Annotated in this window: 37 protein-coding genes and 3 tRNA genes; 22 read left to right on the top strand and 18 right to left on the bottom strand. The window is 73.2% G+C overall.

Going from position 1 to position 44,416, the window contains the following annotated elements:
- Positions 1–658: 658 nt before the first annotated feature.
- Positions 659–1,129 carry a hypothetical protein gene (locus tag VGH76_RS19095; protein WP_331558298.1) on the bottom strand — a complete coding sequence of 157 codons (471 nt, stop codon included), beginning with the start codon at positions 1,127–1,129 and terminating at the stop codon, positions 659–661.
- A gap of 320 nt (positions 1,130–1,449) precedes the next feature.
- Between VGH76_RS19095 and VGH76_RS19100 the strand changes: the two genes are divergently transcribed.
- Together VGH76_RS19100 and VGH76_RS19105 are read left to right on the top strand one after the other, a co-directional pair.
- The gene (locus VGH76_RS19100) at positions 1,450–1,803 is read left to right on the top strand and encodes a hypothetical protein (protein ID WP_331558299.1); all 354 of its coding nucleotides are present in this window, start codon (positions 1,450–1,452) and stop codon (positions 1,801–1,803) included.
- Positions 1,800–2,246 (top strand): tyrosine-type recombinase/integrase, encoded by a 447-nt coding sequence (locus VGH76_RS19105; RefSeq protein ID WP_331558300.1) that lies wholly within the window; start codon positions 1,800–1,802, stop codon positions 2,244–2,246. Before VGH76_RS19100 ends, VGH76_RS19105 begins: the two co-directional genes overlap by 4 nt.
- A 51-nt stretch (positions 2,247–2,297) precedes the next feature.
- On the opposite strand, the gene VGH76_RS19110 is transcribed toward VGH76_RS19105, so the two are convergent.
- Positions 2,298–2,370: transfer RNA gene (locus tag VGH76_RS19110), tRNA-Arg, on the bottom strand.
- 43 nt (positions 2,371–2,413) lie between these two features.
- Positions 2,414–2,502: transfer RNA gene (locus VGH76_RS19115), tRNA-Ser, on the bottom strand.
- 264 nt (positions 2,503–2,766) lie between these two features.
- Between VGH76_RS19115 and VGH76_RS19120 the strand changes: the two genes are divergently transcribed.
- Positions 2,767–3,798, top strand: coding sequence for an alcohol dehydrogenase catalytic domain-containing protein (locus tag VGH76_RS19120; RefSeq protein ID WP_331558301.1), 1,032 nt, complete (start codon positions 2,767–2,769; stop codon positions 3,796–3,798).
- A 53-nt stretch (positions 3,799–3,851) separates the two neighbouring features.
- On the opposite strand, the gene VGH76_RS19125 is transcribed toward VGH76_RS19120, so the two are convergent.
- Both VGH76_RS19125 and VGH76_RS19130 read right to left on the bottom strand, forming a co-directional pair.
- The gene (locus tag VGH76_RS19125; RefSeq protein ID WP_331558302.1) at positions 3,852–5,588 is read right to left on the bottom strand and encodes a phosphatidylglycerol lysyltransferase domain-containing protein; all 1,737 of its coding nucleotides are present in this window, start codon (positions 5,586–5,588) and stop codon (positions 3,852–3,854) included.
- Between the two features lie 38 nt (positions 5,589–5,626).
- Complete coding sequence (locus tag VGH76_RS19130) at positions 5,627–6,367, bottom strand: dienelactone hydrolase family protein (protein WP_331558304.1); 741 nt, start codon at positions 6,365–6,367, stop codon at positions 5,627–5,629.
- Positions 6,368–6,465: 98 nt separating this feature from the next.
- Between VGH76_RS19130 and hisC the strand changes: the two genes are divergently transcribed.
- The 3 genes from hisC to VGH76_RS19145 all read left to right on the top strand — a co-directional run bounded on the left by hisC (position 6,466) and on the right by VGH76_RS19145 (position 9,544).
- Positions 6,466–7,524: a histidinol-phosphate transaminase gene (gene hisC, locus VGH76_RS19135; protein WP_331558305.1), complete on the top strand. Its 1,059-nt coding sequence runs from the start codon at positions 6,466–6,468 to the stop codon at positions 7,522–7,524.
- Positions 7,525–7,614: 90 nt separating this feature from the next.
- A complete protein-coding gene (locus VGH76_RS19140) occupies positions 7,615–8,301 on the top strand; it encodes a DUF1990 family protein (RefSeq protein WP_331558306.1) in 687 nt (228 codons plus the stop codon).
- Between the two features lie 28 nt (positions 8,302–8,329).
- Complete coding sequence (locus tag VGH76_RS19145; RefSeq protein ID WP_331558307.1) at positions 8,330–9,544, top strand: low temperature requirement protein A; 1,215 nt, start codon at positions 8,330–8,332, stop codon at positions 9,542–9,544.
- A 15-nt stretch (positions 9,545–9,559) separates the two neighbouring features.
- On the opposite strand, the gene VGH76_RS19150 is transcribed toward VGH76_RS19145, so the two are convergent.
- Both VGH76_RS19150 and VGH76_RS19155 read right to left on the bottom strand, forming a co-directional pair.
- A complete protein-coding gene (locus VGH76_RS19150) occupies positions 9,560–10,129 on the bottom strand; it encodes a TIGR03086 family metal-binding protein (RefSeq protein ID WP_331558308.1) in 570 nt (189 codons plus the stop codon).
- Positions 10,130–10,153: 24 nt separating this feature from the next.
- On the bottom strand, positions 10,154–10,909 hold the full coding sequence (locus VGH76_RS19155) for a DUF998 domain-containing protein (RefSeq protein ID WP_331558309.1): 756 nt from the start codon (positions 10,907–10,909) through the stop codon (positions 10,154–10,156).
- A 37-nt stretch (positions 10,910–10,946) separates the two neighbouring features.
- On the opposite strand from VGH76_RS19155, the gene VGH76_RS19160 reads away from it, so the two are divergent.
- Entirely contained in the window at positions 10,947–11,672 is a 726-nt protein-coding gene (locus VGH76_RS19160) for a TetR/AcrR family transcriptional regulator (RefSeq protein ID WP_331558310.1), read from the top strand.
- Between the two features lie 6 nt (positions 11,673–11,678).
- On the opposite strand, the gene VGH76_RS19165 is transcribed toward VGH76_RS19160, so the two are convergent.
- Positions 11,679–12,341, bottom strand: coding sequence for a hypothetical protein (locus VGH76_RS19165; RefSeq protein WP_331558311.1), 663 nt, complete (start codon positions 12,339–12,341; stop codon positions 11,679–11,681).
- A gap of 178 nt (positions 12,342–12,519) precedes the next feature.
- Here VGH76_RS19165 and VGH76_RS19170 point away from each other — a divergent pair, with 178 nt between their 5' ends.
- Positions 12,520–13,767: an AI-2E family transporter gene (locus tag VGH76_RS19170; RefSeq protein WP_331558312.1), complete on the top strand. Its 1,248-nt coding sequence runs from the start codon at positions 12,520–12,522 to the stop codon at positions 13,765–13,767.
- Positions 13,768–13,797: 30 nt separating this feature from the next.
- Here the strand turns inward: VGH76_RS19170 and VGH76_RS19175 are convergent.
- Together VGH76_RS19175 and VGH76_RS19180 are read right to left on the bottom strand one after the other, a co-directional pair.
- Positions 13,798–13,882, bottom strand: a tRNA-Ser gene (locus tag VGH76_RS19175).
- Positions 13,883–13,935: 53 nt separating this feature from the next.
- Entirely contained in the window at positions 13,936–14,403 is a 468-nt protein-coding gene (locus tag VGH76_RS19180; RefSeq protein ID WP_331558313.1) for a MarR family winged helix-turn-helix transcriptional regulator, read from the bottom strand.
- A gap of 90 nt (positions 14,404–14,493) precedes the next feature.
- On the opposite strand from VGH76_RS19180, the gene VGH76_RS19185 reads away from it, so the two are divergent.
- Entirely contained in the window at positions 14,494–15,507 is a 1,014-nt protein-coding gene (locus VGH76_RS19185) for an NAD(P)H-quinone oxidoreductase (RefSeq protein ID WP_331558314.1), read from the top strand.
- A 52-nt stretch (positions 15,508–15,559) separates the two neighbouring features.
- On the opposite strand, the gene VGH76_RS19190 is transcribed toward VGH76_RS19185, so the two are convergent.
- Positions 15,560–16,777 (bottom strand): cysteine desulfurase-like protein, encoded by a 1,218-nt coding sequence (locus VGH76_RS19190; protein ID WP_331558315.1) that lies wholly within the window; start codon positions 16,775–16,777, stop codon positions 15,560–15,562.
- A 106-nt stretch (positions 16,778–16,883) separates the two neighbouring features.
- Between VGH76_RS19190 and VGH76_RS19195 the strand changes: the two genes are divergently transcribed.
- From VGH76_RS19195 to VGH76_RS19220, 6 genes are all read left to right on the top strand, one after another.
- On the top strand, positions 16,884–17,462 hold the full coding sequence (locus VGH76_RS19195) for a bacterial proteasome activator family protein (RefSeq protein WP_331558316.1): 579 nt from the start codon (positions 16,884–16,886) through the stop codon (positions 17,460–17,462).
- Positions 17,463–17,561: 99 nt separating this feature from the next.
- Positions 17,562–18,443 (top strand): ABC transporter permease, encoded by an 882-nt coding sequence (locus tag VGH76_RS19200; RefSeq protein ID WP_414637759.1) that lies wholly within the window; start codon positions 17,562–17,564, stop codon positions 18,441–18,443.
- A 27-nt stretch (positions 18,444–18,470) separates the two neighbouring features.
- A complete protein-coding gene (locus tag VGH76_RS19205) occupies positions 18,471–19,319 on the top strand; it encodes an ABC transporter ATP-binding protein (RefSeq protein WP_331558317.1) in 849 nt (282 codons plus the stop codon).
- Entirely contained in the window at positions 19,316–20,224 is a 909-nt protein-coding gene (locus VGH76_RS19210) for a glycosyltransferase family 2 protein (protein WP_331558318.1), read from the top strand. Before VGH76_RS19205 ends, VGH76_RS19210 begins: the two co-directional genes overlap by 4 nt.
- A 73-nt stretch (positions 20,225–20,297) precedes the next feature.
- A complete protein-coding gene (locus VGH76_RS19215) occupies positions 20,298–23,732 on the top strand; it encodes an arabinosyltransferase domain-containing protein (RefSeq protein WP_331558319.1) in 3,435 nt (1,144 codons plus the stop codon).
- Positions 23,733–23,820: 88 nt separating this feature from the next.
- A complete protein-coding gene (locus VGH76_RS19220) occupies positions 23,821–24,771 on the top strand; it encodes a hypothetical protein (RefSeq protein ID WP_331558320.1) in 951 nt (316 codons plus the stop codon).
- Between the two features lie 41 nt (positions 24,772–24,812).
- Here VGH76_RS19220 and VGH76_RS19225 read toward each other — a convergent pair whose 3' ends face one another.
- Entirely contained in the window at positions 24,813–25,316 is a 504-nt protein-coding gene (locus VGH76_RS19225) for a GtrA family protein (RefSeq protein ID WP_331558321.1), read from the bottom strand.
- A gap of 92 nt (positions 25,317–25,408) precedes the next feature.
- Here VGH76_RS19225 and VGH76_RS19230 point away from each other — a divergent pair, with 92 nt between their 5' ends.
- Genes VGH76_RS19230 through VGH76_RS19245 form a run of 4 tightly spaced genes read left to right on the top strand, consistent with a single transcriptional unit; the run spans position 25,409 to position 33,857 of the window.
- Positions 25,409–28,585 carry an arabinosyltransferase domain-containing protein gene (locus VGH76_RS19230; protein WP_331558322.1) on the top strand — a complete coding sequence of 1,059 codons (3,177 nt, stop codon included), beginning with the start codon at positions 25,409–25,411 and terminating at the stop codon, positions 28,583–28,585.
- Positions 28,569–31,625 (top strand): arabinosyltransferase domain-containing protein, encoded by a 3,057-nt coding sequence (locus VGH76_RS19235; protein ID WP_331558323.1) that lies wholly within the window; start codon positions 28,569–28,571, stop codon positions 31,623–31,625. Before VGH76_RS19230 ends, VGH76_RS19235 begins: the two co-directional genes overlap by 17 nt.
- Before the next feature lie 50 nt (positions 31,626–31,675).
- Positions 31,676–33,046 carry an FAD-binding oxidoreductase gene (locus tag VGH76_RS19240; RefSeq protein ID WP_331558324.1) on the top strand — a complete coding sequence of 457 codons (1,371 nt, stop codon included), beginning with the start codon at positions 31,676–31,678 and terminating at the stop codon, positions 33,044–33,046.
- 55 nt (positions 33,047–33,101) lie between these two features.
- Positions 33,102–33,857 carry a decaprenylphospho-beta-D-erythro-pentofuranosid-2-ulose 2-reductase gene (locus tag VGH76_RS19245; RefSeq protein ID WP_331558326.1) on the top strand — a complete coding sequence of 252 codons (756 nt, stop codon included), beginning with the start codon at positions 33,102–33,104 and terminating at the stop codon, positions 33,855–33,857.
- A 51-nt stretch (positions 33,858–33,908) separates the two neighbouring features.
- On the opposite strand, the gene VGH76_RS19250 is transcribed toward VGH76_RS19245, so the two are convergent.
- The gene (locus VGH76_RS19250; protein WP_331558327.1) at positions 33,909–35,309 is read right to left on the bottom strand and encodes an acyltransferase family protein; all 1,401 of its coding nucleotides are present in this window, start codon (positions 35,307–35,309) and stop codon (positions 33,909–33,911) included.
- A 372-nt stretch (positions 35,310–35,681) separates the two neighbouring features.
- On the opposite strand from VGH76_RS19250, the gene VGH76_RS19255 reads away from it, so the two are divergent.
- Positions 35,682–37,901, top strand: coding sequence for a hypothetical protein (locus VGH76_RS19255; protein WP_331558329.1), 2,220 nt, complete (start codon positions 35,682–35,684; stop codon positions 37,899–37,901).
- Between the two features lie 5 nt (positions 37,902–37,906).
- Here the strand turns inward: VGH76_RS19255 and mscL are convergent, their stop codons facing one another.
- Complete coding sequence (mscL, locus tag VGH76_RS19260; protein ID WP_331558337.1) at positions 37,907–38,347, bottom strand: large conductance mechanosensitive channel protein MscL; 441 nt, start codon at positions 38,345–38,347, stop codon at positions 37,907–37,909.
- Positions 38,348–38,492: 145 nt separating this feature from the next.
- Complete coding sequence (locus tag VGH76_RS19265; protein ID WP_331558330.1) at positions 38,493–38,801, bottom strand: hypothetical protein; 309 nt, start codon at positions 38,799–38,801, stop codon at positions 38,493–38,495.
- A 359-nt stretch (positions 38,802–39,160) separates the two neighbouring features.
- On the opposite strand from VGH76_RS19265, the gene VGH76_RS19270 reads away from it, so the two are divergent.
- Positions 39,161–40,495, top strand: coding sequence for an MFS transporter (locus VGH76_RS19270; RefSeq protein ID WP_331558331.1), 1,335 nt, complete (start codon positions 39,161–39,163; stop codon positions 40,493–40,495).
- A gap of 10 nt (positions 40,496–40,505) precedes the next feature.
- On the opposite strand, the gene VGH76_RS19275 is transcribed toward VGH76_RS19270, so the two are convergent.
- Positions 40,506–41,180 (bottom strand): hypothetical protein, encoded by a 675-nt coding sequence (locus VGH76_RS19275; protein WP_331558332.1) that lies wholly within the window; start codon positions 41,178–41,180, stop codon positions 40,506–40,508.
- A 143-nt stretch (positions 41,181–41,323) separates the two neighbouring features.
- Between VGH76_RS19275 and VGH76_RS19280 the strand changes: the two genes are divergently transcribed.
- The gene (locus tag VGH76_RS19280) at positions 41,324–41,776 is read left to right on the top strand and encodes a hypothetical protein (RefSeq protein ID WP_331558333.1); all 453 of its coding nucleotides are present in this window, start codon (positions 41,324–41,326) and stop codon (positions 41,774–41,776) included.
- A gap of 22 nt (positions 41,777–41,798) precedes the next feature.
- Here VGH76_RS19280 and VGH76_RS19285 read toward each other — a convergent pair whose 3' ends face one another.
- Together VGH76_RS19285 and VGH76_RS19290 are read right to left on the bottom strand one after the other, a co-directional pair.
- Positions 41,799–43,841 carry a glycosyltransferase gene (locus VGH76_RS19285; protein ID WP_331558334.1) on the bottom strand — a complete coding sequence of 681 codons (2,043 nt, stop codon included), beginning with the start codon at positions 43,839–43,841 and terminating at the stop codon, positions 41,799–41,801.
- Positions 43,789–44,253, bottom strand: coding sequence for a hypothetical protein (locus tag VGH76_RS19290; protein WP_331558335.1), 465 nt, complete (start codon positions 44,251–44,253; stop codon positions 43,789–43,791). The genes VGH76_RS19285 and VGH76_RS19290 overlap by 53 nt, the downstream gene beginning before the upstream one ends.
- Between the last annotated feature and the right edge of the window lie 163 nt (positions 44,254–44,416).

The following is a 44,416-nucleotide window of genomic DNA, read 5'->3' on the forward strand; positions in this document are numbered from 1 at the left end:
GGACAGCGCGGCCTCGACCGTGGTGCGGGCCTCCCGCTCGCTGCTGACACCCGCACGGAAGGCAGCCCGGTCGTCCGCGGCCGGATGGTCCACTGCGCGCGGTGAGCCCTCCACCACCACACGTCACCGCACGCGACCCCCGCTGGTCAAGCCTTGGCATCCGGGCGCCCGCTATCCAGACGGCGAACATCCGCCCCACCCGCCCGCAGCGCCCCGCCGCGGGCCTGACCTGGCCTACGGCAGCGGCCGCCCACGTCGTTGACCAACGCCCCGATGACCGCGACGGTCCGGGCTGCGGCACTCGGGTCTTGCCGTCCCCGCCGGCCTCAGTCCGGGCCGCCGCGACGACTGGTGCTCCCCCGGGTGCGGGACTCGTCCAAGCGAAGCCGCGGGCCCCGCCCGGGTCTACATGGTTCGTCTACGAAAGCTCGGGCGCCAAAGGGTCGTAGTCGTCGGTCGTCGGCCGCCTCGGGGTTTCGACCGCGTTGGACGGAGACGCCGTTATGAGAAACGGACTCGTTGGCGCGACTGTGGGTTCCGGGCAGCACAGTCGAGCATTACGTCACGGTGATTTCCCACCATCGGCCCATCGGCCTGTGCTCCGCCGCTCCTCCCCCCAAAGGCTCGACGTGATCTCGACCTTCGAGCGTGAAGTCTTCTACACGTCTTGCCGCATGCCCTGCCCGTACTCGTCAACCGTCAGCATCACGGTCTTCTTCTGCGAGGCAGACGTGATCCCTATGGCCCGCCACACGAAGATCCACAGTCCGAACGTGATCAACGTCAGCAGCAGGTGCACAACGTTGTTGACCGGCTTGCCTCCGGCGGTGTCTCCGAACAGGGGGCCCGCTTTGACGGGCTGGATTCCGATGACGACCCCCATCGAGTACGACCCTGCGGGGATCAGGCGGGTGGACTCGGCGGACGCGTTGCTCTGGCCCAGCACCTCTCCGGGCCACGCAGACCGAAGCGCCGTCATGATCGTGGAGCCGCTGCGCTCGGCCATCCGGAACAGCTGCTCGCCTTCATCGACGTAGATGTAGGCGTTGTGTCGGGTCTGCCTGCGGATCGTCCTGGTCCTCGGCGTCCTTCTCCCCTGGTTGCCGTCGTCGACTTCCTCCTCGGCCACGAAGGCCGCCGCTGAGGCCGCCCTCGCCGACGTCATCGCCCGCCGCGACGGCGGAGTGGTCCTCGACGACCGCGAAACCGTCGCCGACTACCTCGCCCGGTGGCTAGACAACCGGCGTCACTCGTTGAAGCCGAAACGGTGCACACCTACCGCGAGCACGTCGACAAGGTCATCGTCCCCGCGCTGGGCACGCTCAAGCTGGAAGAGCGCTACGCCATGGCCACGTCGTCCAGCTCGTTGCCGACCTCCAGGCCGCGGGCAAGGGCGCGACCACGCTCCGGCGGGTCGTCGCCACCCTGCGCTCAGCGCTGGGCACGGCGGTGGCGCAGCGGCGACTCACCACGAACCCGGCCGCGATGGTCGAGCTGCCCCCGGAACGGCCCGCGGAGCGGGAACCGTGGACGGCGACGCAGGCCGTGGCGTTCCTCGACGGCATCGTCGGCGACGAGATCGCCGAGCTGATCGAGGTCCTGGTCGGCACCGGCCTGCGCCGCGGCGAGGCCCTGGTGCTGCGGTGGCGATACGTCGACCTGGACCGCCGCATCCTGCGGATCGACCCGAGCCGCGGGCACCTGTCCGACGTCGGCACCTGTCGGACGTCGGCGGGCACCTCGTGTTCACCGGCCCGAAGACCAAGGGCTCCGCCGCGAGACCAAGGGCTCCGCCGCGGGTGATCGGGCTGTCGTCGCGGGTGGTGGCTGCGCTGCGCCGCCAGCAGGCCCGGCAGGAGATCGAACGCGCCGAGTGGGGCTCCGGCTACAGCGACGACGACCTCGTGTTCGCCCGCCCGGACGGGGCGCCGCGGCGCCCGGAGCGGGTCCTGCACCGCTTCCACGCGCTCACCGACGCCGCCGGGCTACCCCGGACCCGGCTCCATGACCTCCGGCACTTCGCGGTCACCGTCGCGCTCATGGAAGGCGTCCCGCTGTCGGCAGTGTCGAAGTTCGCCCGGCACCCCACCACCGCCATGACCTCCGACCGGTACGGGCACCTGTCGCCGGAGGTGTCGACGGCCGTCGCCGACGCCATCGGCCGGGGCGCTCGACGCCGCCGCGGCCGAGCTTGCTACCGAGCGTGCCCTGAACACGGGACGCACGGCGTACGCACACGCGGATGATTGGGTGCCTGCTGACCCGTGCTGATCATGCGTCTGTGCTGGTCAAAGCTGCGCGCCCGAAGGGATTCGAACCCCTAACCTTCTGATCCGTAGTCAGATGCTCTATCCGTTGAGCTACGGGCGCAGGTGTTTCAGTTGTGACGGCGTGCCCGGGACGATCGCCGCCGCGGAGGCTCCGGGATTTGAACCCGGGATGGGCGTTAACCCAAACCGCATTAGCAGTGCGGCGCCATAGACCAGACTAGGCGAAGCCTCCCGAGGCCCTGGGGCCACCGGTCGAAGACAGTACACGCCCGCGGTCTAGGGCTGACGGGCGCCCCCGGAGCCGAGCGCTCGGGACACGCTCACGAAGTTCGGCTCTTCGAAGCAAGGCCGACGAGCCACCCGCCCCGACCGCCGGGCGCCCCGCCACCCGCCGTCGGGACCCCTATTCCCCGGCGTGACCCATTCGCCCCGACGCATCCCCCACGCGGGCCCCGGGTAGCCGATCGCGTTCAACCGCTCGAGGAGGACACCCACAGTGAAGGCCACGCTCATCTACGGCGCCGGCGACGTCCGGGTCGAGGAGGTCCCCGACCCGAAGGTCGAGAACCCGACCGACGCCGTCGTCCGCATCACGCACTCCTGTATCTGCGGCAGCGACCTGTGGCCCTACAAGAACCGTGCGGCCACCGAGCAGGGCAGCCGCATCGGCCACGAGTTCATCGGTGTCGTCGAGGAGACCGGGTCCGAGGTGAGCCGTCTCAAGCAGGGCGACCTCGTCGTCGCACCCTTCTTCTACGCCGACGGCACCTGCAAGTACTGCCGGGCCGGGCTGACCAGCGCGTGCCCCAACGGCAACGCCTGGGGCGCCGAGACCGACGGCGCGCAGGGCGAGGCCGCCCGCGTCCCCTACGCCGACCACGTGCTCACCACGCTCGACGTCCCGCAGGACTCCGAGCTCATGCCGAGCCTGCTCACGCTCTCCGACGTCTTCGGCACCGGCCACCACGCCGCGGTGACGGCGGGCGTCGGGCCGGGCAAGGACGTCGTCGTCGTGGGGGACGGCGCGGTCGGGCTGCTCGGGGTGCTCGCCAGCTGGCGGCTCGGGGCCGAGCGCATCGTGCTCATGGGTCACCACAAGGACCGCACCGATCTCGGCCAGGAGTTCGGCGCCACCCACGTCGTGCCCGAGCGCGGCGAGGAGGGCGAGCAGAAGGTGCGCGACATCCTCGGCACCGACGGCGCGCACTGCACCATCGAGGCCGTCGGGCTCGACCAGTCGGTGACGACGGCGATCAACGTGACGAAGCCCGGCGGCGCCGTCGGGATCGTCGGGGTGCCGCAGAGCGGGAACATCCCCAACGCCGGCCAGAAGTTCGTCAAGAACGTCACGATCACCGGCGGGATCGCGCCGACGCAGGCGAACATGGCCGACCTCCTGCCGGACGTGCTCTCCGGCAAGGTCCAGCCCGGGAAGGTCTTCGACAAGACCATCGGGCTCGACGAGGTCCCCGAGGGCTACCGCGCGATGAACGACCGCGAGGCCCTGAAGGTGCTCGTTCGGCCGTAGGCCTTGTGCGTGCGTTTCCGTGCCCAGACACGGAAACGCACGCACAGGTCGCGTCAGCGACGAAGTAGACGCAGCAACGCGGGCGGCCTGCCGCCGTAGCCCTCCGCCTCGAAGGCGGCCACGGCGATCCGCGGCAGGTCGCGCACCGTGTCGAAGACCAGGAACCGCGGCACCCACGACGGCGCGAAGCGGGCGTTGAAGCGGTACAGCGTCTCGATCTGCCACCAGCGCGACGCGATCCGCAGCAGCCGCGCCCACAGCCGCGCCACCGGCCCGGCGCCGATCCGCTCCCCCCGCTCCAGCGCGGAGCGGAACACCGCGAAGTTCAGCGACACCCGGCTCACGCCCAGCCCCCGGCAGGCCGCGAGCAGGTCGGTGATCAGCAGCTCGTTCAGCCCGTTCTCGGTGACCGCCGGGTCGCGGATCATGAGGTCGAGCGAGAGCCCCTCGGTGCCCCACGGCACGAACTGCAGGATTCCCTTCGGCACACCCTCGAGGGCGGCGACCACGAGGACCGCCTCCGGGTCGGCCTGCCCGTCGCCGGCCCGCGAGAGGGCCATCGAGAAGCCCCGCTCGTCGGGGCCGCCGCGCCAGCGCGACACGCGGTCGCGCAGCGTCGCCAGCTCGTCGTCGCCGATGTCGCGCAGCCGCCGCACCGTCGTCTCGTAGCCGGCCCGCTTGATCCGCGACACCGCCTGGCGGACGGTGCGCATCGCGCGGCCCTGCAGCGAGAACGTGGCGACGTCGACCACCGCCTCGTCGCCGAGCTCCAGTGCGTCGAGGCCCCCTTCCCGGGCCCACACCCGGGCGCCGGTCTCGGAGCAGCCCAGCACCGCGGGCACCCACCCGTAGCGGCGGCACTCCGCCACGAAGGCCTCGATCGCCCCCGGCCACGCCTCGACGTCGCCGAGCGGGTCCCCGGAGGCCAGCGCCACGCCCGCCACCACCCGGTAGGCCACGGCCGCCTTCCCGGAGGCGGAGAACACCACCGACTTGTCGCGGCGCAGCGCGAAATAGCCCAATGAGTCGGCCGCCCCGTGGCGCTCGAGCAGCGCCCGGATGCCGGCCACGTCCTCTGGGGAGAGCTGCGGGCGCGGTTCGGCCGAGCGGAGCAGGAAGTAGCCGCCGAGCAGCAGCGCGCCGATCCCGAAGCTCAGGCCGACGGCCGCGGTCAGGTCGTCGTACCAGTCGAGCCGGAACTCGACGGGACCCTCGACCCCGATCAGCGACAGGGCGGCGTGCGCGAACTTCTCCCCGGCCGAGGGTCGCCCGAGCACGAAGGTCGGGCGCACGAAGAAAATCATCGCGCTGACGATGACGAAGCCCGCCGTCACCAGTTGCAGGATGAGGCGCGGCCCGACGAACCGGCCGACCGGGTCGGGCACCGCGTCGAACTCGCGCCGGGTGAGGACGAGGCCGACCAGCAGGACGACCGCCACCACCAGCGGCGGGATCGGGTGCCGCCCCAGGGCGTGCGACGCGATGATCACCACACAGAGCAGCACCGCGAGCTGCCAGGCCCGACGCTTGCGACGTCGCAGGCCGGTGGCCAACAGCATCAGCCCGACACCGGCCGTGGCGAGGATGACCGTGCCGACCAGCGAGGCCTCGACCGGCAGCCCGAACCACGCCGCGGGCTCGAGCCGCCGCCGCGCCGCCGGGGCGACGATCGAGAAGATGGTCAGCAGACCGACGATGCGCGCCGACCACACCACGGCCGTCGCGACCCGGGCGCGCCGACGGCGCTCCTGACGGACCTCGCCCTCGGCCCGTTCCTGCGTGGTCGTCACCCCTTCGCCCTCCGGCTCCGCTGCCAGGTCCCGCGACGTCAGCGCAAGTGTGCGTCGAACCAGTTCAGCACGCGGTTGCGCGCCTCCGAACGGGTGGCGGCCGCGTCGCGGTCCTCGAGCGGATCGGACGACACCGGGGCCGCCTCGTCGGCGTCGATGCGGTGCTCGGCCGAGGGGAACACGACGACGTCGACGATCGCGCCGGACGCGTGCGCGGCCTCGCGGAGCCGGTCGACGTCGGACGGGTCGACGGGGTCGCCGGTCTCGCCGTAGAGCCCGAGCCAGGGGCACGTCAGCTCGCCGACGACGTCGAGCAGGGCGGGCAGGCCGTCGGCCAGCGGCGTCTGCACCCCGGCGGCGGCGATCGTCACCGCCGCTCCCAGCGCCCGCTGCGAGGCGACGACGAGCGCCGCGGTGGCGCCGATGTCGAAGCCGAGGACGCCCATCCGGTCCGAGGGAACGCCGTGGTCGGCAAGCCAGCCGAAGGAGGCGTCGGAGTCGGCGAGGACGGAGGCCCCCGAGACGCGGGCGGCACCCTCGGAGACCGAGGCGGGGTCGTCGAACCGGGCGGCGCCCTCGCGGTGGAACAGGTGTGGGGCGACCGTGAGCCATCCCTCGTCCGCGAGCCCCTCGACGAGGCGCTCGGTGCGTTCGGTGACCCCGCGCGAGGAGTGGAGCACGACGATGCCCCCGCGTACCGCCGCGCTGTCCGGCTCGCCGACGGTCACCGCGAGCTCGGTGTCGTCGACCAGCGGGATCGTCTCCGTCCGGGTCGTCATGGTCGCCAGCCTTCCACGTCGGCTTCCGTGTGGCGGGAGCAGGCCGCGCCCGGACGGACACCGACCGGCACCGTGACCTGCGGATTACCGTGGGGCCCGTGACCGCACCGACGCCGCTGCGCCCGGACCTGTCCTCGTTGCCCGCCTACGTCGCCGGGCGCACCGTCGCGGGCGCGGTCAAGCTCGCGAGCAACGAGGTCGCGCTGCCCCCGCACCCGGCGGTGCAGGCGGCCGTGGCCGAGGCGGTGGCCGCGGGCAACCGCTACCCCGACATCACCGTCACCGCGCTCGGCAGCCGCCTCGCCGAGCACCACGGGGTGGCGCCGGAGCGGGTCGCCGTCGGCTGCGGGTCGGTGGCGCTGTGCCAGCAGCTGGTGTCCGCAGTGTGCTCGCCGGGCGACGAGGTGGTGTTCGCCTGGCGCTCGTTCGAGGCCTACCCGATCGTCACGCTCATCGGTCACGCCACCGCCGTCCCGGTGCCGCTGACCACGGGCCACGTCCACGACCTCGACGCCATGGCCGCCGCGATCACCGAGCGCACCCGCGTCGTGTTCGTCTGCAACCCCAACAACCCCACCGGCACGGCGGTGCGCCGCGCCGAGCTCGAGGCGTTCCTCGCCCGCGTGCCCGACCACGTCCTCGTCGTGCTCGACGAGGCCTACCGCGAGTTCGTCTCCGACCCCGACGTGCCGGACGGCCTCAGCCTGCTCGACGCCCACCCGCACGTCGTCGTGCTCCGCACCTTCTCCAAAGCCCACCGGCTGGCCGGCCTGCGCGTCGGGTACGCGATCGGCCCCGCCGACCTCGCCGCCGCGCTCAAGAGCGTCTCCGTGCCGTTCTCGGTGTCCACGCCGGCGCAGGCGGCGGCGCTGGCGGCCCTGGACGTGCTCGACGAGCTCCTCGACGACGCCCGCGGCGCCGTCGCCGAGCTCGCCCGGATGGCGGCCGCGCTGCGCGGCCAGGGCTACGAGGTCCCCGAGTCGCAGGCCAACTTCCTGTGGCTGCCCCTGGGTGAGCGCACGCAGGCCTTCACCGACCACGCGCTCGACCGCAAGGTGGTGGTGCGGGGCTTCTCCCCGTACGGCGTGAGGATCTCCGCGGGGGCGTCCGAGGAGAACGACATGCTCATCGACGCGGCCTCGTCCTTCCTGGGCTGACGACGGGTCCACAGCGGGCGCGTGATCTGCGCACCTGGGACGATGCGGCGCGATCACGTGCCGCCCCGGCGCGTCGGAACAAGGAGCGCGATGCGGACCTGGCGGTTCTCACCCGTCTCCCGCCCGGCGGAGGCCCTCGACGAGATCGCGCAGTACGACCTCAACTACGACCCCTCGACGACGGGGGGCAAGGGCTGGCACCACGACCGCCTGCGCCACGCCCTCGCCGTCGAGGACCCGGGCGCTCCCGAGCCCGGCGGGCCGTGGGAGATCGCCTGCGCGCTGGTGCGGGACTACGAGTTCGCCGACCGTCGGATCATGGCCGCGATGTTCCACGCGCAGGCGCCACTGGTCGGGCGGGACATGGTCCTCGAGGGCCGGTTCCTCGTGCTGCGCTTCCCGATGGGCGTGCGCGTGGACGCGGAGGTCGACGAGACCCGCGAGCGCGCGGACGGTACGTCCGAGCGGGTGTGGGGGTGGAGCTACCGCACCCTGGAGCACCACCTCGAGCGCGGCCGCCTGGTCTACGAGGTCGTCAAGAACACGACCACGGGCAAGGTCGAGTTCGTCATCACCGGCGTCTCCTCGCGCGCCTCGATCCCGAACCCGATCATCGCGCTCGGGTTCGGGGTGTTCGGGCGGTTCACCCAGCGCCGGTTCTACCGCGCGGTGTCCGAATGCCTCGCCGAGCGGGTGCGCGACGTGCTCGAGGGCGGCGACCGGCCGGTGCCCGACCCCGTCGGGCCCGACGACGTGGTGCGCGCCCCGTCGCGCTGAGACCGGACGATCCGGAAGTATCGCGGCCGTGAGCAGCCCGCGCACCGAGTGGTTCCGCCCCATGCTCGCGCGGGACCCCCACGAGGAGAACCGCGTCGCCTCCCCGCTGGAGCTCTTGTTCGACCTGACCTTCGTGGTCGCGATCTCCACCGCGGCGGCCGAGCTCCACCACTCGATCAGCGAGGCCCACGTCCTGGCCGGGGTCCTCGGCTACCTCGTCGTGTTCTTCGCGATCTGGTGGGCGTGGATCAACTTCACGTGGTTCGCGTCGGCCTACGACTGCGACGACGCCCTCTACCGCGTGCTGACGGTGCTCAAGATGGCCGGCGTCCTCGTCCTCGCGGTGGGCATCCCCGCGGCCTTCGAGCACTTCGACCTCGGCACCGTCGTCCTCGGCTACACGATCATGCGGGTCGCGATGGTCGCGCTGTGGCTGCGCGCCGCGCACGGCGACCGGGCGCGCGCCCCCGTCACCCACGCCTACGCCCTCGCGCTCGCCGTCATCCAGCTGCTCTGGATCGGCCTGATCTTCGTGCCGGTGCCCTGGGCCTTCATCGGGTTCGTGGTGCTCGTCGCCGGCGAGGTGTCGATCCCTCCGCTCGCCGAGTCCCGCGAGGTCGAGGCCGAGACCTCCCCGACCGGCGGCACCACGTGGCACCCCGAGCACATCGCGGAGCGCTACGGGCTCCTGACGCTGATCGTGCTCGGCGAGGTGATCCTCGGGATCACCGGCGCGTTCGGCCCGGCGCTCTCCGAGCGGGGGTTCTCGGTCTCGCTGCTGCTGCTGGGCATCGGGGGCCTGCTCGTCGTCGTCGGGCTCTGGTGGATCTACTTCCTGGGTGGTGACGACGAGGGCCTGACGTCGTTGCGCACGGCGCTGACCTGGGGCTACGGGCACTACGTGGTGTTCGCGGGGGTCGCGGCGACCGGGGCGGGGCTCGAGGTGGCCGTCGACGCCGAGGAGCACACCGCGCAGGTCTCGGCGACGACCGCGGCGTTCGCGGTGGCCGTCCCGATCGCGCTGGTGCTCGCGGTGCTGACGGCGTTGCGGCGGCTCACGTGGGCGCCGGGCTCGCTCGCGCCGGGCTACGTGGCGTTCGCCGTGGTCGGGGTGCTGGTCTGCGCGGGGCTGGCCGGGGTGCTCGGCATCGGGGTGTCGGTGCTGCTCATGGGGCTGGTGCTGGCCGCGATGCTCGCCGGGTACCTGCGCCTGCTGCGGCGGCGGGCGGCCGCGGGGTCCTGACGACGCCGTCGTCGCTCACCGCGGGTCGGTGCGGCCCAGGAGGCCGGCGAGGCGGTCGATCGCCGGGCTGTCGTCGTCCACGGGCACGGCCGGGCCGAACGGGAGCTCGCTCCGGTCGCGCGTCGCGAACACCGACCCGGAGAAGGCGATCCCGGCCTCCGCGAGGTCGTCGGGGAGCACCGTCGGGTCCTGGCCGGAGGCAACGGCCACGTCCCACCCGTGCACCAGCGCCTCGATCGTGCGCAGCTGCACGGCGACCGGGCCGGGGACGGTGCCGAACGGGACGGTGACGGTGCCGGCGAGCACGTCGGGGGCACCGAGGGCCGCGACGAGGGCCGCGGCCGAGCTGCGGAAGCGCGGGCCGAGGGACCCGTCGACCTCGGGGGCGTCCGCGAGCTCGGGGCCGAGCGAGCGGGCGACGGCGAGGTTGCCGTCGATGACGTGCTCGACGACGTCGGCCACGGTCCAGTCCGTGCAGGGCGAGGGGGCGTCGCGGCGGTCGGCGGGGATCGCGTCGACGATCGTCGCCGCCGCCTCGAACGCCCGCTCGAGGTCGGCCACCGGGCCGGGGGTGGTGCTCGTCACCGACCCATGGTCCCTCGTCCCCCCTCAGATCGCAGGCGTGAGCAGGGGGGTGCGCCGGTAGAGGTCGACCGAGACCACCGCCAGCCACGTCCACACGACCAGCACCCCGACCCAGAAGCCGAGGACGACGGCCGGGCTCGCGGACCCGCTCGCGATCCCGAGGAAGGCCAGCAGGAAGAACACCCCGGTGGCTCGGGAGAACCACGCCATCCCGACCCGCCGTCGGGACGCGTAGTGCCGGGCGAGCACGACGGTGCCGGCGACGAGGCAGAGGAAGCCCAGGCCGCCGAGCACGAGATGCTCGATGCCGCCGACGCCGACGGTGGTGGGCGGACCGTCGGGCGTGCCCGGCGGGAAGCCGTAGGCCGGGTCGGCAGGGAAGATCCCGGCGCCGACGAGCCCGATACCGTAGGCGCCCACCAGGCGCGGCCCCCACACGCTGCCGGGCCCGCCGCCGAGCACCCGCAGCGAGCGCCTCATGCCGACCGCGGCGGCGAGGGTCATGAGCCCGCTGAGCACGAAGGTGACGACCTGGATCCAGCCCAGCGACCCGTTCGCGAGCAGGCTGAGGTCGTGACGGGCGAGGTCGAAGCCGCGGCGGGTGAGGCCCTGGACCAGCCCCACCACGACGTAGAAGGGGCCGACGACGACGCCGTAGCCCAGCAGCGAGCGGGTGACGGCCGCCGCGCGGTCCGCGTCGCCCCGACCGACGAGCGGGCTCCCGGACGGCCCGGTCCCGGTCGCCCTCCCGCGGCTGTTGGACTGCTCGGTACCGCTCATGGACCGGACAGTACTGACCTCGGTACCGTATGGTCCAGTGTCGACCCCGGAGATCGGAGGGCGGCGGATGGCCGAGCGCGCGGACGCCGACGACGGGCTGCTCGTGCGCATCGGGCCCCACCCCGCCGGCCGCGACCCGGGACACCGCGGGGCCGAGGGCAAGCGCGCGGCGATCGTGCGCGCGGCCACCGAGCTCTTCCTGCGCCAGGGGTACCAGGCGACGAGCACCGAGCAGATCGCGACGACGGCGGCGGTGTCGAAGCAGACCGTCTACAACCAGTTCGGCGACAAGCAGCGCCTGTTCCGGGCCATCGTGCTCGGGGTGACGGTGACGGCGGAGACCTTCGCCGCGGGGCTGGCCGACGCGCTCGACGGGATCGGGACACCCGCCGAGCTCGACGCGGCGCTGCGGGCGTTGGCCCGGCGCTACCTCGCGACGGTGGTGAACCCGCAGGTCCTCGCGCTGCGCCGGCTGATGATCAGTGAGGCGGCCCGGTTCCCCGACCTCGCCGCGGCCTACTACGAGCAGGGACCGTCCCGCGTGATCGCGGCGCTGGGTCCGTTGCTCGGAGGGCTGGCGGAGCGGGGCCTGCTCGAGGTCGGCGACCCGGATCGCGCCGCGGCCGACTTCGCCTTCCTGCTGCTCGGCCGGGCCCTCGACGAGGGGATGTTCCAGGTCGAGCACCGCGGCCTCACGGCAACCGAGATCGAGTCGGGCGCCGCCCACGCCGTCGACGTCTTCCTCGCCGCGTACCGGCCCTGAGCTGCGTCAGGCGGTCAGGAGGGGTTCGACGCGGGAGCGGTAGGCGGAGTCGAGGCTCAGGTCGAGGCCGCGCAGCAGTTCGTCCATCTCGCTCGAGGCGCGGTCGGCGAACTCGCCGATGTGCTGGGCCAGCACGTCCGAGGCCTGGTACCGCCGCTGCTCGACGCGCTTGCGGCACTCCTCGTAGAGCGGCACCCCGCCGAGCAGCAGCACCGGCAACGCGCCCACCCAGCCCGGCAGCGCGATCGCCATGACGTTCTTGAGCACGAAGAAGATCATGAAGCCCATGTAGGCGCGGGTCGCGATGTTCACGGCTGTGCTCAGGTTGCTGTTCTTCTTCTCGTGCACGGCCAGCCGCGAGGTGTCCAGGTCGCTGCCGGTGCGCGGGCCCGGCGGGTCGACCACCACCGGCGCGTCGAGAGCGGAGTGCCGGGCGGCGCGGCCGGAGAACTCGCGGGCCGCGGCCACGATGCCGCCCTGGTGGTCGTGCAGCTCGGCGGTCAACCGGGCGTCCAGCCATGCCTTGAGCTCGGCGGTGCTGCGACCGGGGTCGATCTCCTCCAGCTGGTCCTGGGCCTCCTTCGAGACGGTCTGGATGCGGGTGCGGAAGTCGTAGGAGGCGCGCGAGGAGATCGTCTCGAACGCGGCCCCGCGCAGCCCGTCCCACATCGAGGCCCGCTCCCCGTGGTGCCTGTGCTTGCCGTGGCCCCAACGGGCCGGCGCCGTACCGCACGCCGGGACCTCCAGGGCCTTGCGGTGGCCCGGTGGGCCCTGACCCGTCGTGCGCCGGCCTGTCTGGCTGGCCGGAGGAACTCGGTGACCGACGATGCAGGAAGCAGGTGGAGACATGACCGACCACTCAGGGGCCGGCGCGGTCGCGCTGGCGGACCCCGCCGAGGCGCCGCCGCAGGTGGACACCGCGCCACCGGCCGTGCCACCGGTCGTTCCGGCGGACGATCAGCCGCCGCGGGCGATGCCGCGGGGCGTGGTGATCCTGTTGGGAGCCGCGGCGGTCGTGGTGACGGTGGCCGGCCTGTTCTGGGTGTCGTGGCTGGCCGGGCCGCTGCTGCTCGCCCTGGTGATCGTGATCGCGGTCTACCCGATCAAGACGTGGCTGGAGCGCAAGGGGTGGCCGACGTGGGCCGCGGTGGTCTCGCTGCTCGTGGTCATCTTCGGCGCGATCCTGGCGCTGAGCGCGTTCCTGGTCGCCTCGGTCAGCCAGCTCGCCGCCCTGCTCGAGCAGAACACGGCCAAGTCCCAGCAGCTCGTGGCGCAGCTGACCGCGGCACTGGCCAGGATCGGCATCGACCCGACCCAGTCGAGGAACACCGCGAGCTCCGCGGACCTGAGCAAGCTCGCCGGTCAGATCGGCAGCGTGCTCTCCGGGGTGAGCTCGGTGGTCTCCGGCCTGGTGTTCATCCTGGCCCTGCTGCTGTTCCTGACCGCCGAGTCCGGCGGCACCGCGCGGCGCATGGGCATGATCGCCCGGGAGCGCCCGCACATGATGGACGCCCTCGACGGGTTCGTGCACGGCACCCGCAACTACCTCGTCGTCACCGCGGTGTTCGGGCTGATCGTCGCGGTCCTCGACACCGGTGCCCTGTGGATCCTGGGCATACCCCTGGCCCTGCTCTGGGGCGTCCTGGCGTTCATCACCAACTTCATCCCCAACATCGGGTTCATCATCGGGCTGGTGCCCCCGGCGCTGCTGGCCCTGCTCACCGGCGGCTGGCAGCTGGCCCTGACCGTGGTCGTCGTCTACATCGTGCTCAACATGCTCATCCAGTCGCTGATCCAGCCCCGCTTCGTCGGCGACTCCGTCGGCCTCTCGGCCACCGTCACGTTCCTGGCGCTGCTGTTCTGGGCCTGGATCCTCGGGCCGCTCGGCGCCCTGCTGGCGATCCCGGTCACGCTGCTCGTCAAGGCCGTCCTGGTCGATTCCGATCCCCGCGCGCAGTGGGTCGAGGCCCTGCTCGGTGCCGAGCCCTCGACTCCCAAGGACAAGAGCGCCAAGGACAAGAAGCGGGCCTCGAAGCACTCCGGCAACGGCCACGTCGTCGACACGGGTGAGCCGACCCCGGCGGCGCCCATGTGAGCCCACGACCGCGGCATCCGACCGGCATTGCGGAAGCGGGGGGATTCGAACCCCCGGTACCTCTCGGTACGTCCGCTTTCAAGGCGGATGCAATCGGCCGCTCTGCCACGCTTCCGCCGGTCAGCGTAGGCAACGACGCGGGTCGTCGTCGCCACCAGGGCGCGAGCGTCAGGGGCGCAGCTTGGCGACGATCCGCTCGAAGACGTCGCCGATCACCCGGCGCTCGTCGTCGTCGAGCAGGTCGACGAAGTGCTCCCGTACCCCGTGCAGGTGGTCGGGCGCGGCCGCCTCCAGACGGGCGTACCCCTCGTCGGTGAGCACGGCGAACACTCCGCGTCCGTCGGAGTCGCACACCTCCCGCCGCACCAGTCCCTCGGCCTCCAGCCGGGCGACCTGGTGGGAGAGCCGCGACTTGGACGCGACGACCTCCTCGGCGAGCGAGGTCATCCGCTGGCGGTGGTCCGACTTCTCCGAGAGGCGGACGAGGATCTCGTAGTCCGCGAAGGCGAGGTTGTGGGTGTCCTGCAACTCCCGGCCGAGCCGGCCCAGGAGCAGCGCCTGGCCGGCGATGTAGTTCCGCCAGGCGCGCCACTCCTCCGCGTCGAGCCAGCGGGGCTCCTCCTGCGTACCGGACATGGATCCATGATATCCGGAGAACCCCACGTCAGTGGCCGGACGACTCCGCCGTCGCGCGCCGCCGTCACCACGCCGCTACCGTCCGCCGTCGTGTACGGCATCTCCATCCGCGAGCCCGGCGGACCCGAGGTCCTCGAGTGGACCGAGCAGCCCGACCCGGAGCCCGGCTCCGGGGAGGTCGTCCTCGACGTCGTGGCCGCCGGGGTGAACCGGGCCGATGTCATGCAACGCCAGGGGAACTACCCGCCTCCGCCGGGCGCCTCGGAGCTGCCCGGCCTGGAGTGCTCCGGACGGGTCAGCGAGGTGGGACCGGGGGTCAGCGGCTGGAACGTGGGCGACCTCGCCTGCGCGCTCCTCTCGGGCGGGGGCTACGCGGAGAAGGTCGTGGTGCCCGCGCCGCAGCTGCTGCCCGTGCCCGCGGGCGTCTCCCTCACCGAGGCGGGCGCCTTGCCGGAGGCGTCGTGCACCGTCTGGTCGAACGTGGTGATGCTCGGTGGGCTGCGCTCGGGCCAGACGTTCCTGGTCCACGGCGGGAGTGGCGGGATCGGGACGCACGCGATCCAGGTCGGGAAGGCGCTTGGTGCGACGGTGCTGGCGACGGCGGGCCACGAGGACCGCCTGCAGTTCTGCCGCGACCTGGGTGCCGACCACGCGATCGACTACCACGGCAACCTCGTCGAGGCGGTCAAGGGCGCGACCGACGGGCACGGGGCGGACCTGATCCTCGACCACATCGGCGCCCGCAACCTCGACGCGAACCTCGACTCGCTCGCCCTCGACGGCCGGATGACGATCATCGGGCTGATGGGCGGGGCGAAGGGCGAGATCAACCTCGCGAAGCTCCTCATGCGCCGGCTGTCGGTGAGCGCGACGTCGCTGCGGGCCCGGGACGTCGGTGGGCCCAACGGGAAGGGCGCGATCGTCGCGGCGGTGCGCACCGACCTGTGGCCGCTGGTGGAGTCGGGCCGGGTGCGGCCGATCATCCACGAGCGCATCCCGGTGCAGGAGGCCGCGCGGGCGCACCAGCTGATGGAAGACGGCGGCGTCGTCGGGAAGCTCCTGCTCGTGGTCCGTGACGAGGAGGACGTGCACCGCGACGATTAGGTGCGCTGACGCGCCTGTGAGCACTTTCTGTGGCTATAACCCCGGAAAGTGCTCACGTGCGCGACAGCGCACCTACGAGCGCGTCCACGTCGGCCCGCGACGTGTAGTGCGCCAGCCCGACCTTCACCACGCCGCCGATCTCGGCGCCGCCGATCACCTCGAGGGCGCCCTGGTCGCCCGGGTCGATGAGGACGCATATCCCCTGGTCGGCGACCCGCTCGGCGACCTCCTGGGCGGTGCGGCCGGCGACGAGGAACGCCACGGTCGGGATCCGCCGGGCGGGCTCGCCGAGCACCGTGACGCCGGGCAGGAAGCGCAGCTCGGAGACGAGGTAGGCGGTGAGCTCGTCGTGGTGGCTGCGCAGCGAGGACATCGAGGTGAGGATGCGGTCGCGGCGCGAGCCCGAGGCGCGGTCGTCGAGGTCGGCGAGGTGGTCCACGGAGGCGACGAGGCCCGCGAGCAGCGCGTACGACGCGTCCCCGACCTCGAGCCGCTCCGGCCCGCGGGCCGCCCCGTCGAAGGACACCGCGGGGAGCCGGTCGAGCAACTCCGGGGTCCGGAACACCAGGGCGCCCAGCGCCGGCCCGCCCCAGGCCGCGGCCGAGAGCACCATGACGTCGGCGCCCATCGTGTCCATGTCCATCGGCAGGTAGGGCGCCGCGGCCGACGCGTCGACCACCATGAGCGGCTCGATGCCCGACGACGGCGCGGGCAGCGCGTGCACCTTCCGGGCGATCGCCGCGATCTCGGTGCGGGTCCCGAGGTGACTGCATGCGGCGGTGACGGTGACGACGCGGGTGCGGGGGCCGAGGAGGTCGTCGTACTGCCAGCTCGGCAGCTCGCAGGTCTCGATGTCGACCTCGGCGGTGCGCACCGCCCCGCCGACCCGGCCCGCGGCGCGGGTCCAGGGGGCGACGTTGGCGCGGTCGTCGAGGCGGGAGACGACGACCTCGTCACCGAGCGCCCAGGTGGTGGACAGCACGTCGGCCAGCCGCTCCAGCAGCGCCGGGACCGAGGAGCCCAGGACGACGCCCTTGGGCTCCGCGCCCACGAGGTCGGCCACCGCGCGGCGGGCGGCGTCGACGATGGCCCCGCCGCGCTGCGAGGCCGGGAAGACCCCGCCGGGCGGGGCGACGGGGGCGCGCAGCGCGGAGGACACGGCGGTGGCGACCTGCTCGGGGACCTGCATCCCGGCGGGCGCGTCGAGGTGGACCCAGCCGTCACCGAGCGCGGGGACCTGACCCCGGACCCGAGCGACGTCCACCGTCATGCTCCAGTACGGTACGTCGGCTGCGCCGCGTAGCCGAGGCCGGTCCGCGGCTCCACCGCCCCGTGGTCCCGGACGGAGCAGGCCCGGATCCGCCAGGATGGCGGCCATGAGCGAGCAGTCCGAGGGGTCGTCCGGCGACCAAGTCATGATCGTCGGGCCGGACGGGACCCCCGTCGGCACGGTGCGCGTCCCCGCCGGCGAGACCTCCCCCGGCGCCGAGGGCGAGGTCGACGAGGCCGGGTCCGAGGACCCGTCGTCGGCGGTCGAGGAACCGGCGAAGGTCATGCGGATCGGCACCATGATCAAGCAGCTCCTCGAGGAGGTCCGCGCCACCGAGCTCGACGACGCCAGCCGTCGCCGGCTCAAGGAGATCCACGCGGCGTCGCTGCGCGAGCTCGAGGCGGCGCTGTCGCCGGAGCTGCGCGAGGAGCTCGCCCGCATCATCGCGCCCTTCGACGAGCAGGAGACGCCCTCCGACGGCGAGCTGCGCATCGCGCAGGCCCAGCTCGTGGGGTGGCTGGAAGGCCTCTTCCACGGCATCCAGACCGCCCTGGTGGCCCAGCAGATGGCCGCCCGGATGCAGCTCGAGCAGATGCGCCGCGGGCTCCCGTCGGGTGCTTCCGGACGTTCCGGACGAGGTGGCCCCGAGGCCGGCGCCGGGGGGACGACCGGCCAGTACCTCTGAGCCTCCCGGGTACGCTCACCCGCCGTGGCCGTCCCAGCACTAGCGCGACGTGGCGCCGACGATCCGTCGGGGCCCGACGACGCCGCAGGGGCCGCTGACCTGCACACCCCGTCGCCCCGGTCGTGGAGCCGGGCGTTCGGCGACATCAACCAGGCGATCGCGCAGCGCGAGCTCTGGGGACACCTCGGGTGGCAGGACATCAAGCAGCGCTACCGGCGCTCCACGATCGGCCCGCTGTGGATCACCATCAGCATGGCCGTGACGGCGGCGGCGCTCGGCGGGCTGTACTCCCAGCTGTTCGGTCAGCCCATCGGCACCTTCATGCCGTACGTGACCGTCGGCTTCATGATCTGGTACTTCATCAGCGCCTGCGTGCTGGAGGGGACCGAGACCTTCATCGCCAACGAGGGCCTCATCCGGTTCCTGCCCGCGCCGTTGATGATCTACGTGTTCCGCACGGTGTGGCGGCAGGTGCTGTTCTTCGCCCACAACCTGGTCGTCTACGTCATCGTGCTGGCCATCTTCTTCCCGCAGCTCACCCGGCCGTACCAGATGGTGCACCCCAACGGCGTCGTGCACCCGGGCCTGAGTTGGAGCGCGCTGCTCGCAATCCCGGCGTTCCTGCTCATCGTGATCAACGGGCTGTGGGTGACCCTGCTGTTCGGCATCATCGCGACCCGCTTCCGCGACATCCCGCCGGTGGTCTCGAGCTTCATGCAGCTGTTCTTCACGATGACGCCGATCATCTGGACGACGGACCTGCTGCGCGGCGGGGCGCCGGGCAGCACGAAGTCCCTCGTCGAGTGGCTGGCGAAGCTCAACCCCTTCTACCACTTCATCGAGATCTTCCGGGCGCCGCTGGTCGGCCAGGTGCAGAGCTGGACGCACTGGGCCGTCTGCGGCGTCATCACCGTGGTCGGCTGGACCCTGGCCCTGATCGCGCTGCGCAACTACCGCTCCCGCGTCGCCTACTGGGTGTGAGCTGAACCAGCCATGGAAGAGTCGTAAATGGTCTCGATCGACGTCCGGAACGCCTCCGTCGACTTCCCGATCTTCGACGCCAAGAACCGGTCGCTGAAGAAGTCGGTCCTCGGCCGGGCGGGCGGGCACATCACCGACGCGAAGGTCCCGGTGGTGGAGGCGCTGCGCGACGTGAATCTCTCGCTGCGCCAGGGCGACCGCATCGGGCTCGTCGGGCACAACGGCGCGGGCAAGTCGACGCTGCTGCGCCTGCTCGCCGGTATCTACGAGCCCACGCGGGGCCGCGCGAAGATCGAGGGGCGCGTCGCCCCGGTGTTCGACCTCGCCGTCGGGATGGACCCCGAGATCTCCGGGCTGGAGAACATCCTCATCCGTGGGCTCTTCCTGGGCATGACCCGCAAGCAGATGGAGAGCCGCGTCGACGAGATCGCGGAGTTCACCGAGCTCGGCGACTACCTCACGATGCCGCTGCGCACGTACTCCACGGGTATGCGGGTCCGGCTCGCGCTCGGCGTCGTGACCTCGATCGACCCCGAGATCCTCATCCTCGACGAGGGCATCGGCGCGGTCGACGCGGCGTTCCTCGAGAAGGCCCGCGACCGCCTGCGCGACCTCGTGAGCCGCTCCGGGATGCTCGTGTTCGCCTCGCACTCCGACGAGTTCCTCGTCGAGCTGTGCGACACCGCGATCTGGATGGACACCGGCGAGATCCGCGAGCAGGGATCCCTGCGCGAGGTGGTCAGCCACTACAAGGGCCGCGACCTGTTCGAGTCGCTCTCCCCCGAGACGATCCGCCGCCTCGACCTGCGCACGGACACCGCCGCCGACGCCCCGCCGCCGGGCGGGCCCGCGGACGAGACGGTGGGCTCCCCGTGACCGCACCCGACACCGAGGCGATCTGGGCGGTCGTCGTCACCCGGCACCGGGCGGAGCTGCTCGCCGACGGGCTCGCCGTGCTGGCCAAGCAGACCCGCCGTCCGGACCACCTCGTCGTCGTCGACAACGGCCCGGACGAGGCGACCCGCGAGGTCGTCGAGGGATGCGGCCTTCCTTCGACGTACCTGCCGTCGCGCCACAACCTCGGCGGCGCCGGCGGCTACGCCCTCGGCATGCTCACCGCGCTCGCGCACGGCGCGGACTGGCTGTGGATGGCCGACGACGACGGGCGCCCCGCCGACGAGCACGTGCTCGCCACGCTGCTCGACGTGGCCCGCCGGCGGGACCTCGCCGAGGTCTCGCCGGTGATCGCGAACGCGGCGAACCCCGCCAAGCTGGCCTTCCCGCTGCGGCGGGGGCTGACGTGGAAGCGCTGGCGGCGCGACCTCGACGGGTTCGGCGACGGCGAGCTGATGCCCGGCATCGCGCACCTGTTCAACGGCGCGCTGTTCCGGGCCTCGACGCTGGACGTCGTGGGCGTCCCGGACCTCCGCCTGTTCGTGCGCGGCGACGAGGTCGAGCTGCACCGGCGCCTCATGCGCTCGGGGCTTCCCTACGGGACGTGCCTGACCACGGCCTACGTCCACCCGGACGGATCCGACGAGTTCAAGCCGATGCTCGGCGGCCGTCTGCACGCCCAGGACCCGGGCGACGCGACCAAGCGGTTCTTCACCTACCGCAACCGTGGCTACCTGCTCGCCCAGCCCGGCCTGCGCAAGCTCGGCGCCATCGAGCACCTGCGCTTCGGGTGGTACTTCCTCGTCGAGCGACGGGACGTGCGGGCGCTGCGCGAGTGGCTGCGACTGGTGCGGATGGGCCGACGCGAGCGGTTCCGGCGCCCGTGAGGCGGGTGCACCCGCCCGGCAGGCTCTCCCAGGCGACTTCGGAGGTCATCTCCCCCATGTCAGGACGCACCCCGTGCTGACGTCAGGCAACCCGGCGACGAACACCGCCACCGCGGACCCGGACACACAGGCCTCGCCGCGCCGCAACGGCACGCACGGCCCCGGGGACCCGGGGGACCCGACGCCCGCCGACGAGCGCCGCGCCCTGCGCCGGGTGCGCTGGCTCGCCGTGCTCCTCGGCGGCCTGGGCACCGTCCTGGCCCTGGTGTTCCCGTTCCTGCCGGTCGTGCAGGACACCGCGACGATCCAGTGGCCGAGCCCGACGACGGGGACCCGCTCGATCGACGCCCCGCTGGTCGAGTTCCGGCCGCAGACGATGTCGGCCTCGATCCCCTGCGCGGCGGTGCGCAGCCTCGACGGCCGCGCGCCGCAGCGCGCGACGGTGCTGTCCACGACGCCGCCGCTCTCCCCGAGCGGCGCCCAGGTCGGGCTCCAGCTCTACGTCGACAACGGCCAGCTCACGCTCACCGACCGCGGCCAGCAGGCCGCGCAGGAGCCGGTGCCGGCCGGTCCCTGCAACGTCACGGTCACCTCCGACTTCTCCCAGACGGTCATCAACCTCGGCGCCGGCGCGGACGTCGTCATGGGCGGCGACTTCCGCCCCCAGGTCGTCGGGATCTACTCCGACCTGGACGCGTCGAAGGACCCGACGGCGGGCACGAGCGTCCAGGTCGTCCCGGACACCCGGTTCCAGACGACGGCGACCGCGCTCAAGACCGCCGCCGGGGTGCTGGCCATCCTGTGCTTCCTCGGGGCGGTGTGGGCGCTGCACGCGCTCGACAGGCGGGCCGGACGACGGGCGCCGCGGCTCGCACCGCGGCGGTGGTGGCGGCCTACCGCGCGCGACGGCGTGGTGGTCGCGGGGCTGGCGGTCTGGGCGGTGATCGGGTCCCAGACCTCCGACGACGGGTACATCCTCGGCATCGCGCGCGCCCGCGAGAGCGCCGGCTACATCGGCAACTACTACCGGTGGTTCAACGTCCCCGAGGCGCCGTTCGGCTGGTTCTACGAGCTCTACTCGGTCTGGGTCCAGGTCAGCGACAACGTGCTGTGGATGCGCGTGCCCTCGGTGTTCATGGGCGTCGTGTCCTGGCTGCTGATCTCGCGGGAGATGCTGCCGCGGCTCGGCGTCGCGGTGCGCCGCTCGAAGGCCGCCGGCTGGGCCGCCGCGATGGTGTTCCTGATGTTCTGGCTGCCCTTCAACAACGGGCTGCGCCCGGAGCCGGTGGCCGTCATCTCGGCGCTCCTGGCGTTCTGCGCGGTGGAGCGGGCGGTCGCCACCCGGCGGCTGGCCCCGATCGCGCTCGGGCTCGTGGCGGCGGCGTTCGCGCTGGCGGCGACCCCGACGGGCCTCATGGCGGTGGCGCCGTTCCTGGCCGCGGCCCGGCCGCTGTTCCGGCTCGTCCAGGAGCGGGTCCGCCGGCTGGGCTGGCTGCCCGTGCTCGCCCCGGTCCTGGCGGCCGGGCTGATCGTGCTCGTCGCGATCTTCGCCGACCAGACCTTCGCCGCGGTGATGGAGGCCAACCGCGTCCGGTTCCTCATCGGGCCGAACTACACCTGGTACCAGGAGGTCGTCCGGTACGAGTCGCTGTTCTCGGTCATGGCGGACGGCTCGCTGGAGCGCCGGGCGCCGGTGCTGCTGCTGATCCTCGGGCTGGTCGTGTGCCTGGTCGTGCTGCTGCGCCGCGACCGCATCCGCGGTGCGGCGCTCGGCCCGTCCCAGCGGCTCATCGGGACGACGCTGCTCGGCTTCGTCGTCCTCGCGCTCACCCCGACCAAGTGGACCCACCACTTCGGGGCGTTCGCCGCCCTCGGGTCGGGCATGGCGGCGCTCACCGCGCTGGCGACGTCGTCGGACGTGCTGCGCTCGCGGCGCAACCGCTCGCTGTTCCTCGCCGCGGTGTTCGCGACGCTCGCGCTGGCGTTCACCGGGCCGAACACGTGGTGGTACACGAGCAACTGGGGCGTGCCCTGGAACGACAAGTCGCCCTCCTACGACCACCACCAGGCCTCGACGCTGCTGCTCGCCGTGGCGGCGGTCTGCCTGATCGTCGCGGCGATCGAGCACATCCGCGGCATCCCGGAGGAACGCGCGCCGTCGTCGGGCTGGCAGCCGTCGGGCCGTCTCGGACGACTGGTGGCCCCGGTGCTCTCCCGGGCCAAGCGGCTGCGCGGCACGCGCTCGGCCACCGCCGTCGAGCGCCGCGCCCGCGCGCTACGGGTCGGGTCCGCGCCCATCGCCGTGATCTGCGGGCTGTTGGTGCTCTTCGAGATGGCCTCGATGGGCAAGAGCATCGACAAGCAGTGGGACAGCTTCACCCTCGGCGCCGACGTGCTGCGCCACCCGTTCTCGACCTCGTGCGGCCTGGCCGACCAGGTCCGCGTCGAGGGCAGCCCCGCGGCCGGGATCCTGCCGATCGCGCCGCCGCCCACCGGCGTCGCGCCCTCGGCCCCGAACGTGCTGCCGACGATCGCCCCGCAGACCCCGGTGGCGCCGGGCCAGCAGCCCGCCCCGCTGCCGCCGAACACCGTCCAGGCGTCGAGCCCGCAGGCCCAGCTGGTCGACCCGAACCCGGTCGACCAGGGCTTCCACGCCCAGGACGGCACCCCGCCGACCGGCGGCGGCACCGGCCTGTCCGGGTACGAGTACACGCTGCGCAACGACCTCGCCGGCCAGACGCTCGGCACCTTCGACAAGGACGGGCGAGGCACCGGCGTACTGCGCACCCAGTGGCAGTCGGTGGACTCCTCGCTGCGCTCCGGGCAGACCCCACTCGTCATCACCGTCGCCGGGCGGCTCAACGGCGGGAACAGCCTGTACCTGCAGTACGCCAGGCACCTGCCCGACGGCCGCATCCAGATCACGGGCCAGGACCCGGTCGACGACGGCGCGGGCGGCGAGCCGCCGTGGCGGGAGATCAAGGTCAACCTGGCGGGCGGCAAGGGAGCGCAGGCCGACGAGGTCCGACTGATCGCCCAGGACCGCGCGATCGGGGTCGACGGTTGGATGGCCCTGGCGCCGATGCGCGGGCCGAAGCTCGTGCCGTTCACGCAGGCCGTCGGGCAGCAGCCGGGCTACCTCGAGTGGCCGGTGCAGTTCGCCTCGCCCTGCCTCAAGCCGTTCGACGTGCGGGACGGGATCGCCGAGGTGCCGACCTACCGGCTCATCGCGGACGCCTCGCAGTTCCGGATCGGCGGCGAGACGTGGTCGCAGCCCTCCGCGGGCGGGCCGATGGGCTGGATCGAGGTGCTGGAGAAGCAGCAGGACGTGCCGTCCTACCTGCAGGGCGAGTCGAACCTGGACTGGGGCCGCATCGAGCGCCTCGAGCCGTACGCGCCGAACACCGCGGCGCCGGACGTGGTGCGCGGCGAGAAGACGGTGTGGGGCCTGCACGGGGACGGCGAGATCGGGGATCCGCCGCCGGGGATTCCGTCGCCTGAGAGGTGACGAAGTCTCGTGAGTACTTGTGGTGGCTATAGCCACCACAAGTACTCACCTGCGGGAACCGCACCACCGCTCGCGGCCTCCAAGGGGCATGGAGGATCCCGAAGCATGGCTCAGGCTGCGCCTCGAGCAGAACGACGTGGCGACGCGGGTGCAGGCGCTCATCCAGGGTCTGACCGACGCCATCATCCGGGCGAACATCGCCGCGGGTCGCTGGATACCGCTCTTCCGCGGGGTGTTCGCGGTGGTCTCGGGAGAGCCGACGCCGGCGATGTGGCGGCGAGCGGCGTTGCTGTTCATCCGCGGCCCGGCTCTGCTCAGCCACCAGAGCGCCGCCGCCGTCCTGGGCCTACCCGGCGGTGACGACTCCCTGCCGATCCACGTGACGGTTTCCTACACCTCCTCCGCCCGAGGGTGCCCGGGGATCGTCGTGCACCGCAGCCGGGCGTTCGCGCACATCGCGCTCGCGGCGTGCGACCCACCGGTGACGACCAAGGTGCAGACCCTGATCGACCTCGCGGTCGCGGCGCCGAACGCGAAGGAGGGCATGCGGGTCCTGACGGCGGGCGCCGCCGCGGGTCGAGTGGACGGAGGGAAGATCGTCGAGGCGCTCGAGCTCCGCCGACCGCGGCGGTACGTCAAGGCACTCCTCGCCGCCGCGAAGATGCTCGCCGAAGGCGTGGAATCGGTCCTGGAAGCCGGCTATGCGAACGACGTCGAGCTCGCCCACCGGATTCCCGCCGGGGTCCGACAGGTCGCCAGGGTCGTCGAGGGTCGGCGGCGGCTCGAGGACATCGAGTACGTCCTGCCGCTCGGCACCCTCACCGTGCGCCTGGACGGCTGGCGGTACCACGCCAACCGCAGGACCGCCCACGCCGACCGACAGCGCGACAACGCCGCCGAGCTCGAGGGGCGGGCACGTCTGGTGTTCGGCCCGGAAGAGGTCCAGGGCGCGCCCTGCCGCACGGCGGAGATGGTATGCGAGCGGATGAGGCAGCTCGGGTGGACCGGCGAGATGACCAGGTGCACGAAGTGCTCGTGAGTACTTGTGGTGGCTATAGCGACCACAAGTACTCACGTGCGTCAGCTCCTGAAGATGACCGTCCGCATCACGACGAAGTTGATCGACGTGGCGACCGCCTGGGCGACGAACCAGGAGACGACGCCCGGGATCGGCGGGGTGCCGACGCTCGGGGCGCCCATGAGGTGGAGCACCAGCGACGCGACCGCGACGTTCGCCGCGAACGTGGAGCCGTAGAGCAGCACGAACCCGAGGAACTTGCCGCTGCCACCCTTCGACGCCGCGAAGGTGTAGCGGCGGTTGAGCACGTAGGCGGTCGTCGTGCCGAGGATGAACGAGATCCCCTTGGCCAGCGGCGCCCACGTCCCGAAGTGCAGCAACAGCTGGTAGACGCCGAGGTCCACCACGGCCGCGACCGCGCCGATCGCCACGAACCGCACGAGCTGCGCCTTCAGGCCCAGCCGGTCGGGGGCGGCCGCGGGGGCGGCGGCCGGTCCCGCCGGGCTGGCCGAGACGGCGGCCGCCTCGTCGGGGCCGGACTCCGGCGTGCTCTCCTCGACGCTCACGCTCATCGAGGGTACGAGCCCGGGCCGCGGCGTCCCCACCCGGCCACGCCCCCCACCGGTCGCAGACCCCGGCGTCGCTACCGTTCCCGACCATGGCCGTCGTCGAGGACACCCCCGCGCGCGTCGCGGAGGGTCCTTCCGAACCGGGCGAGCCCCGGACGCCGAGCCGGTGGCACGTCCGCTCCGGCTGGTTCCTCGCCGCCCTCGCGGCGCTCACCGTGCTGCTCGGCGTCGCGATCCCGTTCGCGCCGGTTTCAGCGGACAACCCCGTCGTCTCCTGGCCGAAGGCCGGCCAGCCGGCGACGTCGACCGCGATCCCGCTCACGCCCTACCGCCCGCTGTCGATCACCGTGGACGTCCCCTGCCAGGCCCTGCGCGGCGGCGGCGACGCGCTGCGCACGGAGCCGGCCTCGGCCGGCACCCCGGGGCGGGGCCTGACGGTGTCGAGCTCGGGCGGCCGGGTCACGGTCACCAGCGACGGCGCCACCCTCGTCGACGAGGTCCTGCCGCTGACGCCCTGTACCTACCGCGTCGTCGCCGACGGCACGTCGACCACGCTCACCCGCGACGGCCAGGTCCTCCACTCCGGCCCCGGGCAGGCGCCGCAGGTCGCCGAGCTCGCCACGGACGCGCCCGGCACCCCGGGGCTGTCGGCCACGATCCACCCCGACGACCGCTACTCCTCGGTCCCGAGCGTGCTCAAGCTGACGCTGCTGATCCTGCACGCGATCGCGCTGGCCGCGACCCTCGTGCTCGCCTGGCGTCGCTGGTGGGGCGGCCCCGGCCGCCTGGGGTTCACCCGGCCCCGGTTCAGCTGGGCCGACGCCGCGGTCGTCGTCGTGAGCGCCGTCTGGGTCGTGCTCTCGCCGCTGCAGAACGACGACTCGTGGTACCTGCTGATGGCCCGCAACGCCTCCCCGACGGGCTACATCGGCAACCAGATCTACATGTTCGACACGACGGAGAACCCGTTCGTCGGCAGCCAGTACCTCATGGCGATCTGGGGGCACCTCGGGAACGCACTCGGCATGCCCGGGTGGGGCCTGCTCTGGATGCGGATCCTCCCGCTGCTGCTGGGCCTGCTCACCTGGTTCCTGCTGCGGGCGCTGCTCGCGACGGCGCTCGGGCGCATCGAGCGCCGGGCCTGGGTCCCGTGGACGCTGCTGGGCGCCCACCTGGCGTGGTTCCTGCCCTACGGGATGGCGCTGCGCCCCGAGGTGTTCATCATCCCGCTGTGCGCCGCCGTCCTGCTGCTCTGCGAGGTCGCGCGCCACCGCGAGGTCATCGGGCCGCTCATCCCGGCGACCGCGATCGCGGCGCTCTCGGTGACGATCTCGCCGTCGGGACTGGTGTCCGCGGCACCCGTCGTCGTCGTCCTGCCGTGGCTCTCCCGGTGGCTCCGGACGGCGAGCTGGCGGACCCGCCTCGGCGTCGTCGGCGCGGTGGTCGCGGCCGGCACGATCGCCATCCCGATCGGGTTCGGCGACGCGACGCTGGGCGATGTCCTCGAGGCCACCGACGTGCACTCCTGGTACTACGTGACCTTCCCCTGGTACGAGGAGTGGGAGCACTACAAGACCCTCATCGAGACTGGGACGTGGGGCCGGCGGCTGCCGGTCCTGCTCACCGTGGTGCTGCTCGTCGTCGTGTCGATCGGCTCCGGGCGCCGCGGGCCGATCGGCGGCCCGATCCGGGCGTACACGCTGTCCATCGCGGTGACGACGGCGGTCGCGCTCGGCCTGCTCGCGCTCGGCCCGACGAAGTGGGTGAACCACTTCGGCGCGATCGCCGCGCCCGGGACGGTGCTGCTGACGCTGGCGATGCTGCAGACCCCGCTGCCGCGGCGGCCCGGCGCGCTCGTCACCGGCGCGAGCGTGGCGCTGCTGACCGGCGCGACCGTCCTCGGCTTCGCCGGCCCGAACACCTGGAAGCCCTACTCCGACCGGGGCCAGCCCTTCGGCAAGCACCTCGACCCCGACCTGTCGATGCTCGACCTGGAACAGCTCGCCCCGCACATCACGAACTCGCTCTACCTGCGCCAGTTCTGGTGGTGGGTGGGGCTCGCCGTACTGGCCGGGCTGTTCGTGTGGTGGCGCCGTCGCCACCACCGCAGCACCTTCGGCGTGACCCCGGACCGGGCGGTGCTCGTGCCCTCGGTGGTGATGCTGGCGCTGCTGATGATCGCGGTGATGGCCTACGCGCCGATCGTCCAGGCGCCCGGCTGGTCCGTCGCGGGCGCGCAGGTGCAGGCGCTCGCCGGGAAGCCGTGCCAGCTCGAGAACTCGGTCACGGTCATGGCCGACTCCCCGCGCGACCTCGGCGCCCCGCTGACCCCCGAGACCCGGACCGGCGACTTCGCACTCACCGCGCCGGGCAACGGCCCGCTCGACCCCGCCCCGGTCCCCCCGCCCGGCCCGGCGCCCTCGGGGGCGGGCCCGACGATGTGGCACGACGCGGTCACCGATCCCGCCACCTCCGGCAGCACCGATCCCGCCACCACCGGCGGCACCGGCCTGGGCACGCTGACCACCGGCTGGTACCCGGTGCCGGCCGCCGTCGCGGGCGAGGGGACACCGGCCACGAACGTCGTCGTGCCGGTCGCGGGCAACGACCCCGACAAGCAGCGCGTCGTCCTCGAGTTCGGGTACGGGCCGCCGGCCGCGCCGACCCGCACCGTCGCGACCACCGTGAACCCCGCCTCCGGGCTGACCTCGCGCCAGTGGCAGGAGGTGCCGGTGCTCCTGCCGGCCGACCGGCCGAGCTCGGTGCGCGTCGTCGCCGAGGACCGCGTCGGCGGGCCGGACACCGCGCTCGCCGTCGCCCCGCCCCACCTGGCGGCGATGCAGCCGGTGCAGACCCTCGTCGGGCCGGACTCGTCCTCGCCGGTGCCGGTCTTCGCCGACCAGCTCTCCGCGGTGCTGTGGCCGTGCGTCGACCAGGTCGCGGTGCGGCACGGGATCGCGCCGACCCCGCGGGTGCGGCTCTCGGCGGCGGAGAACACGCCGGACTTCATCCTCACCAACCCGACCTACGAGTCGTGGGGCGGCACGATGGTCCAGTCCGAGCGGACCTGGGCGACCGTGCGGGTGTTCTCCGGGGTCTCCCCGGGCGGGCCGCCGACGCTGCAGTGGGGCAACGTCGACCGGGTCGTGTACGACCACCCCGTCGACGGCTACGACCTGACCGTCAATCGCGTCGAGCGCGGGGGGCTGACCCGGTTCCCGACGCTCGCGACCGAGGCCTACTCAGGGCGTGAGTACCTCGGGTAGGGCGTTCCCGGGCCGGTGGCTGGGACTCACCGCCCTGCTCGCCGGGCTGGTCTCGGTGCTCGCGTCGCTGGCGTTCCCGTTCGCGCCGGTGACCCGGCCCGACGTCACGTACTCGTGGCCGGCGCCGGGCTCCTCGTCGCCGATGCCCGCCGCGATCCCGATGCTGCCCTACCAGCCGGTGACGACGACGGCGTCGGTCACCTGCGATGCGGCGCGGGCCGCCCCGCCGGGGACGGTGCTGCTCTCGACGACGCCGCCGCGACCCGACCCGCTGGCCGAGCCGCTGCAGGGCCTCGTGATGACGGCGGGTGCCGGCGGGGCGGTGTCGGTCACGGTCGGGGGCCGGGACGTGGCGCCGGTGACGCTGCCCGCCGGCCCGTGCACGGTGCGGCTGGTCAGCGGGATCTCCTCGACGACGGTGACGCTGGACGCGCCGGGGTCCTCGCGGCCGGTGGTGTCGCTGGCCGGCGACGTCCGTCCGGCGGTGGCGGGGGCGTTCACGGGGGCGCCGACGTCGGCCGGGGTGTCGCTGACGGTGGTGGCCGACACCCGGTTCCAGACCGCCGCGAGCGGCCTGAAGATCGCGCTGGGCGTGCTGGCCGTGGTGGCGTTCGCGGTGGCGCTGGGTGCGGTGGTGGTGCTGGCGCGGCGTCGTCGCCGTCGGGCTGCCGTGTCGGCCAGCAACGGCACGATGCTGGCACCTGACGCCAGGACGGCGCCGCTCACTCATCGACGCTCCTGGCTCGTCGACGTCGGCGTCGTGCTCGGCCTGCTGCTGTGGCAGGTCATCGGCCCACTGACGGTCGACGACGGATACATCGCCGGGATCGTGCGGGCGCGGTTCCAGGACGGGCAGGTCGGTACCGTCTTCCGCTGGCTGGACTCCCCGGAGACGCCGTTCGGCTGGTTCTACGACGTCCTCGCGCTCATCGCCCGCGCGGACCCCGCCCCCTTCTGGCTGCGCCTGCCCGCGACGGCGCTCGCGATCGTCGGCTGGTTCCTGCTCTCCCGGGCGGTCCTGCCGAAGCTCGGCCTGGAGCGGCTGCCCCGGCTGACGCCCTGGCTCGCCGGGATCGTCTACCTCGCCTGGTGGCTGCCCTACGACCTCGGGGTCCGCCCGGAGCCGTGGGTGCTCGTCGGGTCGACGGCGGTGCTCGTGCTCACCGAGCGGGCGGTCGAGCGGCGCTCGGTGACCCCGCTGGTCGTGGCGCTGCAGATCGCCGGGATCACCCTCGCCGTCACCCCGACCGGGCTCATGGCGTTCGCCCCGTTGCTGGCCGCGGTCGTCCCGCTTGTCCGCCTGGTGCGCGCGGACCCCCTCGGCGTCGCCACGTTCGTCGTCGTCGGGATCGCCGCCCTGGGCCTGACGCTCGTCCTCGTCTACGCCGACCAGACCTGGGCCTCGGTGCTCGACTCCGTCGGCATCCGCACCCTGATCGGCGGCGACCGGCCCTGGACCGACGAGTACGTGCGCTACACCTCGCTGCTCACCGTCGGCGACGCCGAGGGCAACCTGGGGCGCCGCGCACCGGTGCTGCTGCTGGCGCTCGCGCTCGGTGCGCTGGCGTTCGTCCGGAACGTGCCGCGCTCGCCGCGCGCCCACCGCGTCGTCGTCACCACCCTGCTCTCGCTGGTGATGCTGGCGTTCACGCCGACGAAGTGGACCCACCACTTCGGCGCGTTCGCGGTGCTGGGGACGGCGACGACGCTGCTGGCGCTCGACGCGTGGCTGCGGGCGCCCGCCGACGCCGAGCAGGCGCCGCGGCGGGCCGCCTGGGCGGTGGCGCTGGCGGCCGGGGCGTCGGGGCTGACCCTCGCCGGGTTCAACCAGTGGCACTGGATCTCCAGCTACGCGATCACGTGGTCGACGATCTCACCGCAGCTCGGCGGGATCCGGTTCGCCGACGCGGTGCTGGTGCTCGGCGTCGTGCTCGCGGTGGCGTGTGCGGTCGTCGCGATCCGGCGGACGCTGGGTCGGGAGAGCGGCGTTCCTGCCGCTGGACGCCAGCCACGACGCTTCGCTGCCACGAACCCACGGCTGCTCGGGCTGGCCCCCGCCCTCGCGCTCGCCGTCGTCGTGCTCGTCGTCGCGATCGAGGTGCTCTCGTTCGCGCGGACCGCCGTCCAGCGCCGCGACTCCTACACGCTCGCCGCGGACTCGGTGGCCTCGCTGCACGGGCGTTCCTGCGGGCTCGCCGACCGGCTGCGCGTCGAGGCCGACCCCGCCGCCGGGCTCCTGGCCGCCGCCGGCCCCGGGCCCGCGCCGCTCCCCGGGACCGCGTCGATGTCCGGCGTCCCGCTGCCCGGCTGGCGCGGACCCGGCGTCACCACCGGCTGGTTCGGGCTGCCGCTGACCCGCGCCGCCCGCCCGGACACCCCGATCGTCGTGACGCTCACCGGGCCGGTGGCTCACGGCGACGTCGTCGCCGAGCTCGGCACCCGCGGCCCCGACGGCACCGTCACCGACGTCGTCCGGGTCCCGCTCGACGAGGACGCGACGCAGTTCTCGACGTCGGCGTCGGTCGACGCTCCCCGCGCCCGCGACCTGCGCCTCGACCCGGCACTCGCGACGACGCACACCGCGATCCGGCTCGTCAGCTCCGCGGACACGCCGGCCACGCAGGGCTTCACGGTGCCGCGCCTGCCCGTCACCGTCCCGTTCTCCGAGGTCCTGCCGCCCGGGGTGCCCGCCGCCGACGACTGGCCCGGCGCGTTCCTCTTCCCCTGCACGCCGTTTCCCCCGCTGCGCGACGGCGTCGCCGCGCTCCCGGGCTGGCGGATCTCGACCGACGCGCGCAGCGAGGCGCAGTCGGGCTACATCAGCTACACCGCCTCCCAGGGCGGGCCGTGGACGACGGCGCGGGCGCTCGTCACGCAGGTCCGCTACCCGGTCTACCTGCCGGGGCTGCCGCTCACCGACATCGCGAGCCTGGAGCGCTGGGTCCCGACGAGCCCGCTGGTCGCGCCGACGGTGACCCGCCGCGACGTCGGGCAGTCCGGGCTCACGACGCCGGGCCCGCTGTCGATCGGGCAGTCCTAGGCGTGAGGCCGCGGCGGGCCGCCCGGGGGTCGCGCGCTAGCCTCGATCCGATGCCTCGTTCCGTGGAGACCCTGGTCGGCTGGGCGCGGACCGCCCCGAGCCGGGCCACCGTGCTGTCCGGCGACGAGGTGACCTCGGACGAGAGACTCGCCGAGGCGCTCACCTCCGCGGGTGCGCGCGGCGTGATCGCCCGCGGCCTCGGCCGCTCCTACGGCGACACCGCCCAGAACGCCGGCGGCCTCGTCGTCGACATGACCTCCCGGGACCGCGTCCACGCGATCGACGCCGAGACGGGCCTGGTCGACCTCGACGCCGGCGTCTCGCTCGACCGGCTCATGCGGATCGCGCTGCCCTTCGGCCTGTGGGTGCCGGTGCTGCCGGGGACCCGTCAGGTCACCATCGGCGGCGCCATCGCCAACGACATCCACGGCAAGAACCACCACAGCGCGGGCAGCTTCGGCGACCACGTGGCCTCGATGGACCTGCTGACGGCGTCCGGGGAGGTCCGCCGGCTCGAGCCGGACGGTCCGGAGTCGGAGCTGTTCTGGGCGACGGTGGGCGGTATCGGGCTGACCGGCATCATCCTGCGGGCGCGCATCCGCATGACGAAGACCGAGACCGCCTACTTCGTCGCGGACACCGAGCGCACCGCGAACCTCGACGAGACCATCGAGCGCTTCTCCGACGGGTCCGACGAGGCCTACGACTACTCCTCGGCCTGGTTCGACTCCATCTCGACCGGCCCGAAGCTGGGCCGCGCGGCGCTGGGGCGCGGGTCGCTCGCGCGGCTCGACGAGCTGCCCGAGAAGCTGCGCCGCGACCCGTTGAAGTTCGACGCCCCGACGCTGCTCGACCTGCCCGACGTCTTCCCGAACGGGCTGGCCAACAAGCTGACGTTCTCGGCGATCGGCGAGCTGTACTACCGCAAGACGAAGAACAAGCGGGGCCAGATCCAGAACCTCACGGCCTTCTACCACCCGCTGGATCTCTTCGGGGACTGGAACCGGGCTTACGGCTCGAAGGGGTTCCTGCAGTACCAGTTCATCGTCCCACTGGCCGCCGAGGCGGAGTTCCGGTCGATCATCGCGGACATCGCGGCGTCCGGGCACGTGTCGTTCCTCAACGTCTTCAAGAAGTTCGGCGAGGGGAACCGCGCCCCGCTGTCGTTCCCGATGCCGGGCTGGAACATCTGCGTCGACTTCCCGATCGTCGACGGCCTCGGCCGCTTCTGCCGCGAGCTCGACGAGCGCGTGCTCGCGATGGGCGGGCGGCTCTACACGGCGAAGGACTCGCGGACCGACGCCGAGACGTTCGCGGCGATGTACCCGCGGCTCGACGAATGGCGCAAGATCCGCGACGCCGTGGACCCGGAGGGCGTGTTCGCCTCCGACATGGGCCGCCGCCTCGCGCTGACGTCCTGACGCCGCCCTGACCTGCGGCTTCCCGCCAAGCCTGACACCGGATGACAGGAACACCATGATCGACGCCGTCGGCCACCCGTCCTCGCTGCTCCTGCTCGGGGGCGCCTCCGAGATCGGCCTGGCCATCGCCGAGCGCTACCTCGAGGGCGGCCCCGTCCGCATCGTGCTGGCCGGGCGCCAGTCGACCCGCCTCGCCGACGCGGCCGCACGGCTCTCCCGCGCCGGCGGGCACGTCGAGACCCTCGAGTTCGACGCCAAGGATGCCGCGGTGCACACCGAGGTGGTCCGCAAGGCGTTCGCGGGCGGGGACATCGACGTGGCCGTGGTCGCGTTCGGTCTGCTCGGCGACCAGGAGACCGCCTGGCAGGACATCGACGTCGCGGTGGAGCTCGCCGAGGTGAACTACGTGGCCGCGGTGTCGGTGGGCGTGGCGCTCGCGACGGAGTTCCGCCGCCAGGGCCACGGGCGCATCCTGGCGCTGTCGTCGGTCGCCGGGGAGCGGGCGCGGCGCTCGAACTTCGTCTACGGCTCGACGAAGGCCGGGATGGACGCCTTCTACACCGGCCTCACCGAAGCGCTGCGCCCCGACGGGATCGGCGTGACGATCGTCCGTCCGGGCTTCGTGCACACGAAGATGACGACGGGCATGGACGCCGCGCCGCTCTCGACGACACCGGAGAAGGTCGCCGAGATCGCGGTGGACGCGGTGACCAAGGGCCGGGAGCTGGTCTGGGCGCCGGCCCCGCTGCGCGCCGTGATGACGGTGCTGCGCCACATCCCGCGCCCGGTCTTCCGCCGGTTGCCGGTATAGGTGCGCTTCGCGCGTGTGAGCACTTTCCGAGGCTATAGCCCCTGCAAGTGCTCACCTGCGCGTCAGCGCACCTCGGGCCGGCTCCTCGATCCACCGGTACGCGCAGTGCGCCACCAGCACCGAACCGACCAGCACGTGGGGGACGGCGAGCGCCGCGAGCGAGCTGTTCGGGGCGAGCGCCGGGAACCGCGTCATCGCCACCACGGTGATCTCGATGAGCGGGAAGTGCACGAGGTAGATCGCGTAGGAGATCCGTCCGCCGTGCTGGAGCCGCGGGTGCGACAGGAACCGCACGACGCCGCCCCGGGCCAGGCACAGCGCCCCGAGCAGCACCGGGAACATCGGCACCGCGAACCACAGCCGGTCCGCCGCGGGGATCGCCGCCGAGGCCGGCGCGGAGGCCGCCCAGTACGCCACCAGCGCGGTCTCCGCGACCACGCCGAGCACGATCCGCTGCGCCCAGAGCTCCACCCGCGGCGTCCGCTCGATCCGCGCCACGACCAGCCACGTCAGCATCCCCGCGGTGAACCCGCCGCCGATGCGCAGCGCCCAGGCCCAGGCCCCGGTCTCCCCGGACTCCGCCGACCCCAGCGACACCAGCGCGATCGGTGAGGCCGCCACGACGGCGAGTGCCCCGAGCACCGGCAGCGGCCAGTTCCGGATGCGCCACACCCCGAGCACGAGTACCGGGAAGCAGAGGTAGGCCAGCCACTCGGCGCTCACCGACCAGGCCGGCAGCACGAAGGAGATGCCCTCGATGCCGCGCGAGTCCCACAGCTGGGTCATGGTGAGCTGCCGCAGCCAGCCCCACGGCCCGAGGTCGGGCTGGGGGGACTGCCACGCCACCACGCCGTCGTGCCCGAACACCAGCCGCGCGGAGCACCAGAGCCCGAAGACCACGGTGACCGCCGCGTACAGCGGCCAGACCCGTGCGACGCGGGCCCGCAGGAACGCCCACACCCCGGCCGCCGTCGGCCGCTCCCCCAGCCGCTCGAGGTAGGCGCGGGTGAGCACCAGCCCGGAGAGCACGAAGAACAGGTCGACCCCGAGCGGGCCGGCGGCCACCAGCGGCGCGATCGGCGCGGTCCAGCGCGCGAACACGTCGCCGGGCACGTAGGAGGCGTGCAGGAGCAGCACCCACACCGCGGCGACGCACCGCAGGCCGGTCAGCTGGGGGATGTCGCCCCGCGAGGTCCCGACGGCAGGCCGGGCCGGCGTCGCGGGCCGCTGCGGGGTGGCGACGGCGGGGGTCGGCGCGGTCCCGCGCGTGCGCGGCAGCGGCAGCACCGACGGCGCGGAGGACAGCGCGGTCACCGTCGCCCCCGACGACGCCGCGGCGGGGACGGCCGCCAGCGGCATCGTGGGCAGGCGCGAGAGGCCCGACACGGTCTCCGGTGCGCCGTCGTACGCGCGGCGGCTCGTCCGCGTCGTGAGCGCGGTCAGCGTCCCCACGTGGTGCCTCCCCGACGGTCGTGGGCTGGGCGACCCGGTCCGGTGACCGCACCGCTCGATGATGGGAACGGCACCACGCGGCCCATTCCTGATACTCCGTTCAGTGGATCGAGCGATGACCTCCACCTCGACGTCAGCACCTCCGGTCATGCCCGGCACTCTCGGTGATCGAGTGCCGCGGACCCCGCCTCCTGAACGCCTCGACCGGGCGGCCCTCGCCCCACCCCGAAGGAGTGGAGCCGGGTCGCGCACCGGCCGTGACCTCGGAGATCACGCACCGTGGCCTCCGGACCCGGCCTCGGGTCCCGTCGGGGGTCCGCCTACCGTGGCCGGGGTCCCCGCCGGGAGAGGCGGGACGGAGAGGAACGTGTCGTGACCAGGGGCCAGACGATGGCCGACCCGGGACTCGCAGCACCGGAGCCGCGCCCGGGTCCCACGACGGATCACCCACACGGGGTCGACACCCACTCGAGGCGTCCCGATGCCGCGCTCCTCGCCGTCGCCGGGTTCGCCGTCCTGACCGCCCTCGCGACGCTCGCGGTGAACGCGGCCTACAACCAGGGCCGCGTCGTCCCGCCGCTCGACGACGTCTACATCCGCCTGCAGTACGCCCGACAGATCGGGCTCGGCGAGTTCCTGCGCTACCAGCCCGGCGCCCCGCCCACCACGGGCGCGAGCAGCTTGCTCTACGTCCTGCTGCTCGGTGTCGCGGCGGTCGTCGTCCCCCCGGGTCTGCTGCTCTACGCCGCGCTGGCCCTCGGCGTGGTGTGCTTCGCCGGCACCGTCGTGCTCGTCGCGCTGCTCGGCCGGACGCTGGGGTCGCGATGGACGGGCACCGTCGCGGCCGTCCTCACCGCGCTGTGCGGACCGCTGCTGTGGGGCGCCACGAGCGGCATGGAGGTCGGCCTCGTCGCGCTGCTCGCGGCCGCGACCCTCCTGGCCTTCGTGTGCGAGCAGCACGCGGGCCGCTTCCGGGTGCTGCCGTGGGTCGCGACGCCGTTGGTCCTCACGCGGCCCGAGGGCCTGGTCCTCGTGGTCGTCGTCCTCCTCGGGGTGGCCGCGACGCTCGTGTCACGGCACCGTCGCGGGCTCGACCCGCCGGGCCGCCTCGTGGCCGTCGCCGCCCGCTGCGCCGTCCCGGTGCTCGCGGCCCTGGCGCAGTTCCTGCTCTACCGGCTGCTCACCGGCTCGGCGGAGAACAGCGGCATCACCGCCAAGTCGTGGTTCTCCCGCCCCCTGGGCTCGCCCCTCGAGGTCCTCGACCGCGTGGTCGCCACCGTGCAGACGGCGCTCCAGCTGGTGGGCGGCACCTCGACGACGGAGGTCGCGGGTCCCGGCATCGCCCTGCTGGCCGCGGTGGGCCTGGCCGCGCTCGCGCTGGGGCCGCCGCCGCGCCGCCTCGTTGCGGGCGTGCTCGGGCTCGGGCTGGTCGGGGTCCTCCTCGCGGTGGCGACGCTGCAGACCGCACTCTGGCAGGACGGCCGCTACCTGCAGCCGTTCCTGCCCGTCGTGGTGCTGCTCGCCGTGCTCGGCGCGCGCGCCATCGGGAGGGCCGCGGCCGACGCGCGCCGCGGCCGGGTCCTCACCACGGGCATCGTCGCCGTGCTGCTCGCGTTCGGGCTGGTCTCGGCGCCGACGTGGGCGCTGCGCCAGGGCCAGCAGGCGGCCGGCATCCGGGAGTCCGCGGTGTCGGTGTCACAATGGCTGCGCAGCCACACCCCGCCGACCGCGGTGATCGGGGTCAACGACGTCGGGGCCGTCGCCTGGTTCTCCGGGCGGCGCGTGGTGGACCTCGTCGGCCTGACGACGCCGGGGCTGGCCCGCCCGGCCCTGGCGGGCTCGGGCGCGATGTACGAGGCCCTCGCGCGCCTGCCCGCCGACCGTCGCCCGACGTACTTCTCGGTGTTCGACCGGACCGAGCTCGTCCCGGTCGGCGAGCTGGAGGCAGCGAAGATCTTCGGCGAGAAGCCGGTGACGTCGTTCGACGCCAAGAGCCCGGACCGCGACCCCGGCCCCTTCGGGGGCATCTGCCAGACCACCGGCGAATGCGCCGTCATCAGCGTGTGGAAGGCGGACTGGTCCCACCTCGGCAGCGGGGACACCCCGGACGCCCCGGTGCCCGGACGCGTCGTCGACCACCTGAACGTCGGCGACCTCGCCGACGAGGCCGCCCATGGCTACGGCGTCGACCGGGCGCTCATCGGGCTCGCCGACCAGACCGAGGTGCGCAACCAGACCGACCCCGGCGGTCGCGTCGTGGTCGACAGCGGGCGGCACGTGGTGGGCGGGGAGCACTTCGAGCTGCGGGGCCTCACCCCCGGGCGCCCGGTGACGCTGACGGCGCGCGTCGACGCCCGGGAGCCGGTCGAGAACCGCAACACCGAGGCCGGCGTCGTCGCCGTGGGCGCCGACGGCCACCCGGTGGGCACCTGGCAGTTCGCGACCGCCGCCGGCTCGTGGGCGCAGTCGTCGTTCACGATCCCCGGGAGCGCGGTCACGTCCCCGACGCTCGCCGTCACCCTCGGACCGCGCCAGCCCTACCTCGCGCCCTACCCCGACTACCACTCCTTCGGGTACTGGGCGTCGCAATAGGTGCGCTAGCGCTCCTGATGCGGAATCCGTCCCGCCGTCCCGCCGTCGTCGCGGCCGCCGCGGGAGGACCGGGCCTGGTCGCGCAGCAGGTCACGGATCTCGGTGAGGAGCTCGACGTCGGTCGACTCGGCCGGACCGGCCTCCTCGCCGCGCCGGCGGCGCTCCGAGATCACCTTCAGCGGGTAGACGACGAGGAAGTAGATCGCCGCGGCCGTGAGGACGAAGGTGATGACCGCGTTGGCGAACGACGCGTAGTCGAAGACCACGCCGTTCACGACGAACGAGCCGCCGAACTGGCCGCCGCCCGAGATGAGCTGGATGAGCGGCTTGAGGAAGGCGTTGGTGAAGGCCGTGACGACCGCGGTGAACGCGGCGCCGACCACCACGGCGACGGCGAGGTCGACGACGTTGCCCCGGAGCAGGAAGTCCTTGAAGCCCTTCAGCACCGCCGGGGTCCTCTCGCTCCGGAACTGCACGCCGATCCCGTGCGCACCGTAGACGCCCCCGCGAACGACGACGCGCCCGGCACGCCGCGGGGGAGCTGGCGTGCCGGGCGCGTCGTCGGGTCGGGTCACGCGGGACCCGAGGCCTCTAGTTCGAGGCGGCGATGGGGTTGTGGCAGGACTTGGCGTTGGTCGCCGAGTTGCCCTTCTCCGCCTTCGAGAGCACCGGGATGCTGCCGGCCAGGTCCTGGACCGGCACCTGGACGCCGAGCGCGTTGACCGGGACGTCGTTGTTGCAGGCGTCGAGCGAGGTGTTGGGCGCGAAGTCGCTCGAGTTGATGAGCCCCTTCTGCACGGTCGCGCCGCCATCCTCGTGGGCGAGGGCGGCACCGGTCGTGCTCGCGAGCCCGGCGCCGATCAGCGACGTCGCCAGCACGGCCTTGCGGAAAGCTCCCACGATCATGTCCTCTCGATCTCTGGTCTTCGGGGCGACCTGGTGATCGCGTGGCGCCATGTGACCAGAACGTGACCCCCCGTGTCCGACAGGGGCCGCGGCGGCCCGGGGGGCCGGTCCTCACCCGTCGGTGATCACCGCGCGGCGCGCTCGTCCGGGTCCGGATGATGTTTCCGTCACGCCGACCCGACAGGGCCGTCCGTGATCACCCGGCCGAGATCCCGCCGCCGTCACGCTCTGCTCCGGGTCCCTTGTCCGACGCCGCACGGTGCTGCGCCGAGAGGATGACGCCACGCGCCCAGTGGTCGCGAACCGTGTCGTGGACCGGAGGCTTCTCCCGCGGACCCGATAGCGTCCGCCCCGTGTCCACCGAGCAGGCCTCCGTGCCGCCGCGCACCCTCGGTCCGCTGCTCTCCTGGGCCGCCTGGGACTGGGGATCGGCCGCCTTCAACGCGGTCATCACGACCTTCGTCTTCACCGTCTACCTGACCTCGGGCGTCGCGGCCGACGAGGCGTCCGGCTCGTCGGCGCTCGCGAACACCATCGCGATCGCCGGAGTGCTCGTGGCGCTGACCGCGCCGGTCTACGGGCAGCGCAGCGACGCCTCCGGCGCGGAGCAGGGCCGGCAGCGGCGCCTCGGGCTGCTGACCGCAGTGATCGTCGTCGCGACGGCCCTGATGTTCTTCGTCCAGGGCTCGCCGTCCTATCTGCTGCTCGGCCTGGTCCTGCTCGGGATCGGCACTTTCGCCTACGAGCTCGCGCAGGTGGAGTACAACGCGATGATCTACCGGCTCGCGCCGCCGGGACGCACCGGCTGGGTCTCCGGCGTCGGCTGGTCGGCCGGGTACCTCGGCGGGATCGTGCTGCTGATCGCCTGCCTGGTGCTGTTCATCGCGCCGATCGGGGCGATCACGTTCCCCTCGCCCGACCTCGGCCCCCGGGTCATCGCGCTCGTGTGCGCGGGGTGGTTCGCGCTCTTCGCGATCCCGGTGCTGGTCATGCGCTTCCCCTACCCCGCTCCTCCCGGCGACGGCGAGGCGGCGCGGGTCGGGTGGTTCGGCTCCTACGCGCTGCTCGTGCGCCGCCTCGTGGAGCTGGGCCGCACCGACCGGAACCTGCTGGGCTTCCTCGTCGCGAGCGCGATCTACCGGGACGGGCTCACCGCGGTGTTCACCTTCGGCGGCGTGCTGGCCGCGGGCACCTTCGGGCTGAGCCAGACCGAGGTCATCTTCTTCGCGATCGCGGCCAACGTGGTCTCGGCCGTCGGGGCCGTGGTGGGCGGCATGCTCGACGATCGCATCGGGCCGAAGCGGGTCATCATCGTCTCCCTGATCGCCCTGGTGATCGTCGCGGCCGCACTGCTGCCGGCCTCGGGGAAATCGGCGTTCTGGATCGGCGGACTGTTCCTGTCGCTCTTCGTCGGGCCGGCCCAGGCGTGCTCGCGCAGCTACCTCGCCCGGCTCGTCCCGCCCGGTCGCGAAGGTGAGATCTTCGGGCTCTACGCGACGACGGGTCGGGCGGTCAGCTTCCTCGCGCCGGCGCTGTTCAGCCTGTTCATCACGCTGTTCGGCGAGCAGCGCTGTGGCATCGCGGGGATCGGGATCGTGCTGCTCGTCGGCCTCGCCGCCCTGCTGCCGGTCCGTTCCGTGCCGGGACCGGTCGGCGCGGGGGCGGCGTCCACCGCGGCCGGCGTGTGAGCCGTCGCCGTCAGTTCAGCCGGGCGGCGAGGAAGCGGATCAGCCGCGAGAGCAGCTCGCCGACGAAGACCCAGAAGACGGCCGCGACCAGTGAGTTGACGATCAGCATGATGATCGGGTTCGCGGGGACGAACAGGTCCCGGAACCCGAGGATGACGATGTCTGCGACGGCGCCGACGAACTGCGCGACGCCGTTGGCCGGGTTGACGCCGACGAGGACCAGCACGACGTTCACCACGAGCACGAGCGTGAACAGCAGCGCGAGGGTGCGCACGACGGTGGCGAGCACGTTGCCCGTGCGCCAGGCGAGCTCACCGACGTCGATGGAGCGGTGCCGCGAGCCACCGGACGCGCCGTGCTCCGGCTCGGCCCACGACGTGTCGCCCTGACCGCGCTGCGGCGCCGTCTCGACCTTCTCGGTCTTCTGCTCCGAAGGGTTCTGGTCAGAGGTCTTCTGCTCCGAGGCCTGCTCGGACTTCTCCTCGGTCTTCTGCTCCGAGGCCTGCTCGGACTTCGACGACGTCCCGCTCGGGTCCTCGGAGGGCGCCTGCGCCTCGGCCGCGGCGTTCCCGCTCACCTCGTCGTTCGCCGCGTGCCGGCCCGTGCTCTCGCCCGACGAAGCGTCCTGGGACGCGCTCTCGCCGCCGGCCGACGCCGTCTTCCCCTCGGTCCCCTGCTCCGCCATGCGCCGAATGATGGCACCGCCGTCCTCCGCCCCCGACGGGCGGGCGCGTTCGCCGCCCGGGAAATGCGTTGAACCCGGCCCACCGCGTCGGCCACCGTATGGCGACCGTGAAGACGGCACGGGAACGGTGTGAGGAGGCAGCCGTGATCGCCCAGGAGCACACCCCGACGGTGGTGCGGCCCTGCCTGCGCCGGGCCGACTTCGCGGACCCGCTGGCCCGGTGGCTCGAGGAGGGCCTCGCCGCCCGGCGCGACCACGCACCAGCAGGCGCCGCCGCCGTCGTGCTCGTCCCCGAGTACGTCCACGCCGGCGCCGTCCGCGTCCTGGCCGACCTCGCCCGCCGGGACTGGACAGGCACCGTGGTGGCGGTGGTCGGCTACGGCGGGCGCACCCGCGGCCGCTACGCGATCGAGGACGCCCGCGAGGTGCTCCTCACCGCCGGCGCACAGGTGCTCGGGCACGCCCTGGGGATCGACGCGGCCCGGGTCCGCGCCCACGGCTTCGAGGCGGCCGGCGTGCTGCTGCGCGACGCCGTCCTCGACGACCTGGTGGCCTCCGGCCCTGTGACCACTATTCCGCCCCGTACGGCGGACTAGTGCTCAGGTGCGCGGAGCGCACCTACCGGAAGCGCCCGAACACCTGCTCGTCCCACGCCTCACGGCTGATCAGCTCAGGCATGCCCTCCCGGTAGCGGCGGCGCAGCGCGGGCCAGGCCCGCAGGACCTGCTGGTGCAGCGCGAGCGAGACCCGCAGCAGCTCCCAGAACTGCCGGCGGTCGCGCTTGCGGTAGGTCACCCCGGTGCCGTCGGAGGTGGAGACGGTGGCGCCGTCGAGCCGGGAGAGCAGGAACCAGGTCCCGTGCTCGGCGGGGACGTTGCGCTGCGGGCGCTCCCATGCGGTCGTGTCGGCCGGGCGCAGCTGGTGGCGCAGCGCCCCGGCGAGCGCCTTGACCTGCGCGATCTTCCCGAGGGGCGGCTGCGGCCACAGCTGGGCGGCGAGCGCGCCGAGGGGCGGCTCGGGGAGGTCGCGGGCACTGGGGTGGACGGTGCCGTCGGGGTAGCGGGCCCGGGTCGCGCGGACCGCCCCCAGCGCCGTCGGCAACGAGCCGAACAGCGCCTTCGGGCCGGAGAGGAAGTCGCGCATCGCCATCTGGTGCAGCGCGATCGCGGAGTACTCGAGCAGGAAGAGGTGGCGCAGGGTGCGCTTGAGCGAGTCGAGCAGCATCGCCTTCGGGTCGTCCGGGCCGTGCAGGGCGGCGACGACGAGTCGGTTGCGGGCGTGGAAGTAGGCCTGCCAGTCCGAGCTGTCGTCCTTCTCGACGAAGCTCATGTGCCAGATCGCCACGCCGGGCACGGTCGCCGTCGGGAAGCCGTGCGCCCCGGCGCGCAGGCCGTACTCGCAGTCGTCCCACTTGATGAACAGCGGCAGCGGCTGCCCGACCTGCTCGGCGACGACGCGCGGGATCAGGCACATCCACCACGCGTTGTAGTCGACGTCGGTGCGCCGGTGCATCCACAGCGTCTCGCGCAGCGAGTCGACGGCGAAGTCGTGGTCGTCCTCGGTGTGCGGCGCGAGCTGCCAGAAGAAGGTGTTCCGGTCAACGACCTCGCCCATGGCGTGCAGGTGCGAGCGGGCCTGTAGCGAGAGCATCTGCCCGCCGACGAGCATCGGGGCGCGGGCGAACCGGGCGAACGCGAGGGCGCGCAGCACCGAGTCCGGCTCGAGGACGATGTCGTCGTCCATGAACAGGATGTGCTCACAGTCGGTGTGCTCGAGCGCCTCGTACATGATCCGGCTGTAGCCGCCGGAGCCGCCGAGGTTGGGCTGGTCGACGATCCGCAGCCGGTCGCCCAGCAGCGCCGCGGCCTCGTCGTACCCCTCCTGCTCGACGACCTTCGACGTGCCCTGGTCGGGGATGACGACGGCGGTGAGCACGTCGCGCACCAGCGGGTCCTCGCCGAGGGCGCGCAGGGTGGCCACGCAGTCGGTCGGCCGGTTGAAGGTCGGCATCCCGACGGTGACCGCGGCCCGCCCGGGCGCGGACCGGTCGGCGTACCAGCCGCCCTCGACGAGCTCGAGGTGCCCCGGGCCGTCGGAGTCGGCGTCGCCGCTTGACAGGTCGAACCAGACCCACCCGCCGTCCTCGAACGGCGTGAGCGGCACCGGGACGTCGAGCGAGACCTCGCCGGTGACGACCTCGCCGTGCACGTGGACCGGCACCCCGCGCGCGGTGGAGCGGTTGACGTCGACCCGGCCGGACCCGGCGAGCCGCAGCCGCAGGTGCACGGCGTCGAGGACCGACCAGCGCCGCCAGTAGGAGGCGGGGAAGGCGTTGAAGTAGGCCGCGAACGACGTCTCGGACCCGGGCGGGATCCGCACGCTCGTGCGGGAGAGCACCTCGGCGTGCCGGCCGCCGGAGGTCGCCAGATGCAGGACGAAGTCGTCGGCCTCGGTGGCGAACGTGCCCGGCCGGTGCGCGGTGGGCGCGGCCGAGCGCAGCGAGGTGGCGGTGCCCTCGTCGAGGTAGAGCGCGCGCACCGTCGCCGGATCGGCCGGGCGGGGCAGGATGATGCGCTGGAGCAGCGCGGACTCGTGCCCGGGGGAGTGATCACTGCGGACCGTCATCGCTACGGTCGACCGGTCCTCCCGCGTGCTCGTCATCCCCCGACGGTAGCGGGCAGCTCCACGGGTCCCGCCGCGCCCCGCCGGGCTCGTCGGGCGACAGGGGCGCGGTGCGGGAGGAAGGTCGGGGCGCGCCGGCCTCGAAGTCCTCCGGCAGGGCGTGGACCCCGCCCTCGCGGCCGATGTTGTCGCTGCGGCTCGCGAGGGGGGCGACGAACCGCAGGCCGGTGGCCTCCGCGATCCGTTCGATGCCGAAGTCGAAGCCCAGCCGGCGCCGTCGTGGGGCGCACGGGCGGCCTCGAACCAGGCGTCCCGCAGGTACCGGTGGGGATTGGCGAGGACGTACGACGAAGCCGAAGGACCGGTCGCGCAGGCCCCGCACCCGGGACCAGGAGTCGAGCGTCTCGTCGAGGTAGCCGAGGCGGTCCCCGGACACGGTCATCGTGATCATCGACGGCACGGCGCGGGGAGTACCCGCCTGTGCCGGTGCCGATCACCGGGCCACCGTCAGCCCTCGAGCGGGTCGGCCCCGTCGAAGTCGGTGCCCTCGGTGAACCACGGCGCGATCCGGTTGTCGAACATCGTCAGCGCCGAGCCGATCGCCATGTGCATGT

The organism is Actinomycetospora sp., from assembly GCF_036497585.1.
Classification (GTDB): domain Bacteria; phylum Actinomycetota; class Actinomycetes; order Mycobacteriales; family Pseudonocardiaceae; genus Actinomycetospora.

Coding starts and splice junctions, on each gene's coding strand:
- VGH76_RS19130 (WP_331558304.1), bottom strand. CDS start 6,367: ATGACGACCCGGACGGAGACGATCCCGCTGGTCGACGACACCGAGCTC.
- VGH76_RS19140 (WP_331558306.1), top strand. CDS start 7,615: ATGCGGACCTGGCGGTTCTCACCCGTCTCCCGCCCGGCGGAGGCCCTC.
- VGH76_RS19155 (WP_331558309.1), bottom strand. CDS start 10,909: ATGAGCGGTACCGAGCAGTCCAACAGCCGCGGGAGGGCGACCGGGACC.
- VGH76_RS19165 (WP_331558311.1), bottom strand. CDS start 12,341: ATGTGGGACGGGCTGCGCGGGGCCGCGTTCGAGACGATCTCCTCGCGC.
- VGH76_RS19170 (WP_331558312.1), top strand. CDS start 12,520: ATGACCGACCACTCAGGGGCCGGCGCGGTCGCGCTGGCGGACCCCGCC.
- VGH76_RS19180 (WP_331558313.1), bottom strand. CDS start 14,403: ATGTCCGGTACGCAGGAGGAGCCCCGCTGGCTCGACGCGGAGGAGTGG.
- VGH76_RS19190 (WP_331558315.1), bottom strand. CDS start 16,777: ATGACGGTGGACGTCGCTCGGGTCCGGGGTCAGGTCCCCGCGCTCGGT.
- VGH76_RS19195 (WP_331558316.1), top strand. CDS start 16,884: ATGAGCGAGCAGTCCGAGGGGTCGTCCGGCGACCAAGTCATGATCGTC.
- VGH76_RS19205 (WP_331558317.1), top strand. CDS start 18,471: ATGGTCTCGATCGACGTCCGGAACGCCTCCGTCGACTTCCCGATCTTC.
- VGH76_RS19220 (WP_331558320.1), top strand. CDS start 23,821: ATGGAGGATCCCGAAGCATGGCTCAGGCTGCGCCTCGAGCAGAACGAC.
- VGH76_RS19230 (WP_331558322.1), top strand. CDS start 25,409: ATGGCCGTCGTCGAGGACACCCCCGCGCGCGTCGCGGAGGGTCCTTCC.
- VGH76_RS19240 (WP_331558324.1), top strand. CDS start 31,676: ATGCCTCGTTCCGTGGAGACCCTGGTCGGCTGGGCGCGGACCGCCCCG.
- VGH76_RS19245 (WP_331558326.1), top strand. CDS start 33,102: ATGATCGACGCCGTCGGCCACCCGTCCTCGCTGCTCCTGCTCGGGGGC.
- VGH76_RS19275 (WP_331558332.1), bottom strand. CDS start 41,180: ATGGCGGAGCAGGGGACCGAGGGGAAGACGGCGTCGGCCGGCGGCGAG.
- VGH76_RS19285 (WP_331558334.1), bottom strand. CDS start 43,841: ATGACGAGCACGCGGGAGGACCGGTCGACCGTAGCGATGACGGTCCGC.
- VGH76_RS19290 (WP_331558335.1), bottom strand. CDS start 44,253: ATGATCACGATGACCGTGTCCGGGGACCGCCTCGGCTACCTCGACGAG.